This window comes from Nonomuraea pusilla (genome assembly GCF_900109355.1).
In the GTDB taxonomy this organism is placed as follows: Bacteria; Actinomycetota; Actinomycetes; order Streptosporangiales; family Streptosporangiaceae; genus Nonomuraea; species Nonomuraea pusilla.
The window spans coordinates 1-57,671 of record NZ_FOBF01000001.1 but is presented as its reverse complement, the minus strand read 5'-3'; the positions used below and the strand labels follow the sequence as shown (position 1 = coordinate 57,671).

The window sequence follows — 57,671 nt, the reverse complement described above, 5'->3', positions numbered from 1 at the left end:
GAGCGTCTCGCCGGGGTTGACCGTGTAGCTCACGCCGTTCACCGCCCGCACGACCCCCGCACGGGTGTGGAACTCCACGTGCAGGTCGTCCACGGCGAGCAGCGGTTCGTCGCCCAGCCCTCCCTCGGCGGGCAACACCTCTGGCGCTGTCCTCTTCACGTTTCCCCCCTTCTACCTGAGCTTCGGGTCGAGCGCGTCACGCACGGCGTCGCCCATCATGATGAACGCGAGCACGGTGATGCTCAGGAACACGGCCGGGAACACCAGCGGCAGCGGCGCGTCGAGGAACCTGTTGCGCGCGTCGGCGATCATCAGGCCCCACGAGATGTCCGGCGACTGCACGCCCACGCCGAGGAACGACAGCGCGGCCTCGGCCGCGATGAAGCCGCCCAGGTTGATCGTGGAGACCACGATCACCGGCGCCAGCGAGTTGGGCAGCAGGTGACGGAACATGATCCGGCCCGCGCCCGCGCCCAGCGCCTTGGCTGCCACCACGAAGTCCTGGCTCTTCGCGGTGATCACCGCCGCGCGCATGATGCGGAACGTCATCGGCCAGCCGAGCAGCGCGAGCGCGAGGATGACCAGCATGATGCTGTTGGCCCTGCCGCGGAAGGTGGCCGCGATGAGCAGCGCGCCGAGGATCGGGGGGATCGCGAAGAAGATCTCGGTCACGCGCGAGGAGATCACGTCGATGGCGCCGCTGAAGTAGCCGGAGATGATGCCGAGCAGGCCGCCGAGCAACGCGGTGATCAACGTGGTGAACACACCGATCACGATCGAGTTCCGCGCGCCGTAGATGGTCCTGGCGTAGACGTCGCAGCCCAGGTTGTCCTTGCCGAACATGTGTCCGGCGCTCGGGAGCTGCCGCGCCGTGGACAGGTCGCACGTCCTGGCGTTGAACGGGTCGATCGAGGTGAACAGCGACGGCCAGAACGACATGACGAGCAGGACCGCGATGATGATCAGCGAGAGGATGAACATCGGCCTGCGCCTCAGGTCGTACCAGGCGTCGGTCCACAGGCTGGCGGGCTTGCCGCCCTTCTGCTTGCCCTTGCGCTGGCCTTCCTGCGCCGGGGGGACGACCTGGTCGGTGACCATGGTCTGCGTCTCGGGGAGCCCGGGTCCGACCGGCTGGGTTGGGTTACTCATAGCGGATCCTCGGGTCGAGCACTGCGTACAACATGTCGACGACCAGGTTGGCCAGGATGTAGATCAGCACCAGCACGGTCACGATGCCCACGACGACGGGTTGCTCGCGCAGGTACACCGACTGGAAGAGCTGGTTGCCGATGCCCGGCAGGTTGAAGATCGTCTCGGTGATGACCGCTCCGCCCATCAGGTTGCCGAGGTCGGCGCCGAGATAGGTGACCATGGGGATCAGCGCGTTGCGCAGCCCGTGCCTGCCGATCACCCGGCGTCTGGAGAGCCCCTTGGCCGTGGCCGTGCGGATGAAGTCCGCCCGCAGGGTCTCCACCAGGCTGGTCCTGGTCAGCCGGGTCAGGTAGGCGACTCCCAGTCCCGCGAGCACGAAGCCGGGCAGCAGATAGCTGCGCCAGCCGGCGAAGACGCCCGCGACGGGGAAGATGTCGGCTCCCGTCCACTGCTTGAGCTTCACGCCCAGCACGAGCTGCAGCACGAAGCCGGTCACCAGCGTCGGGACGGAGATCAGCAGCAGCGTCGCGGCGAGGATCATGGTGTCGGACGCCTTGCCGCGGCGCAGCGCCGCGAACAGGCCGAGGCCGACGCCGATGACCGCCTCCATGACCAGCGCCGTGACCGCCAGGTTCAGCGTGACCTGGAACTTGCCGGCCATGAGCTGCGAGACGGGGACGTCGGCGAAGTTGACGCCGAAGTCGCCGCGGAAGAGCACGCCGCTGATGTAGTACCAGTACTGCAGCAGCAAGGGATCGTTCAGGTGGTACTGCTCGCGCAGGACCTCCGCCACGGCGGGGTCCGGACGCTTGTCGCCGAACAACGCCGCGATGGGATCCCCGGGCAGAGCGAAGACGATGACGAAGATGAGTAGGGTGGCGCCGAGCAGGACGGGTATCGCCTGGATCAAGCGCCTGATGACATAACGGCCCATTCAAGCCCTCCAGTACATGACTTGGAGGCAGCACCTGGAATCCACGGTTGTGCCGGGCCCAAGCGGCTGCCTCCAAGCTCGGTCGTCCGAGGGGTGGGCGGCGCCGCCGCCCACCTCCCGAATGACGTCAGGCCTTTTCGATGTCCGCCCACTCAACCTGGTTGAGCAGGTTCAGCTTGACGTTCTTGACCTTGGTGGAGTTACCGAAGTTGCTCCGGTAGAAGTAGACCGGGATGTACGGCAGCTCCTTGATCAGGATGTCGTCGGCCTGCTGGTAGAACTTCAGGCCCTCGGCCGGGTCCGTGGCCTGGTCGCCCTTGGCCACGAGCGCGTCGAACTCCTTGTTGGAGTAGCCGCCGTAGTTGGAGCCCGTCTCGATGGCGCCGGTGCCGAAGATCGGCGTGAGGTAGTTCTCGGGCGACGGGTAGTCGATCGACCAGCCCATGCGGAACAGGCCCTTGTACTCCTTGGCGTCCAGGGCGTCCAGGATGCCCTGGAACTTCTCGAACGGCTTGGGCGAGACCTCGATGCCGAGGTTCGCGCGCAGGTTGTTCGCGACGGCCTCGATCCACTCCTTGTGGCCGCCGTCCGCGTTGTAGCCGAGCTCCAGCGTCTTCGGGCCCTTGGCCGACTCGTACAGCTTCTTCGCCTCGGCCGGGTTGTACGTGCAGGCGTCGCAGGCGCCCTGACGGTAACCGGGGATGGCCGGGTTGATGAAGTCGTCCGCGGGGGCGCGGGTGCCCGAGAAGACCGTCTCGGTGATGGTCTTCCTGTCGATGGCCATCGAGATGGCCTTGCGGATGTCCGGGTTGTTGAACTCGGGGTTGTACTTCAGCGGCACGCCGATGTAGCCGACGGAGGCGTCGGGCTCGTCGTGGTAGCGGTCGCCCAGAGCCGCCTTGGCGCCGGCGATGGCCGAAGCGGGCAGCGAGTCGTGGATGTCGAGGTTCTCCGCCTGGAGGTCGTTGTAGGCGGTCTCGGAGCTGGTGTAGACCTTGAACTGGAGCTTGGTCCAGTTCTTCGGCTTGGCGCCGGTGAACTTGTCGTAGACCGACAGCTCGATGGTCTGGTCGGTGCCCTTCTTGTAGGGCTTGTCGAGCTTGAACAGACCCTGGCCGATCGGCTTCTCGCCGTACTCCTGCGTCACCTTGCCGTCGGGGCCGAAGGCCGACTTGGGCAGCGGGTAGAACGCGGTGTACCCGAGCATCGTCTTGAACTGGGAGAACGGGGCGGAGAGGGTGACCTCGAGGGTGTTGTCGTCGACGACCTTGAGACCCTTCATCTCCTTGGCCGTCGGGGTCTTGCCCTCACCCGGGTGCACGTCGTTGTAGCCGTCGACGCGACCGAAGAAGTAGGAGGAGCTCATCGCGTTGTCCTGGTACGCGGCGAAGTCCCAGGCGCGCTTGTAGTCCTCGGCGGTGACCGGGGTGCCGTCGTGCCAGGTGTAGCCCGGCTTGAGCTTGATCGTCCAGACCTTGCTGTCGGAGGTCGTGATCGACTCGGCGGCCTCCTCGACGGGCTGCTTGTTCTCGTCGTAACCGACGAGCGGCGAGAACACGGCGGCGAGGACCTCGGAGCCCTCGGTCTCGGTGGTGTTCTGCGGGACCAGCAGCTCCTGCGGCTCTCCGATTTCCATGCGGACCGGCGTTTCGGAGCCGCCCGCGGCAGTGCCACCGCCGTCGGAGGCACCGCCGCCACACGCGGCAACCGCGAGGGCGAGCAGCGCGGTACCGGCGACGATCTGTGCGCCCTTAGTAACACGCATGGTGAAAAAATTCCTCCCTCTACAGGTGGGCGTAAGCGCTGAGCTGCAAGATCGTGAGCAGCCTGACGGGGAGTTCCTGGTATCCCCCCGGGTTTGGCTGACATGGTCAAACCAGCCGACGCCCTGCCAGTCGATCGCGACTATCCCTCACTACGTGCCACCAGCGAGTCTCTGGCGCGTTGCAGTTCGGTCACACGTACGCCTATCCAGCGTCACAGGCATAGGGCCCGTTCAATAGAGAACCGTACAAGACGCCCCAAAGGGGATCTGCCTGGACATGAACAGTCGATGAAAAATACCTCTTACCGGACACTGCTCGTGCCCTTACCACCCGACGCCGCCTGCCTGGGCTACGGTTGAGCGAGTCTTGAAAGAACGCTGGAACCAGGAGCCCCAACAGTCCGTCCAACTGTCGGCCGCACACCCGTGCGGCAGGCACCTCACCGATCCGGATCCAATAGAGTCCTTGCCATGAGCCAGCCGGAATCCGCTGTCGCGGACGCCCAGGCGGGCGGCCGAAGCGGGCAGGAGCCGCTGGCCAAGCTCGCCGAGAGATACGGACTTCGCCGCTCCATCGCGCGGCCGAGGTTCCCTGTCTATCTGCGCCAGCTTTGGGAGCGGCGACACTTCATCCTGACGTACGCCACCTCGCGCAACGTCTCGAAGTACTCCAGCTCGGCCCTGGGCCAGCTGTGGCAGGTGCTGACACCGCTGCTGAACGCGGCCATCTACTTCCTGATGTTCGGCCTCATCCTGGGCGGCAGCAAGAACATCACGAACTACCCGGCCTTCCTGCTGACCGGGATGTTCGTCTTCACCTACACCCAGCGCACGGTCACGGCGGGGGCCAAGTCCATCTCGGGCAACCTCTCGCTGATCCGCGCCCTGCACTTCCCCCGGGCCTCGCTGCCCCTGGCGTACACGATCCAGGAGCTCCAGCAACTCGCCATCTCCATGGGCGTGCTGCTGGTGATCGTGGTGCTCACCGGCGAGCTGCCCAACTGGTTCTGGCTGATGATCCCGCTCGTGCTGCTGATGCAGACGATGTTCAACATCGGCGCCGGGCTGGTCATCGCGCGGATGGGAGCCTCCATGCGCGACCTGAACCAGCTCCTGCCCTTCATCACCCGTACCTGGCTGTACGCCTCGGGCGTCTTCTTCTCCATCCAGGACAAGGTGGTCGAAGCCGCGCACATGCCTCAGTGGGTGGCCGACATCATGTACCTCAACCCGGCCGCCTCGTACATCGAGTGGATGCGCGACATCCTGATCGCCAGCCACAACCCCGAGTGGGGGCACAACCCGCCGCCGATCATCTGGATCTCTTGCGTATTCTGGGCGGTGTTCGCTCTCTCATTCGGCTTCTGGTACTTCTGGCGAGCCGAGGAGAGGTACGGACGTGGCTGAGCTGACCAAGGAGTTGTCACAGGTGAAGGGCGAGGAGCCCGCCGTCCGCGGCAAGGACGTCAGGGTGCACCCCAACCCGGAGCCCACTACGGGCAAGCGTCCCCTCGACGCGCCCACGGGCACTCCGACCGTCATCGTCGACGACCTGCACATCGTCTACCGGGTGTACGGCGCGGCGACCGACGCCGAGAAGGGCAACGCCGTCAACGCCCTCACGCGTCTGCTGAAGCGCCAGGGCCGCCCCCAGATGAAAGAGGTCCACGCCGTCAAGGGCGTGTCCCTGGTGGCCTACCACGGCGACGCCATCGGCATCGTGGGGCGCAACGGCTCCGGCAAGTCCACGCTGCTGCGCGCCATCGCCGGCCTGCTGCCGCCCCACGCGGGCGCCGTCTACACCGACGGCCAGCCGTCGCTGCTCGGCGTCAACGCCGCCCTCATGCGCGAGCTCACCGGCGAGCGCAACATCGTCCTCGGCTGCTACGCCATGGGCATGACCCCGGCCGAGGTCAGGGAGAAGTACGACGAGATCGTCGAGTTCTCCGGCATCGACGAGTTCGTCCAGCTGCCCATGTCCACGTACTCGTCCGGCATGGGCGCCCGCCTGCGCTTCGCCATCTCCTCCGCCAAGACCCACGACGTCCTCCTCATCGACGAGGCGCTCGCCACCGGCGACCGCGAGTTCCGCAAGCGCAGCGAGCAGCGCATCCGCCAGATCCGCGAGTCCGCCGGCACCGTCTTCCTCGTCGCCCACGACCTCAAGGTCATCGAGGAGACCTGCAACCGCGTCATCTGGCTGCACAAGGGCAAGATGAGGATGGACGGCGACCCGAAGGAAGTCATCTCCGCCTACAACAAGGGCTGACCCCGCCCGCCTTGTGTGAGCACCAACACCCGTGACACGCGGGGTAAAAGGCTGACGTCGCGCGCCCTGTTCCGCTAGCATTCGAACGCGGATTCGAACTGAGGAACGGTGATGGAGTGGGGGCGCGCGATGGGAGAACTGTCAGCCGCGATCGACTGCCTGGCCACCGAGGACGTGACGGAGATTCCCCCGATGCAGCTCGCCGAGCAGCTCCTTGAGCTGCACTGGCAGATGGCCAGGCTCCAGGCGCAGATAGCCCGCCGCACGGGCGTACGGCTGCCGTAACCAACGACACGACCACCCAAGCGCCGCCTACCCCCGGGGCCTGGCGGCGCTGCCACACCCCGCGGCCACGGAGGCTGGAACCTCAGGCCGCAGCACCGACGGGGCGAAGGGGGAAGAGGGAGGGAAGAAGGGCGAGAGCCCTGAAGAACATGGGGAAACGCCGCCGACCCCGGTCGGAGCCGGCGGCGCCGGACCGCGCAGCACCCCCACCCCGCACACCCTCCCCACCTCGCAGCACGTCGCCGAGCACACCACCCCGCAGTCAGCTACGGCTTCCCCGCCACACGAGGCTCCGGCCAACGCCACGGGACACCAGCCCAGCGCAGCCGCCCCGAAACACGGCGCCGCAGCCCAGCAGTGCCGGCCAGCCACCCCCAGTACGGCGCCACCGACCAGCGGCATCACACCCCCGCCCTGGATCAGCGGCGCGGCGAACAGCAGGGGCGCGAGCCCATGCGCCCGCGCCCCAACCGAACCCGCACAGATCCACCCTGGGCCGCGGCCAGAGCACGGACGGATCCACGGAGGCCCGGCCAGGGCGTGGACAGATCCACCGAGGCAGGGCCAGGGCGTGGACGTTTCCACGGAGGCCCGGCCAGGGCGTGGACGTTTCCACGGAGGCCCGGCCAGGACGCGGACAGATCCGCCGAGGCACGGACGGATCCACCATGGCACGGCCGGGGGACGGGGCGCATCCGCCCGCCCCTCCCCGAGACGCACCACTCCCAGGCGACTCCGCGACTCCCACGCGCTCCTCACCTGGCATGCGTCTGGCCTACGTCTGGCCTGCGTCCGGCATGCGTATGGCATGCGTATGGCATGCGTCGAATGCCACCGGCACTCGGCACCTCATCGGCACGGCGGCATGCCCGCCACTCAGCGACGGATCCAGCACCCCAGGACCCGTAGTCACGCCATCACGCCATCACGCCGTCGCCGGGCACCTGCGGCAGCACGATGACGCCACGTCCGGCACGTCCGGTCCCCGGGGCCCCGGCACCAGAGACCCCGCGAACCACCACACCGAACCCCGCACCAACGCCCCGCCACTCAGCCCGACGCCGCCTCATGACAACGGAGCAGGCCGCCTTCAAACACCCCCGGCACACGCACGCGCGATCACGCCGGCCGGTGTGGAGCAGGCCCCGGAGCCTCGACACCTGAAGCCCCCGGAACCGCCACACCGAACCCTGCGGCAGCGCCCAGCCACTCGGCACGACGCCATCCCGCGCCGCACACACGGCCTTCGCCCCCGGCACACACACGCGCGATCACCCCAGGCCAGTGCAGAACAGTTCGGAGGCCTCGACACCTGAGACCCGCACAAACCGCCACACCAAACCCCGCAGGCGTCCACGCTTGGAGCACCCAGTCACACCGGGATCACCGGGTCCCACAAGCGACCTTCCGGGACGTCCTACTCACGGCTTCCGGGACGTGCCCGCGCCTTCACCGTGCCTTCACCGTGCCTCCGGCACCTGGTGGCACGGTTCCCGCGCGGAAACGATCCGGGCAGGCCGCCGGCGCGACTAGGCTCTCGCCTCCCGCCGCGCCTCCGAACCGGAGACCGCAGCCGACGCGACACCCGTACGCCATCCCGACACGGCACCCAAGACCCGCCCCGGCAGGGCATCCCGAGGGACGCCCGAGGCCCGCCCCGACACGGCATCCGTACGGACGCCCCTGCCCCGGTCCGACACAGCGCCCGTCGCCCCTCCCCGCACGGCGTCCCGGCGGGCGTCCAAGGTTCGCACGGACTCCGAAGCCAGAGCCGAAGCCGGGGCAGGAGCAGGAGCTGGGGCGGAGGGCGGCTTTGGCACCGAGCCGCGCCCGGTCGCCTTGCCATGCCGCCCCAGGACGGCGGACCGACTGCCCTGAGACGGACCCAGGGCAACACCGGACCGACCGCCCTCAGACGCCATCCCCTGCCCAACGCCAGGGCGACCACCCTGAACCACCGATCCCTGCCCGCCACCAGGACGGCCACCCTGGGACGGGCCAGAGACAGCACCAGGCCTGCCAGCGCGGGACGGACGCGCGACGCTCCCGGGCCTGCCGCCATGCGACGGACCGGATACAGCACCCGGCCTGCCACCCCGCCCCTGCTGCGATTCCGAGACCGGCCTCATGACGGGGCCCGCATCCTGCCCCTGTCCCAGGGACGTGATTGGGCCCGCGCCCTGGCCCGAGCCCGACACACCACCCGGTCTAGCTCCCTTGGACACCGTCCCCTGCCCACCGCCAGGACGGCCAGCCTGCGACGAGCCAGAGACCGCACCAGGCCTGCCACCGCGCGACGGGCCCGAGATCACACCCGGCCGACCGCCCTGAGACGAGCCTGAACCGGCGCTCTGGCCCTGCCCGGAGGCGTCAGCTGGGCGACCGCCCTGAGGCACCGATCCCTGGCCGCCACCAGGACGGCTGCCCTGGGACGAGCCGGAGACGGCACCGGGCCTGCCACCGCGCGACGGACGCGACACAGCACCAGGCCTGCCGCCCTGAGACGGGCCTGAACCAGCGTTCTGGCCCTGCCCAGAGACGCCAGCTGGACGACCACCCTGAGGCACCGATCCCTGGCCGCCACCAGGACGGCCGCCCTGGGACGAGCCGGAGACGGCACCGGGCCTGCCACCGGGCGACGGACGCGACGCAACACCAGGCCTGCCGCCCTGAGACGGGCCTGAACCAGCGTTCTGGCCCTGCCCGGAGGCGTCAGCTGGGCGACCGCCCTGAGGCACCGATCCCTGGCCGCCACCAGGACGGCCACCCTGAGACGGGCCTGAGGCGGTGGTCGGGGTGTCGTCCCGGCTTGGTTCCGGGGCTGGGGCTGGGGCGGGGTTCTGGTCAGTTGCCGGATTGGTGCCGGTGTGGGTGTCCTGAGACGTCGCCTCCTGGCCTGAGCCGGGTTGGGCGACTGGTTGTCCGGCCTGGTGGCCCTGGCTTGCCCCCACCTGGCTCGGTTGGCCCTGGCCCTGGCTGGGCTGGGCCTGGGTCCGACCCTGGGTTGGCTGGGCCTGGGTTGGCTGGGTGGCCGCTTCAGTGGTGGCCTGGGGCGGGTCAGGGTCCGGGTCGAAGGTGGGGTTGGCAGGTCGGAACCGGGCCGGAGCCATGAGGTGTCTCACGGCAGGGGCCGGTCGGCGAGCGACACCCGGTCGGGTCGCCGGAGCCGGCCGAGGTGCGGGGACGGCGCGCGAGCCTTCGCTCTGCCGGCCCTTGCCTCCTCCGCCGCCCAGCCCTCCGAGCAGTCCGCCCAGCAGCCCCAGTGGGCTGCCACCTCCGGCCCCGGCGAGCGCGCCCCCACCGACCGCCCCGAGCGGGCCGCCACCTCCTGTGACCGCCCCAAGCGGGCCGCTTCCTGCGACTGCGCCGAGCGGGCTGCCACCTCCTGTAACCGCCCCGAGCGGGCCGCCGCCTCCTGCGACCGTCCCGAGCGGGCCGCTTCCTGTGACTGGGCTCAGCGGGCTGTGGCCGCCGGTTGGGGCGGGCTTGCCGCTTCTTCCGGTGGCCGGCCCCTGGCCGACCGGGACGCCGGTAGGCGTCCCTCGCTTGGGCGGGGCGCTGGTCGCTCGTCCCGGATCGCCGAGACCGGCGGTGGCCTCTCCTCCGTTCCCGGGAGCGCCCCTGAGCCGCCCCGGAATGCCGAGGGCGCCGACGGCCCCTCCGGGCGATCCGAGGACGCCGGCAGCCCCTTCCGGAGATCCGAGGACGCCGACGGCCCCTCTCGACGTTCCAAGAGGGGCGATGGGCCCTTGTGGAGTGAGAAGGGCGGGGATGAGGGCCGTGGGTGGGGTGGACAGCACTTCCGTGCCCAGCGGGGCGGACGCGGCCGTGGTCGCGGCCGGCAGGGTGGCTGTGGCCCCGGGAGTGGCTGTTCCCGGGGGCGGTTGCAGTGGGACGGTTGTCCCGGCTGCGGCTCCCTGGGGGCCGTTCGCAGGGGGGCCGTCCGTCGGGGTGGTTCCCGCGGTGGGGGCGCCTTCGGCGTGGGCAGGCGGCGACAGGGCCGCCACCAGCCCGAAGGCCGTGACGGCCGCCGCCGCCTTGACTGTTCGACGCATGATTGCCTTCCCGGCTCGTGATCGATCGCTCTCCACTGCCGTGGACGGGCGGATCGACAACCCAGAAAGCCGGCGCGCACACGCTATGGGCACCACAGGGAGCGTGCCGTTCCGGCCGAGCTACCCGAGCATTTCTAGCACCGGCGAACAAGGCGTCGCAGGCGCATGAATGCCCATGTGGAAGGGGTTTGCAGGTCGGTTACCGAGCCAACGGGAAAGGGTCGCGCCACGCGGCGAACGTGTTATCGATGGAATTTGTCTGCGATATTCGCGGGGTTCGGGAAAGGAGCCCGCACGGCCCGTGTCAAGGGTCGCGAAAACCGCTGTCGGCGGCCGCGCGGGCGTGGTATCCGGGCGTCCGGTCAGGCTGCCGGAGGAGCGGGTTCGTACGGGAAGTGGTCGGCGAAGGCCGGGCGCAGGTCGGACAGCCACACGGCCGACGGGTCGTACTTGGCGAAGAACGGCCGCCCGACCAGGGCGGGGTCGCGGGCCTGGATGAAGTGGAGCGCGAAGACCTTCTCCCCCGCGATCTCGGTGACGCCGTCGACGCAGACCTTGCCCGGCGTCGCGGACATGGAGGGCCCGCGCACGGTGCGGCAGAGCCCGGAGACGGACGAGTAGGCGTCCCTGAAGATCTCGTACGCCCGCCCGAGCGGCACCGCGAAGTAGTCCTGAGGACCGGTGTCGCGTTCGACGAACATGTAGTACGGGATGAGCCCCATGCGGAGTTGCCGGCGCCACATGCCGGACCAGACGGAGGGGTCGTCGTTGATGGAGCGGATGAGGGGCGCCTGGGTCCTGATGGTGGCCCCGCTGGCGAGTATCCGTTGGACGGCGGTCTCGACGCGGGACGATTCCAGTTCGCGCGGGTGCGAGAAGTGGGCCATGAACGCGAGGTTCTTGCCCGACTGGACGACCTGTTCGAACAGGCCGAGCGTGGCGTCGGCGTCGGGGTCGGTGGTGAAGCGCTGCGGCCAGTAGGCGAGCGCCTTGGTGCCGATCCTGATGGATTCGAGCTGGTCGAGTTCGAGCAGCGGTTCGATGTAGCGGCGGATGACCGGCTCACCCATGATCATGGCGTCGCCGCCGGTGATCAGAACGCTGGTGACCTCGGGGTGCCGCCGGATGTAGGCGACCATCCTGTCGATGTCGTCGGAGGCGAACTTGAGGTCGGCGTCGCCGACGAACTGGGCCCACCGGAAGCAGTAGGTGCAGTACGCGTGACAGGTCTGCCCCTGTTTGGGGAAGAACAGCACGGTCTCCGGATACTTGTGCTGCATGCCGGGGACGGGCTCGTTCTCAAGCTTGGGAACGTTGAGCTCCATCTGTCCGGCGGGGTGTGGGTTGAGCCGGGCGCGGATGCGGTTGGCCTCCGCCTGGATCTCGGCGTTGGGCGCCTCGGCCTTCAGCAGGTCGGCCAGCAGCGCGACCTCCTCGGCGGGGAGCATGTCCTCCTGCGGAAAGACCAGCCGGTAGATCGGGTCGTCGGGCGCAGCCGACCAGTCGATGAGTTCGTCCACGACGTAGGCGTTCGTCCGGAAGGGCAGCACCGTGGCGACGGCGCGAACCCTGAGCCGTTCGTCGTCTGCGAGCCCCGCGCGACGCAGGAGCTCATCCAGGTGCTTGGACGTGTACGCACGGAAACGCCGGGTTCCCGCTTCGTTCAAGATCACTAGGCCTTTCCCATCTTTTTTGTTTGATCGGATGTAAACCTCACGACCCCGTCGCGCGTCTACGGTCTTAATATCCGGACGCTCCCACGGCGGTTTTCGGTTCCGCCGGACGCCAAATTTCTGCGGAAGCAGCACGAACACTCGCGACATATCGCGTTTCGGCGTACACTCCTCACGTGACCGACGTTCCTGATCTGCGCGCCTCGGACACCGACCGGGACCGCGTGGCCGCGATCCTCGGCGAGGCACTCGCCACCGGAAGACTCACCAGCGTCGAGCACGCCGACCGGCTGGAGGCCGCCTACGCGGCGAAGACGGTGGGCGAGCTCGTCCCCATCACCCGCGACCTGCCCGAAGTGCCCACCTCTGGCGTCCCCGCCGGCATCGAGCAGCAGGTCATCGACTCCACGTTCAGCAAGATCGTGCGCAAGGGGCGCTGGGTGGCGTCCAGGCACACGAGGCTGTCGGCCAGGTTCGGCGCCCTGATCATCGACCTGTCCGACGCCGTGCTGCCGGGCAGGGAGATCACCATCGAGACCGACGCCCGGTTCAGCAAGATGATCGTCCGCGTGCCCGACAACGCCAACGTCATCGACGAGGGCGCCTCCGTCTTCGGCAAGCGCAACGTCACCGGCGGCTCGCAGGCCGACGGCCCGATCATCCGCGTCACCGGCAGGTCGATGTTCTCCAAGGTGATCGTCTCGCGCGGCGTCAGCGACTGGAACCTGCACTAGCGACTGGACGGCCCCGTACGGGGAACTAAGTGGGTCTGCCCTGGGGTTAGCCTGACACCTGCCTTGCCTACGATGCGGACATACCGAGCCCGCGTTCCGGCCAAGCCGTGGCGGCGGGCTCGCATGCCGTACGAGGTGATCAGTGTCAGAGAGCAGGCCCGTCGCGCTCGACGCCATGGGCGGCGACCACGCCCCTCACGAGATCGTGGCCGGTGCCGTGCACGCCGTGCGGGAGCGGGGGCTCTCGGTGGTGCTCGTCGGCTCGCCCAGGGTGCTGTACGAGGCGCTCGCCGACCACGACGCGACCAACGACGTGCCGATCGTACGGGCCGAGGAGGCCCTCGCCATGGACGAGGGGGCGCTGGCCAGCCTGCGCCGCCCCCGGTCGAGCATCGCGGTCGCCTGCCACCTGGTGCGCAGGGGCGACGCCTGCGCGGTCGTGTCGGCGGGCTCCACGGCGGGCGTCGTCGCCACGGGACGCCTCAGGCTCAAGCCGCAGCAGGGCGTGCTGCGCCCGGCCATCGCGGTCGCGCTGCCGACCGTCCCGACGCCCACGGTGCTGCTGGACGCCGGCGCGAACGCCGAGGTCAAGCCCGAGGCGCTGGTGCAGTTCGCGCACCTCGGCACGGCCTACGCCGAGCTGGCGTTCGGCGTCGAGCACCCCCGGGTGGGCCTGCTGACGATCGGCAGCGAGGCCGAGAAGGGCAACAAGCTCGTCAAACGCGCGCACGAGCTGCTGGAGGGCTCGCCCGGCGTCCGCTTCATCGGCAACGTCGAGGGCTACGACCTGCTGGCGGGCAAGGCGGACGTCATCGTCACCGACGGCTTCACCGGCAACGTGGCGCTCAAGACCATGGAGGGGGCCGTCCGCTACGCGTTCGGCGAGCTGCGCACCTCCATCGGCTCCGGACGCCTGGCCAGGCTCGGCGCGCTGCTGCAGCGCTCGCGCCTGCGCGAGCTGCGCCGCCGCCTCGACGCCGAGGCGCACGGCGGCGCGGTGCTGCTCGGGCTGAACGGCACGGTCGTCATCGCGCACGGCTCGTCGCGGGCCCCGGCGATCAGCGCCGCCTGCCAGCTCGCCGCCGACCTCGCCAAGGGCGGCGTCGTCGCCCGCATCGGGGAGCGCGTCAACGCCGTTCCCCGCCACCACAGGCGCTGGTGAACCCGTAAGGTGGTGAGGCGATCCACGAGGACGGGGGGTTTGCGTGGACGGCATCACCTCGGCGCACGGGCTCACCTCTGAGCAGGGGCTCACCTCGGCGCAGGCGGCGGCGGCGAAGACCAACCGCGTGCCGCGCCGGTCGAGCAGGTCGCTGAGCGCGATCGTCAGGGCGAACGTCTTCACCCTGTTCAACCTGGTCATCGGCGTGCTCTGGGCGCTCATCCTGATCTTCGGCGAGTGGCAGGACGGCCTGTTCGGCCTGGTCATCGTCGCCAACGCGCTCATCGGCATCGTCCAGGAGGTGCGGGCCAAGCGCATGCTCGACAGGCTCGCCGTGGTCAACGAGGCGCCGGTGCGGGTGCGCCGCGACGGCGAGGAGCGGCTCGTCCACCCGCACGAGGTGGTGCTCGGCGACCTGATCCTGCTCGGCGCGGGCGACCGGCTGCTGGTCGACGGCGAGGTCGTCAGGTCCGAGGGGCTGGAGGTGGACGAGTCGCTGCTGACCGGCGAGGCCGACCCGGTGCACAAGCACGCGGGCGACCAGGTGCTGTCGGGCAGCTTCGCCGTGGCGGGCTCGGGCGCGTTCGTGGCGACGCGGGTGGGCACCGACGCGTACGCGGTGAAGCTGGCCGAGGAGGCGAGCAGGTTCCACCTCGCCCACTCCGAGCTGCGCGAGGGCGTCGCGAACTTCATCAAGTACATCACCTGGCTGGTCATCCCGATCGGCGCGCTGCTCATCTACAGCCAGCTCAAGCACTCGGCCGACTTCGGCACCGCCATCACGGGCGCGGTCGCGGGCATCGTCACCATGATCCCGGAGGGTCTGGTGCTGATGACGTCGATCGCCTTCGCCGTCGGCGTGGTCAGGCTCGGCAGGCGCAGGTGCCTGGTGCAGGAGCTGCCCGCGATCGAGGGCCTGGCCAGGGTGGACGTCCTGTGCCTCGACAAGACCGGCACCCTCACCGCGGGCGGCATGGAGCTGGAGCAGGTGCTGCCGCTGCGCGACGGCGAGCCCGTGGAGGAGGCGCTCGCGGCCGTCGCCGGGCTCGACGACCACCCCAACCCCACCGCGCAGGCCATCCGCGCCCACTACCGCGACCGGTCCGACGGCTGGACGGCCCGCGAGACCGTCCCCTTCTCCTCGGCGCGCAAGTGGAGCGGGGCCGACTTCGGCGAGCGGGGCGCGTGGGTGCTCGGCGCGCCCGACGTGCTCCTCCAGGAGGGCGAGGGCTACCGCAGGTCGGCCGAGCTGGCCGCCACGGGCACGCGCGTGCTCGCGCTGTGCCGCGCCGACAGCCTGGCGACGCCGGGCGAGGGCGGCCCGGTCGAGGCGGTGGCGCTGGTCACGCTCAAGCAGCGCATCAGGCCCGACGCCCACGAGACGCTGCGTTACTTCGCCAAGCAGGGCGTCACGGTCAAGGTGATCTCCGGCGACAACCCCGAGGCGGTCTCCGCGATCGCCGTCGGGCTCGGCATCCCGGGGGGCGACCGCGCCGTCGACGCCCGCGCATTACCGGACGACGACGAGGCGAAGCTGGGCGAGCTGCTCGACGCGAACACGGTGTTCGGCCGGGTGACGCCGCAGCAGAAGCGCAGGTTCGTCAGCGCGCTGCAGGCGAGGGGCCACACGGTGGCGATGACCGGCGACGGCGTCAACGACGTGCTGGCGCTCAAGGACGCCGACCTCGGGATCGCCATGGGGGCGGGCAGCCCGGCCACCAAGGCGGTGGCGCAGGTGGTGCTGCTCGACAACAAGTTCGCCACGCTGCCGTACGTCGTGGGCGAGGGGCGCAGGGTGCTCGCCAACATCGAGCGGGTCTCCAACCTGTTCCTCACGAAGACCTTCTACGCGATCGTGCTCTCGCTGCTGGTCGGCGTCGCCGGGGTCATGTTCCCCTTCGCGCCCCGGCACTCCACCCTGGTCAACGCCCTGACGATCGGCGTCCCCGCGTTCTTCCTGGCGCTCGCGCCCACGTTCGAGCGCTCGAAGCCGGGGTTCGTGCCGCGGGTGCTGCGCTTCGCGGTGCCGGCGGGGGTGCTGTGCGCGGGCGCGGTGCTGCTGTCGTTCTGGGCGGTGCACACCGGTACGTCCACGCTGGTCGAGGACCAGACGTCGGCGGTGATCACGCTGTTCCTCACGACCTGGTGGGTGCTGGTGCTCATCGCCAGGCCGCTCACCTGGTGGCGGGCCGGGCTGGTCGGGGCCATGGCGGTGCTGTTCGTGATCGCGCTGTCGATCCCGTTCGTCCAGGACTTCTTCGCGCTCCAGCCCGACGACGCGGTCAACGATCTGATCGCCGTCGGCATCTCGCTGGTGGCCGCCGCCGCGATCAGCGTCGCGGTGAAGGTCGCCGGTACCCTTAGACCATGACCGACCCGCAGAAAGTGCTCACCGAGCGCGTCCAGCAGGCGCTGGCCGCGGCGTTCGGCGCCGAGCACGCCGACGCAGACCCGCTGATCCGGCCCTCCCAGTTCGCCGACTTCCAGGCGAACGTCGCGATGAGCCTGGCCAAGCGGCTGCGACGATCCCCGCGGGAGGTCGCCGAGGCGATCAGGGCGGAGCTTTCCGGCTTCCCCGGCACGGTCGAGGTGAGCGGGCCCGGCTTCCTCAACATCACGCTGTCCGATGAGTGGATCGAGTCCGAGGCGGGCCGGATGCTGGCCGACCCGCGCCTCGGCGTGGGCACGATCACGCCGGCCCAGACCGTCGTGATCGACTACTCCGCGCCGAACGCGGCCAAGGAGATGCACGTCGGCCACCTGCGCACCACGATCGTGGGCGACTCGCTGGCCCGGCTGAACGAGCACCTCGGCAACAAGGTCGTCAGGCAGAACCACCTGGGCGACTGGGGCACGCCGTTCGGCATGCTCATCGAGCACCTGCTCGACATCGGCGAGGAGGCCGCGGTCGCGCAGCTCGAAGCCGGTCAGGGCACCGAGTTCTACCAGGCGGCGCGGGCCAAGTTCGACGGCGACGAGTCGTTCAAGCTGCGCTCGCGGGTCCGGGTGACCACGCTGCAGTCGGGCGACCCCGACACGATGCGGCTCTGGCACGTCTTCATGGACGCCACCGTCCGCTACTTCAACAAGGTCTACGACATGCTCGGCGTCACGCTGACCGACGCCGACATCGCGGGCGAGAGCATGTACAACCCCATGCTGGAGAAGACCTGCGACGACCTGCAGGAGTCCGGCGCGGCGGTGATCAGCGAGGGCGCGCTGTGCGTGTTCCCGCCCGGCTTCACCGGCTCCGACGACCGGCCGCTGCCGCTCATCGTCAGGAAGAGCGACGGCGGCTACGGTTACGCCAGCACCGACATGGCGGCGGTCCGCTACCGGGTCCACGATCTGAAGTCCGACCGCATCCTGTACGTCGTCGGCGCCGACCAGGCGCTGCACTTCCGCATGGTGTTCGCCGCCGCGCGGATGGCCGGGTGGCTGCCCGACACGGTGTCGGCCGAGCACGTCCAGATCGGCATGATGCTGGGCAAGGACGGCCGCAGGTTCAAGACCCGCTCCGGCGAGTCCATCAAGCTGATGGACCTCCTGCAGGAGGCCGTCGACCGCGCCACGGCGGCCATCGCCGAGCGCGGCTACGACGAGGCCACCCGCGACGAGATCGCGCTGGCGGTCGGCATGGGCGCGGTGAAGTACGCCGACCTGTCGGTGAGCCACGACAGCGAGTACGTCTTCGACTTCGACCGCATGCTCGGCTTCACCGGCAACACCGGGCCGTACATGCAGTACGCCACCGCCCGCATCCGCTCGATCTTCCGCAAGGCCGGCCTCGACCCGGCCGACGCGCAGGGTCCGATCAGGCTGCCGGAGGCGGCCGAGCGGGCGCTGGGCCTGCACCTGCTGGGCTTCGGCGAGCTGATCTCCCAGGTCACCGAGGCCTGTGAGCCGCACCGGCTCTGCGCGTTCCTCTTCGAGACGGCCAGCCTGTTCAGCACGTTCTACGAGCAGTGCCCGGTGGTCAAGGAAGGGGTCGACGAGGAGACGCGGGCGCGCAGGCTCGCGCTGTGCCTGCTCACGCTCCGCGTGCTGGAGACGGGGCTCGACCTTCTGGGCGTCCCCGTCCCCGAGCGCATGTAACACCCGGTTGGCTCGAAGTCTCCCGTTCCGCCGTGGGCGCGCCTCCACCGAGGAGGCGCGCCCCAACGGCTAGGCTTTACGCGGTCATGAACTGAGGCCGAAATGGGGGAGTTCTCTGCCTTGAGCACGGACCTGACTGCGAACCCCCAGGCAGCTACGGAAGTCCACCGTTACGCTGAGGCACTGCTCACGCACCTGGCGGCGAACGGCACCGCTCCGCCCGCCGCACCCGGCTTCCGCGACGTCCCCGGTCACTGGCTGCCACCCGCGGTCGAGGCGCTGGTCGCGATCCTCGCCGGCGACGACCCGCTGGAGCCGCTGAGCAGGGCCGCGGGTCGCGACCAGCAGCGCACCGCGCTCTTCCTGTGCCTGGCGCTGGCGGTGTCCGGGCACGGCACCCGCATCCACGCCTCCTGGCTCGGCACCGCGTTCGGCGAGCTGTCGCTCGACCGTCCGGTCACCCACGGCCAGCGGGCGCTGTGGCTGGCCGCCGCGCGCGGCGCGTACGGGCCGGCCGGCAAGATCTTCGTGCTGCGCAAGCTGGACGCCCTCGCGGTGGGCGAGCACGCCGACCCCGAGCAGTGGGTGCAGGCGCTCATCCCCGGCGAGCCGGCGGTGGTGGTGCCTGCGTCGCTGGTCGACTTCCCCGAGATGGCGGAGATCCCCGAGCTGGCCAGGCCCGCGCAGGCGGCGGCCCGCCTGGGGCGGCTGCGCAAGCGGTGCGCCGAGATCACGTCGGCCCGGCAGGCCGACCACGGGAGCGGCGCGGGCGGCTCCGCCGCGGCGTCGGCCGAGGACGAGCCGGTCGTGGTGCTGCGCTCGCTGATCGGCCCCACGCGGCCGGCCGGTCCGATGGCCTCGCTCAACGCGTACCTGCTGGAGGACCTGCGGCCGGGGGCCGACCCGCATCTCGCGGCGATCGCCCTGCATGTGGCCGCGCCGATCCTGCGCGGCGTGGCGGAGGAGCTGGAGGCCGACAGCCGGCTGGCCCCGCCCGACACGATCACGGTGCCGCTGCTCGGCCACCGGATCCTGCTGCGTCCCGAGGGGCCCGACGCGGGCTCGCTGGAGGCCGCCGAGCAGGCGATCGTCGCCGAGGGCCACGCCCCCAGGGGGCGGCCGTGGACGGTGATCGCGCCGGCCGTGGCGGCGGTGGCCTGCCTGGCGGGCGCGGTGGCCGCCGGTGTGCTGCTGCTCGCGGTGGCGGGGGCCGCCCTGCTGGGTGTGGCGGGCTGGCTGGCCTGGCAGCGCCGCCAGGCCGCGGAGTCGGATGCCCGGTACGTGGCCGCGCGGGTCGGCGAGCTGAAGGAGCTCGCCGAGGGCGCGGTCTGGGCGCTGCACGCGTACGCCCGCGAAGCGGACACGCGCGCGAAGCAGGCCGCGGAGGACTCCGCCGAGCTCACCCGGCTCGTCCGTCGCGGCCCGCGCGCCGCCTAGCGCGTGCGGGCGGCTCGCCGCCGCCCGCCGCCTGCGGTCATGTCGTCTCGATCTCCACGTGCGACGGCGCGAGGAGGAACACGCGGTCGGCGATGCGCTCGATCCGCCCCTCGCAGCCGAAGGCCAGGCCGGCGGCGAAGTCGACCATTCTGGTCGCCTCGGGCATCGGCATGCCGGTGACGTCCATGATCACCGTTTGGCCTTCGCGGAAATGCTGACCGATCATCGGTGCGTCGTTGTACTTGAGCGGCTGGACCATCACGATGCGTGACGGGTCGACGTTCGCGCGCCACCGCCTGGCGGCCCGCTCGGACGCCGGCACGTACTCGTCCTCGTAGTGCCCGTCGTCCTCGTAACCGTCGTCGTAATGGTCGATTCCGCCCAGGCCAAGGTAGGTCACCACCTTGCGCACTGCCCCCATCGGCTTGTCCTTTCCTCAGGAACTCACCGTAATCGGCACGTCCCTACACATTGGACGGTAACCGACGATTCCGCATTCGCCACGCGACACGCCCAGGCCTAATTCCATTTTGTGCAGCTTGCAGCCCGCTTGCATCTGGATATCCGCCCCCCGTATAGAGTCGGCGACATGCGGCTCTTCACTGTAGACGCCTTCACCGACAAGGCTTTCCAGGGTAATCCGGCGGCGGTCTGCCTGCTGGACTCTCCGGCGAGTGAGTCGTGGATGCAGGGCGTGGCGACCGAGATGAACCTCTCGGAGACGGCGTTCCTCCACGGCGATACGCTGCGCTGGTTCACCCCCAAGGTGGAGGTCACCCTCTGCGGCCACGCGACGCTCGCCACGGCCCACGTCCTGTATTCGACGGGCGCCGCGAGCGGCCCGGTCGAATTCTCGACCGCGAGCGGAACGCTCACGGTGAATCGTCGATCCGACGACTTGATCACAATGGATTTCCCGGCCAAGGAAGTGACGCAGGACACTGTTCCGGCGGGCCTGGAAAAGGCGCTCGGCGCGACCCCCTCGTACGTGGGGAGGAGCGCGCTCGACCTGCTGGTGGAGCTCGACTCGGAGGAGACCGTGCGCGGGCTCGCCCCTGACGTCCGGGCGCTCGCGGCGGTGGACGCGCGGGGCATCATCGTGACGGCGCGCGGCACGTCCACGGATTTCGTCTCCCGGTTCTTCGCCCCGAACGTGGGGGTGCCGGAGGACCCGGTGACGGGTTCGGCGCACTGCGCGCTGGCGCCGTACTGGGGCCGGCGGCTGGGGCGGGCCGAGATGGTGGGCGCCCAACTGTCGGCCAGGGGCGGGCTGGTGCACGTCCGGGTGGACGGCGACCGTGTCCATCTGGCGGGCAGGGCCGTGACCGTGCTGTCGGGCACGCTGCACGTCTGACCGTCACCACAAAAAGAGCAGCTTGCCCGTTTTGCACGCATAAATCAGGCTACTCCCAATAAAGCTGGATTTAGTGGAAGAGCGCCCCTACCCGCGCGGCGCACCATCATGCGCCGAAGCCGCTACCACTTGCATCACCCCAGGTCAGGGCCGTGATCGTCAATGGTTGGAGAACCATCGGCGATCATTCGGTAAGAATGGTACGGCGCGGGGAGTAACCAACGACATAGCGCATATAACCGTTGCGTAGAACATGGCGTCGTCTGTTCACGGCGCCGCGTTCCGTCGTCCCGGGGTAAGGAAACGGGGAGTACGCTATGCCAGCAAAAATCACTAGACCTTTGATCCTCGCACTCGCCCTCGGGAGTGGGGTCGCGTGCGCCACCGTCGGACCGGCGACCGCCGCCGTCGGTGAGGCCACCGCGGTGGTCGCGGCCCCTGCGCCGTACCCGCCGCGCCCGCCGGAGCCGCCGTTCTTCGAGGACGAGTTCTTCGACCCGTTCGCGTTCTTCGACCCGGGCCTGTGGGCCGGCGGCCCCTGGGGGCCGGGCGGGCCGTGGGGTCCGGGCGGGCCCGGCGGCCCCTGGGGTCCCGGCGGACCCGGCGGTCCGGGTGGACCCGGCGGGCCGGGCGGACCGGGCGGACCGGGGGCGCACGCCCAGGCGGGCAGGGGCGAGCTGCCGTTCACCGGCGCGCCGATCCAGCCCCTGGCCATCACTGGCGGTGGCCTGCTGCTCGCGGGCGCCGCCGCCACGTTCCTCGCCGTCAGGCGCCGCCGCTCGTCCGGTGCCCAGTAGGAGCATGCGCGGGAAGAGCGTGCCCAGGAGCAGGAGGAAGCGTCTGCTGGTCGCCGGCCTGCTGTGCCCCCTCGCGGGCACGGCACTGGCCGGCGGCTGGGCGGCGCATCTCGGCCTCAGCGTCCACGACCACCTGCGGGCGGCCGCGGACGCGCTGGCCCAGGTACGCGCCGCCGGCCCCGAGGGCGCCGGCCCGGCGCTCGCCACGGCGCGCGAGCACGCCGAGCAGGCGCACCGCATCACCAGCGGCCTGACCTGGACGCTCGCCGCCCACACCCCCTTCGTCGGCACGGCGGCGACCACCGTCCGCGGGCTCGCCGACTTCGCCTCGCAGGTCACCGGCGTCCTGACCGACGTGCACCGCGCCGGAGCGCCCCTGCTCGCCGTGCGGCGCCCCTCGGCCGGCGACCTGGGCGGCCTCCTGACACACCTGGAGTCCGCCGCCCCCGCCCTGCACGACGCGGCCGGCCGCATGGACGCCGCCAGGGCCGGACTGGCCGCCACCCCCTCGGGCACCGGCCTCGCCCCCCTCGACCAGGCCCGCGACACGGCGCTGCGCGAGGCCGACCGGCTCAGCGGCTGGCTGGGCGCCGCGGACGACGCCGCCGCCCTGCTCCCGGACATGCTCGGCGGGCACGGCCCCCGCCGCTACTTCCTGGCCTTCCAGACCAACGCGGAGTCACGCGGCACCGGCGGCCTGGTCGGCGCGTTCGGCCTGCTCAAGGCCGCGGGCGGCCGCGTCGACGTCGAGCGGCTGTCGCCGAACAACGGCCTGGCGTCGGGCACGGCGCAGGTCATCGACCACGGCTCCGCCTTCCGCGCCCGCTACGGCGCGAGCGCGCTCTCCCTCCTCGCCAACTCGAACCTCTCCCCTCACTTCCCCTACGCCGCCGCCACCTGGGCCGCCCTCTGGGAGCGCCAGACCCACGAGCAGCTGGACGGCGCCGTCGCGACCGACCCGGTCGGGCTGTCGTACCTGCTGCGGCTGATCGGCCCCGTCACCCTCCCCGGGGGCGAGACCGTGAGCGCGGCCAACGTCGTCGACCTCACCGAGCGGGCCGCCTACGCCCGCTACCAGAACCCGGTCGAGCGCAAGCGGTACCTCATCGGGATCGCCTCCGCCGTGAGCGAGGCGCTCACCCGGGCCCGCCCGGAGCCCGGCGCGCTGCTGTCCGTCCTGACGCAGCTCGTGGAGGAGCGCAGGATCCAGGTCTGGAGCCGCAGGGAGGACGAGCAGCGGCGCCTGGCCGCGACCCCGCTCGGCGGCGTCCTCCCGGACACGCCCGGCCCGTACGCGGGGCTGATCGTCAACAACTCCGCCGGGACCAAGCTCGACTACTACCTCGACCGCTCGCTGGAGTACCACCTCGGCCCCTGCAGGACCGGCGGCCAACGCCTCGCGTACGTACGGGTCCGGCTGACCAACGGCGTGCCGCCCGTGCGGCTGCCCACGTACGTCACCGACCGGCTCGACGACCCCGGCGGCTCGCACCCGACCGGCTCCAACCTGCTCTGGGTGTCGTACTACGCCACGCCGGGAGCGCAGCTCGCGGGCGCCCGGCTCGACGGCGAACCAGAGCCGGTCATCAAGGAGGTGGAGCGGTCGCACCCGGTCTACTCCAAGGTGATCGAGCTCGCGCCCCGCCAGACGAGGACGCTGGAGTTCATGCTGCTGGAGCCCGCCTCGGCGGCGCAGCCGCGGACCCCGGTGCAGCCGCTCGTCCGCGGCCAGCAGACCCGGATCACGCGGGACGACACGGGCTGCCCCTTCGCCCTGCCGCAGGCCGACCGGTGAGCGGGCCGGTCGACAGAAGGTAAACAGCGGCGCGTACAGCCTGGCCGCCCGTGGCCCGCCTCCTATCGTCGCAGCATGGTGTCGACGTCCTGGGAGAGGTTCCACATCCTGTTCGTGTGCACGGGGAACATCTGCCGCTCCCCCATCGCGGAGCGGCTGGCCCGCGCGGCGCTCGGCCCGCCGTTCGTCGTCACGAGCGCGGGCACGCACGCGCGGCCCGGACTGGAGATGGCGCGGGGCGCGCAGGACGTGCTCCGCCGCCTGGGCCTCGACGCGGACGGCTTCGTCTCCAAGCCGCTGACGCCGGAGCTGCTGGCGGAGGCCGACCTGGTGCTGACGGCGGCCAGGGAGCACCGGGCCGAGGCGGTGTCGCGGCTCCCTCGGGTCGCGCCCCGGGTGTTCACCATCACCGAGTTCGACGCGCTGACGGGCATGGTCCAGCGGGACCTGCTGGCCGGGCACCGCGACGCGGTGCCGAGGGCGCGGGCGCTGGTCGAGCAGGCGGTCGGCCTGCGCGGGCTGGTCCGCGTGGACCAGCCCGACATCGCCGACCCGATCGGCCGCTCAGGGCGGGCCTACCGGGCGGCGGGGCGGGCGATCCACGGGGCGCTCACGGTCCCGCTCGCGCTGCTCAGGTCCTCGCCGCTGTCGTGACCCGCTCGCCGGCCTTGGGCGTCTCCGGCTCGTACCCGTAGCCGTATCCGTAGCCGTGGTAGCGGTCGGCCTTGGCCGGCACGAAGTTCAGGACGGTGCCGACGATCCTGGCGTTGATGGAGTCGAGCTGCTGCGCGGCGCGCTGGACGTGCTCCTGCCTGGTCTTGCCGTACCGGGCGACCAGCAGGGTGCCGTCGCAGACGGCGGCGAGCGTCGCGGCGTCGGTGACGGGCAGCAGCGGCGGCGCGTCGATGATCACCATGTCGTACTCGGCGGTCAGCCGGTCGAGCACCTGGCGCATGGTCTGCGAGCCGAGCAGCTCGCTCGGGTTCGGCGGCACCTGGCCGGAGGGCAGGACGTGCAGGCGCGGGTTGCCCCAGGACTGGACGACGTCGTCGAGCTTCTCCCTGCCGATGAGCACGTCCGTGAGGCCCACCGCGCCCTCGATGCCGAGGTAATCGGGCACGGACGGCCGCCGCAGGTCGCCGTCGACGAGCAGCACCCGCCACCCCGACTGGGCCAGGGTGATGGCGAGGTTGCACGAGGTCGACGACTTCCCCTCGCCGGCCAGGCAGCTCGTGACGACGAGCGACCTCGGCTGCCGGTCCACACCGATGAACTGCAGGTTGGTCCGGAGCGCGCGGAACGCCTCGGCCCTGCTGGAGCGCCCGCCCGCGCGCAGGATGAGGGGCTGGCGCCTGGCCGCCCGCTCGTACCCGATGACGCCCAGCGTGGAGCTCCCCGCGGTGGCCTGCAGCACCTCGGTGTTCTTGACCGTGGTGTCGAGATGGTCGCGGATCAGCAGCGCGCCCGTCGTGAGGATGAACGCGAGGAGGACGCCCACCAGCAGGTTGAGCTCCGGCCTCGGGCTGACGGGCAGGCGCGGGACCTCCGCCTGGTCCACCACCGACACCTTCACGGTGGGCCTGCTCTGCGGCGTGGGCCGTTCGAGCTGGTCGATGAGCTGCGAGAACTTCGTCCCGAGCGCGTTGGCCAGGGCCGCGGCCTGTGCCGGGTCGTAGTCGGTCACGCTCGCCCGCAGCAGCACCGTGCCCGGCACGACCTCGGCGGAGATGCGCGACTGCACGAGCCCTACGTACTCGGGGCGGGTGATCTGGCTGACGACGCGGCGGCTGGACAGCAGGGTGGCGTACGACTGCACCCGCTGCTGCGACAGCATGCCCGCCTGGTAGGCGGCGGAGATGCTGCCCTCCTTGTCCTGGCCGGAGACGAGCATGGAGATCGTCGCGACGTACTTGGGCGGCGTGTTCGCGGTGACCAGCGCCGCGGCGCCCGCTCCGATGACCAGCGAGATCAGAAGGACCGACCAGTTCCTGCGGATGAACTGGGCGTAATAGAGCAGATCCACTGGATCAACGCCGCCTTTCTCGGATTCTCGGAGAAGTCTTGCGGGGTGTGGCGGGCGGGTAGACCTTCACGCTCTGGAACAGCGTGACGAGCACGAAGGCCGTGCCGGCCGCGATGATCGTCACCGCGAGCGGCGGCATCCAGCCCAGCGTCATCGTCAGGCACAGCCCGCAGGCGGCGGCCGCCATCAGGCCGAGCGCCGACGCCACCAGGCGGACGCTCAGCCCGATCTTGCGCATGCGGTGCGAGACGTGGTCGGTGCCGCCGAGCAGCGGCGAGCGTCCCGCCCGCAGGCGGGACAGGAACACGACGCCGGTGTCCACGGTGGCGACGAACGTCGGAAGGAGCAGCCCGGCGGCGACGGTGTCCCACGTGTGCCCGCTGATCAGGAACACCGCCGAGCAGGTCAGCACGAACCCGATGAACAGCGACCCCGAGTCGCCCATGAACGTCTTCGCCGGAGCCCAGTTGTGCGGCAGGAAGCCGATGCCGGCGCAGGTGAGCACCACCAGGAGCAGCGCCAGCGCCGGCTCGCCGGCCGCGAACGCCATGATCGCGAGGAAGGCGGCGGTGACCGTGGCCACCGCGCCGAGGACGCCGTCCATGTTGTCGAGCAGGTTGAACGAGTTGGCCATGACGACGATCCACACCACCGTGAGCGGCAGGTCCAGCCAGTCGCCTGCCAGGTGGACGTGGACGCCGGAGAGCACGACCCCCGTCGCGGCCACCGTCTCGACGACGAGCCTGGTGACCGGCGGCAGCGGCCTGATGTCGTCGATCAGGCCGAGCAGGGCCACGATCGCGGCCGCCATGAGGATCGCGGTGATCCTGATGTCGGCGAAGCCGAGCACGGCGACGGCGGGCACGAGCGTGCCGAGCGCGATCGCGATGCCCCCCACGTACGGCGTGGGACGGGCGTGCGCCTTCTTCGCGCCCGGCCGGTCGGTCATCCCCCACCGCAGCGCCAGCCGCCTCAGCGGCACGATCGTCAAGCCGCAGATGAGCGAGGCCCCCGCTCCCGCGGCGACGGCGGTCGCCGCGCTCACCGGAGGGTCGCCGCGAGCTCTTCGCGGGCTTCCTTGACGACCTCGGTGAGGATCTCGTCGAGGGTCCGGCGCGGCGTCCAGCCGGTGAGCTCGCGGATCCTGGTCGTGTCGGGGACCCTGCGCCGCATGTCCTCGAACCCCCGCCGGTACGCCTCCGCGTAGGGGACGAGCTCGATCTCCGACGACGACCCCGTGTGCTCGACGACGAGCCTGGCCAGGTCGAGGATGCTCACCTCCTGCGCCGAGCCGATGTTGAACGTCCGCCCCACCGCGGCGTCGCTGTCAAGGAGCAGGAGCAGCGCCTCGACGACGTCCGCGACGTGCGCGAAGCAGCGGGTCTGGCTGCCGTCGCCGAAGACCGTGAGCGGCTCGCCGTTGATGGCCTGCCGTACGAGGCGCGGGATGACCATGCCGTACGCGGCGCTCTGCCGCGGGCCGACCGTGTTGAACAGCCGCACCACGACCGTCGGCAGGCCGCGCTCCCGGTGGTAGGCGTTGGCGAGGATCTCGTCCACCGCCTTGGCCGTGCTGTAGGACCATCTGGCGATGGCCGGGCTGCCGAGGACGCGGTCGGCGTCCTCCCTCAGCGGCCCCGAGCAGTTCTTGCCGTAGATCTCGCTGGTGCTCGCGATCAGCGTCTTCTTCCTGTAGCGGTGCGCCGCCTCGATGACGATCTCGGAGCCGCGGATGTTCGTCGTGAGGCAGCGCAGCGGCTGCTCGACGATCAGCCTGACGCCGACGGCCGCCGCCAGGTGGACGACCACGTCGCACTGGTTGACGAGCTCGTCCACCACCAGCTCGTCCAGGACGGAGCCGTGCACGAAGCGCAGGCGCGGGTGCGACGGGAGGTTCTCGAACCGGCCCGTGGAGAGGTTGTCCAGGACCAGCACGGAGTCACCGCGGGCGAGCAGCGCGTCGGTCAGGTGCGAACCGACGAACCCGCTGCCTCCCGTAATCAGATAGGTCCTTGCTGCTGCTTCGCTCACAGGTTTCCCCTTGTCACGTGTGCGGAGAGGTACATGCCGGGGCGGGGCCGCGCGTCAGGCACGCGGGCCCGGATCCGACGCCGCCGCCCCGGCGAACCAGGCCGCCGTCATGCGGAGTCCTTCTTCCAGCTCCATCGGGCGGACGTCGGGGAACAGCTCGCGCACCAGGTCGGGCGCCGCCTGCGACTCCTTGATGTCGCCGATCCTGGGGGGCAGGAACACGGCCTCGATCGGGCGGCCCAGCACCTCGCTGAGCACGTCCTTGAGCCGGAGCAGTGTCACGCGCGTGCCGAAGGCGAGGTTCACCGGCCGCGGGCTGGTGGTCCTGTGCACCACCGCCTCGGTCAGCACCTCGGCCACGGATCCCACGTAGGTGAAGTCCCTCGCCTGGCGTCCGTCTCCGTAGATCGTGACGGGGCGGCCGGCCAGGGCGGCGGAGACGAAGGCCGGCACGACCGCCGCGTAGGCGTGGCCGGCGGGCTGGAGCGGGCCGTACACGTTGAAGAAGCGGAAGGCGAGGACGGGCAGCTCGAAGCAGGCGCCGTACGCCAGCGCGTACGCCTCACCCGCCAGCTTGCTCGCGCCGTACGGGCTGAGCGGCCGCGTCGGCAGGTCCTCGTGCTTGTGCTCCTCGGGCCGGTCGCCGTAGACGGAGGACGACGAGGCGAGGACGACGTGCGTGCGGGCCTCCCTGCACGCCTCCAGCACGTTGAGCGTTCCTGTGGCGTTGACGGCGTGGGTGGCGGCCGGGTCGGCGAGCGAGCGCGGCACCGACGGGCGGGCGGCCAGGTGCACGACGGTGGAGACGCCGCGCACGAGCTCCCTGAGGACGTCGGGGTCGAGGATGCTGCCCTTGACGACGTCCGCCTCGACGCCTTCGAGGTTGGCGAGGTCTCCGCTGCTGAGGTCGTCGAGGACGGTGACCCTGCCGATCTCGGGCCGGGTGGCGAGGGCGCGGCACAGGTTCGCGCCGATGAACCCCGCCCCGCCGGTTACCAGTACGTTCATGTGCTCATCCCTTCGCGGCGGATGCCGGGTCGGAGGCCGGGTCGTCAGCCGGGCCGTCAGGCTTGGCGAGCCGGGACCGGCCGAGGGTTCTGTAGAGGGCCTGCGTGTCGGCGGCCAGGCGCTCGACGGAGAACGCGCTGGTCGTCCAGCTCCGGGCGTCGTCCCCCATGCGCGCCGCGAGCGGCGGGTCGCCCAGGAGCCGTACGACGTGCTCGGCCAGTTCGAGCGCGTCGGTCCCGGCGAGCAGGCCGGTCTCGCCGTCCTTGACGATCTCGGCGACGCTGCCGACCCGGGTGGAGACGGCGGGGCGGCCCGCCATCCCGGCCTCGATGAGCGTGAGCGGGGTGCCCTCGTTGTCGGAGGTCAGCAGGACGACGTCGGCGGCGGCGTACACGGTCTCGACGTCCTTCCTCCAGCCGAGGAGGTGGAAGGCGTGCCGCATCGGCTCGACGTCGCGTTCGAACCGCTCGCGCAGTTCGCCGCCGCCGCAGACGGCGAAGCGGCAGTCGGGGACGCGCTGGAGCACGGCCCTCGCGACGGCCGCGAGCCGGTCGGGCCGTTTCACCCCGGTGAGCCGGCCGACGAAGGCCACGACGGGGGCCTCCTGGTGGAGGCCGAGGAGGCTCCGGGCGCTGGCCCGGTCGGGGACGGGGCCGATGCCGACGCCGGGCGCGATGACGACGTACTGGTCGGGGCGGCCGATACCGGCGGCGAGGAGGTCGTCGCGCACGCGGGCGCCGACGGTCACGAGCCGGTCGGTGCCGCCGGCGAGCAGGCGCTCGAAGCGGATGTAGGCCCAGCGTTTGGGCCCGGAGAAGTAGCCGTGGAGCAGGTGCCCGTGGAAGACGTGCATCGTGGCGGCCCTGACGCCGGACAGGCGGACGGCCACGCGGCCGAGCGCTCCCGCCTTGGCGGTCCTGGTGTGGACGACGTGCGGCCTGAAGGCGCGCAGCTCGGCGACGATCCGCATGAGGGCGCGCTGGTCGTCGAACGGCTTGACCGACCGGCCGAGCCCGGGGACGACGTGGACGGGGACGCCTGCCTCCTTCAACGCCAGGTGGTCGCCCTCGCCGGCGTCGACGTGGCCGGTGTAGAGGCGGTGGTCGAACTCCTCGCGGTCGAGCGCCCTGGAGAGCCCTGTCACCTGGGTGGCGGGGCCGCCCACGTTCATCCGCGCGATGATCTCCATCACGCGGATCCGGTTGTCCGGCTTCATTCGGGCTCCTCCGTCAAGGTCTAACTCACGTCGGAGAAGCTAGCCACGCCACTGTGCCGCCCCGGGGGACGGCGTCACCGAAGTGGTGAAATGTTTTCCCACTCCCTACCTGAATCTGATCGAGCGCCGACAGGGCATGCCAGATTCGTCGCACTTCATCGGGATGTTCGGTGGCGGGATGTGCAAAAGAGCGCGGAAAAAAGATGCGCAAGCGGAGGTAATCGCCACGCCATACCCGCCCTGCACGAGGGATGCCCGGCCTTTCCGCCGCTACCGTCGCTTCCGACCAGCGCATCACCGGTGATCGGCGAAGCCGCCCCAGCCGTATGACCTGGAAACGACCCGAGGTGGCTCCCACATGCAATATTTCATCGTTTTCGTGGCGGCGGTGGTGCTCGTCCTGCTCGCCAGGGGCGCCCTGGGGCCGGCCGCGGCGCGGCGGGCGGTTCCCGTGCTGCTCCTGGCCTTCGCCCTGCGACTGGTCGTGCACGTCCTGGTCATCAGGAGCGGCGCGCTGGATTACGGCGGCGACAATTTCGAGCACGAGTCGCGGGCGATGGAGATCGTCTCCCTGTGGGAGCGCGAAGGCATCCGATATGTCACTTCAGATGACATCAAATCGCTTTATTCCGTGACGGTGCCGTACCACATCTTCGCCGCCGTCATCTATCTCTGCGGCGGCCCCGCCCCCCTCGCCTGCACCGCCGTCGTGGCGCTGCTCGCCTGCGCGCTGTGCGTCATCGTCTACCGGCTCGCCCGGCTCATCGGAGCCGACGAGCGCGCGGCGTTCGTGCTGCTCGTCATCACCGCGTTCATGCCGGCGTTCCTGTACCACACCTCCGACATGTTCAAGGACGGCTTCAACGCCTTCCTCGTCATCGCCTGCCTCGGCCTCGGCGCCTCCAACGCGCGCCGGCTCGACGTGCGCAAACTGCTGCTGCTCGTCCCGCTGCTGTGGGCCCTGTGGTACGTGCGCTCCTACATGGTCTTCATGTGCGCCGCACCGCTGCTGCTCAGCGTGACCCGCCTCAAGCACGCGCTGTCCATGCGCAGCCTCGTCCTGATCGTCGCGCTGCTCCTCGCCTCACCCACACTGATCATGGACAGCGCCCCCGTCAGGGCCATGCAGGAACAGCTCGACTACGGCCAGTCGGCCAACGTCGTCAGATCGAACGCCGAAGGCGGCTCGGGCGTCGTCTTCCAGGACGGCGGCAACCCCTGGGCCGCGCTCGGCCCCAAGCTCGGCTACACGCTCCTGTCGCCGTTCCCCTGGGCCGACGGCAGCCTCGCCTTCCAGCTCGGCAAGATCGAGGTGCTCGTCTGGTACGTCATCCTCCTCTGCGCCGTCAGCGGAGCCGCGCGGCTGTGGCGGACCGACCGGCGGCTGTTCTGGTTCCTCCTGCTGTTCATCGTGCCGAGCACCATCGCCTACGCCACCGCCGTCGCCAACATCGGGCTCATCTTCCGCCAGCGGATCCCCATCACCATGGTGACGAGCCTGCTCGCCGCGCTCGCCTGGACGCGGCGCCCACCGGAAGAACACACCCCCACCGCCCCCGCCCGCCGCCCGCGCGCCGCCCAGCCGGCGCTGTCAGGCCGGGTACGGCGGACGTGAGCACCACCCTCTCGCTCGTCGCGCGGACGGTGGCGAGCAAGGTCCTGCGGCTGCTCCTGGCCGCTGTCACCGGCGTGCTGATCGCCCGCTCGCTCCAGCCGGAGGGCCGCGGAGCGTACGCCCTCATCGCCAACATCGCGTTCACCGCCACCATCGTCGGCCACCTGTCGCTGGACCAGACGCAGATCTCCCTGTGGGCCAGCCGCGTCTGGCGGCAGCGGCTCACCGTCAACGCGCTGGTCCTCGGCCTGGCGCTCGGCGGGCTGACCGGCGTGACCGTGGCCGCGCTGACGATGCTCGGCGCGATGCCCACGACGTCGCCGCTGCTGTGCCTGGCGATGCTGGCCGTGCCGTTCGCCGTCGCGGGCTCCAACCTCAGGGCCGTCGCCACCCTCCGCTCCGACATGGGGGTGGTCAACCGGGCCGTCATCGTGGGCGCGCTGATCCAGTGCGCGCCCCTCATCGCCCTGTGCCTCACCGGGCGGCTCACCGTGGCGGGCGTCATCGTCTGCTGGACGATCTCGACCGCCGCGCCGTTCTTCGTGTTCCTCCGCGCGCTGCGCCCGCGCCCCCGCTGGGCCGACGCGCGCCTGGCCAACCGCCAGCTCGCGCTCGGCAGCCGCTACCACGTCGGTGTGGTGGCCTTCCACCTGCTGCTCAGCGTGGACGTCCTGCTCGTCCACGGGCTCGACTCCACCGCCGCCGTCGGCCTCTACACCGTCGCCGTCACCGTGCTCGACCTCACCCGCATCCCCGCCGAGGCGGTCACCCAGGTGGTGCTCCCCCGGCAGGCCGTCGGCGGGCTCGACGCCGCCTCGCGGCTCACCGTGCGCGCGGTGCGGCTCAACCTGCTCGTGTCGGCGGGGTTCATCGGGCTGCTCGCGGCGGCGTCGCCGGTGCTGGTGCCGCTCGTGTACGGGCAGTCGTTCGCCGGCAGCGTCGCCGCGCTGCTGGCCCTCGCCCCCGGGACGGTCGCGCTCACCCTGCTGCGGGCGATCGAGCAGTACCTCGTGCGGCTGGGCCGGCCGGCCGTGCTGACCTCCATCCTCGTGGCGGCCCTGGTCGTGAACGTCGTGCTGAACGTCGTGCTGATCCCGGCGCTCGGCGTCGTCGGCGCGGGGCTCGCCTCGACCGTGGCGTACACGCTGACCGCGCTGCTGGAGATGGCCTGGTTCGCCCGCGCGACCGGGATCCCCGTCCACGAGCTGCTGCCGCGCCCGAGCACGGTCCGCTCTCTGGTCGCGGCGCTGCTGCGGCGCGGGGCGGACGCGAAGGCGGAGGCGGAGGCCAAGACGGACGGCGCGCCCGCCGAGCCGGCCCGCCGCTGAGACGGGCCCGTGGGATTCGGGGACGCCGGCGGGACGGCCCCGGCTAGCGGCAGAGGCCCGCGTACAGGTCCTCGAACCAGCGGGCCGTCCCGCGGATGTCGAAGCGGCCGGCGGCGGCCCGCGCCCCCTCGCGCAGCCGCGCGTGGACGTCCGGACGCATCGCCTCCAGGATCCCGGCGGCGAGCGCCTCCACGTCGTCCGGACGGGTCAGCAGGCCGTTGACCCCCGGCTCCACCACGTCGGGCACCCCGCCCACCCGGGTGGAGACCACCGGCACGCCCGCGGCGAGCGCCTCCATGGCGACCACCGGCAGCCCCTCGTACGTCGAGCTGATGACGAGCAGGTCCGCCGCCGCGATCAGGCGGCCGGCTCCCGGCACGGGACCGAGCAGGCGCACGCCGCCGGTGCCCAGCTCGGCGACGCGCCGGGCCGTCTCCTCGTACAGGGGGCCCGAGCCCGCCAGGAGGAACGTAGCGCGCGGCTCCCGCGCGACCACCTTGGCCGCCGCCTCGACGAGCAGCCGGTGGTTCTTCACGGGACGGAAGTTGCCGACGTGCACCACCAGGAAGGCGCCCTCGGGCACCTGCCACTCCTGCCGGACGCGGTCCGCCTCGGCGGCGGCGCGCCGCTGCCCCTCCACGTCCACGCCGTGGACGCGTACGCTGAGCCGGCGCGCCCCCTTCGTCGTCACGCCACGCGCCACCTGCGGCGACACCGCCACGGTGTGCGCGTCCATCCAGCCGGTGGCGCGGTCGGCCAGGATCGTCGGCAGCCGGAACCTGACGCTGTGCACGGTCGAGACCAGGCGCGGGCGTGGCGTCCACAGCAGCGACGCGGGCCTGAGCACCGCGGCGGGCACGGGCGAGTGGACGTTCACCACGTCGGGCCGCAGCCGCCGCACCACCCCAGGCAGCCTGGGCAGCCGCAGCCGGGCCGGGCAGGCGGTGAGGTCCACGACCTCGATGCCCGCCCCCCTCAGCCGGTCGGCCAGGTCCTGGCCGGACGCCCGCAGGCACACGACGGTGTAGCAGGTGCCGGCGCGGGGCGCGGCCAGCAGCCGCTCCACCAGCAGGACCTCCGCTCCCCCCGTGTCGAGCGTCTTGATCACCTCGCACGCGTGGATCACGGAGCCCATCGCCGCCTCACGCCTCCCCGCGGCGTGTCGAGGTGAACCTGGCGCGGTACTCCGCGAGCGTCAGCCCGGTGAACGCGCCGGCCAGCGACTCGAAGAGCTCCTCCATGTCGTCGTACAGGGCCTCGACGCTGCGGCGGGTGACGAAGTACGGGCTGCCTCCCGGCATCAGCTCCGAGGAGTGCAGCATGAACTCGACGTGGTCGCGCCGCTCGGCCGCCGCCCGGCGGGCCAGCTCGCGCATCTGCCGCCCGTTCCTGCCGTTCGGCCGCATCCACAGCACCTGCGGGAACAGCCGCCCCATCACCCGCCCGGCCGGCCCCATCCGCGACGCGACGGCGCGGGCGCCCTCGACGAGCGCGCCGTGCGGGCGCGTCACGATGGTCATCGGCACTTCGAGCAGCGACGACTCACCGGCCCTGTGGATCGCCAGCGGGTCGACGAAGTACGGCTCGGCCGGGAAGCGGCTGTAGTCCTGCGGCCCGCGCCCGCCGGGCGCGCCCCGCGTCGTGCTCCACGAGACGTGCGGGGTGACGGAGCAGTCGACCAGGTAGCCGTGGTCCATGAGGACCCTCGCGTACGCCTCGTCCAGCATCCAGCGCCCGGCGCGGTGGCTGACCGGGGAGATCCCGAAGACGTCCTCCAGGGTGCCGGTGGCCACCGCCACCTTCTCCTTGATGAGGTGCTCGGGGTACTCGATGAGGAACGGCTTGTGCCTGTGGTCGGCGTCGGTGAGCGGGTCGAGGGGCGGCGTCGTCCAGGCGTGCAGGTGCATGCCGATCTCGGCGGCGCCGCGCTCGACCACGGACCGGCCGAACTCCTGGAAGGCGGGGCTGCGGGCCATCGTCCAGTCCACCAGGTAGGTGGGACGGAGGCCGTGCCGCTCGCACAGCTCCTGGAAGCGCGGCAGATGCCGCGCGTTCTCCGTGGTGACAGTCGTGCTGTCGCTCCAGGCGTCGTCCGCCTCGACGTCGATGGTGACGATGAAGGCGGGGCGCCGGCCGTGGCCGTCCACGCCGCTCACCCCTCGCAGCGGTACAGGAACAGCAGCTTGTCGTCCTGCCAGTCGTGGCGCTGCTCGACACGGGTGCCGATGGCGTCGAAGAGCTTCTGGATGCGGCCCCGCTGGTACGACATCTCGTCCACCATGACGTAGCGGACGGGCTTGGCCTTGAGCAGGTCGCGCATCTGCTCGTCGATCCACTCGTCGGTCATGTAGTGGAACCAGCCGAGGGTGATCAGCAGGTCCACGGCGGGGACGTCGGCGCGGGCGAGCGTGTCGAGGCTGCCCGCGCGGAAGTCGACGTCGGAGCGGTTGAAGCGCTGCAGGAACTTCGCCCACGCGATGACCCGCGGATCGACGTCCAGGCCGAGCTTGCGCCCGGCGCGTACGCGGTTGACGACCTCGCCGAGGCCGCAGCCGACGTCGGCGACGACGTCGAGCGGGCCGGGGACGTCGCGGCTGAAGGCCACCGCCATCTTCTTGTAGTTCGTGGTGTGGTACTTGCGCAGGTGCCAGCGCTCGGCCCCGTAGACGAGGTACAGCGGATACTGGATGACCTTGTTGGCCAGGGCCAGGGCCACGTTCTCCACCCCGTGCCGTCTGGCGACGGCGACCTTGCGGTTGAGTTTCTTCACGGCTGCTGGCATGCCGGCCTCCCGGCCCGAGAGAAGAACAGGACGATGGCCAGGAGATCATCGGCCGGAGACCCGCCGCCATTCCGACACGCTTCGGACTTCGCACATTTTCCGTCAACCGGCGAGGCGGAACTTTTGCCGCCCCGTTTTCCCCGATCGCCCCCGACCGCACCACTGCTGACGAGACATACCAGCAGCTTGTTCTAGGGCGTCCACCTGCGCCTCCATACCATGCCAGTCATCTTGACGACCTTAGCCATTGGGGACGCAATATGGCACGCAAGAAAAGACGGGATCGACCACCACGAAAGCGGTGGATAATAGCAGGACTCTTCGGAGCCGGAGCTGCCTCGATTGTCGGACTCGCCACGGCCGCCTGGATCTCGGCACCCCTTTCCGACATTCTCCAGCCGGTCGCGGAGACGAAAAGCTCCGCGGTCTACCTGAGTGACGGGAGAACGCTGCTCGGCGAGCAGGGAATCGCGCGGGAGAACGTCGGCCTGGACGAGATCCCCGCCCACGTACGGGCCGCGGCCGTGGCCGCCCGGCGGCTCGACGCCGGTCCGGGCGCGGCCGGCCCCGTGACGGCCGCCGCCCGGCTCATCCGCTCCGTCGTGACGAGACAGCCCGTCGAGGACAGCTCGATCAGCTCCCAGGTGGTGCACGACTACTTCGCCGCCTCCGGCCGCGGCGACGGCCTCCAGGAGGCGGCCGCCGCCTTCGTGGCGGGGCTCGCCACCCCGGAGAGCGCGGCGCTGGAGCACCATCTCAACACGGCCGACTTCGGACGGCAGGCCACCGGGGTGTCGGCCGCCGCCGAGGCGTACTTCGGCAAGGACGTACGGGAGCTGACGCTCGCCGAGGGCGCCTTCCTCGCGTCCAGGATCGGCCAGGAGTGCGACCTGACCGGCGCGTCGGACGAGGAGCTGGAGCGGGCGCGGGCCCGCTGGAGGTCGGTGCTCGACGGGATGGCGCGGGCGGGGGCGATCACCTCCGCCGAGGCCGCCGCCCAGAGCTTCCCCCGACTCAGGACGCGTACCGTGCCCGCCCAGCGGGCCTACCTGCTGCAGGAGGTCACCGCGGAGCTGCGCCGGCTCGGCTACACCGACGAGACCGTCGGCCGGGGCGGGCTGAAGGTGGTCACGACCCTGGAGGGCAGGCCGGGAGCCGGTGCGGCGCGGGTCTCCGCACGGAGCAGGATCGCGGCCGTCTCGGTCGTCCCGGCCTCGCCCCGCGAGTCGCGGCTCGTGCGCTCGGTGACGGACGCGGCCGGCTCGACCAGGACCTTCGCCGAGCCGGAGACCCCCGTGCCCCGGGTGGTGCCGGCGAGCCGGCCGCGCAAGTCGAAGCGCGCCGCCTGCCCGCCCACCTCGGTCATCTGCAACGAGAACGCCCTGCCCGGCAACCCGCCCAGCGAGTGGGACGTGTCGGGCGGCGGGGACCCGAGCATCCAGGGGTACGCCACCGACATCAGCGTCAACGTCGGCGACACGGTTCACTTCAAGGTGAGCACGCCGGCCACCGACTACCGGCTCGACATCTACCGCATCGGCTACTACCAGGGCAACGGCGCCCGCTTCATCACGACGGTCCAGCCGTCGGCGACGCTGCCGCAGACGCAGCCCGCCTGCCTGACCGACCCGTCCACCGGGCTCGTGGACTGCGGCAACTGGGCGGAGTCGGCCTCCTGGGCCGTCCCGGCGGGCACGGTCTCCGGCGTCTTCATCGCCAAGCTCGTCCGCGAGGACGGCACGGCCGGCGCCAGCCAGATCATCTTCGTCGTCCGCGACGACAGCCGCGGCTCCGACGTCCTCGTGCAGACGTCGGACGCCACCTGGGTGGCCTACAACCGGTGGAACACCACCAGCAGCCTGTACGCGGGCAGCCCGGCGGGCCGGGCGTACAAGGTCAGCTACAACCGGCCCGTCACGACGCGCTGCTGCAACTGCTGCAACGGTTCGACGCAGGGGTTCTTCTTCGACTCCGAGTACCCGATGGTGCGGTGGCTGGAGAACAACGGCTACGACGTCAGCTACACGACCAACGTCGACACCGCCAGACGCGGGCAGGAGCTGCTGGAACACAAGATCTTCATGTCCAGCGGCCACGACGAGTACTGGTCCAACGAGATGCGCGACAACGTCACGGCGGCCAGGGACAACGGCGTGAACCTCACGTTCTTCAGCGGGAACGAGATGTTCTGGAAGACCCGCTGGGAGAACAGCATCGACGGGTCGGCCACGCCGTTCCGCACGCTGGTCTGTTACAAGGAGACCCTGGCCAACGCCAAGATCGACCCCAGTCCGCAGTGGACGGGGAGCTGGCGAGATCCCCGCTTCTCGCCGCCGTCCGACGGCGGCAGACCGGAGAACGAGGTGACCGGCACCTGGTTCCAGGTCAACGGCGCCGTCTACAACGCCCTGACGGTGCCCTACGACTACGCGAAGTTCCGGCTGTGGCGCAACACCTCCGTCGCCAACCTGCAACCGGGACAGATCGCCAGGTTCGGTGGAGGGACGCTCGGCTACGAGTGGGACTCCTCGCCCAACAACGGCACCGCGCCGGCGGGCCTGGTGAAGGAGTCGCTCACGACGGCGCAGTTCTCCACGGCCCAGATCCTGACCAACTACGGCTCGGCCTACGCGCCGGGCACGGCGGTCCACAACCTGACGCTCTACAAGGCGCCGAGCGGCGCGCTGGTGTTCGGCGCGGGCACGACGCAGTGGTCGTGGGGCCTCGACCAGACCCACGACGTCACCGGGCCGCCGCCGGACATCAGGATGCGGCAGGCGACCGTCAACCTCCTGGCCGACCTGCACGCGCAGCCGGCGTCGCCGCAGCCCGACCTGGTGCCCGCCACGGCGTCCACCGACACCACGCCGCCCACGTCGGCCATCGCCTCGCTGCAGGCGGGCGACATCCTGACGTTCGGCCAGCCGATCACCGTGAGCGGCACCGCGACCGACACGGGCGGCGGCGTCGTGGGCGGCGTCGAGGTCTCCACCGACGGGGGGAACACCTGGTTCCAGGCCACGGGGTGGTCGAACTGGCAGTACAGCTGGACGCCGGGCAGGACCGGGCCGGTCACGGTGCGGGTGCGGGCCGTGGACGACAGCGGCAACCTCCAGGCGCCGGCCACGACCGTCTCCGTGACGGTGACGGCCAAGAGCCTCTGGCCGGCGAGCACCACGCCCGCGGTGGCCTCGAACGGCGACAACAAGGGCGTCGAGGTCGGGGTGAAGTTCCAGGTGAGCCAGCCGGGCGTCGTGGCGGCGGTCCGCTTCTACAAGGGCCTGCAGAACAAGGGGACGCACATCGGCAACCTGTGGGACTCGAACGGCAACCTGCTGGCCACCGCCACGTTCGTCAACGAGACGGCGTCGGGGTGGCAGGAGGTGGACTTCGACAACCCCGTAAAGATCAGCGCCAACAAGACGTATATCGCCTCCTATTACGCGCCGAACGGCTATTACTCGATCACCCGGCCGTATTTCACGACCGATTACGTCAACGATCCCCTCACGGCGCCGGCGAGCGGCAATGTGGGCGGCAACGGCGTCTACCGCTACGGCGCGTCGAGCGGCTTCCCGACCAGCTCCTACCAGGCGACCAACTACTGGGTGGACGTGCTGTTCTCCCCGGCGTCGGTGACGCCCCGCAGCCTGTGGAGCAACAGCGACGCGCCCGCCGTCCCCGTGGTGGGCGACAAGAACGCGGTCACGCTCGGCGTGAAGTTCCAGTCCACCGTGGCCGGCACGATCACGGGCCTGAAGTTCTACAAGGGCCTGCAGAACACCGGCACGCACGTCGGCAGCCTGTGGACGAGCACCGGCCAGTTGCTCACCCAGGTGACGTTCACCAACGAGACTCAGGCCGGCTGGCAGCAGGTGGACCTGGCAACACCGGTGACTATCAGTCCAAATACCACATATATAGCCTCGTACCATACTGATGCCGGCTATTACTCGGTGACCCGGCCCTATTTCACCGCGCGTTACGTCAACGACCCGCTGCTCGCGCTCGCGGACTCGGAAGGCGGCGACGGCGTCTACGTGTACGGCTCGGCGAACACCTTCCCGACGAGCAGCTTCCAGGCCAGCAACTACTGGGTGGACGTGGTGTTCCAGCCGAGCTGACCCGGGCACGCGAAAAGGAGGCGGGGAGACTCCCCGCCTCCTGGCGTTCCCGAGGCCTCAGGCCTTTCGGGCCTTCCCGGCGTTCCGGCCTCAGGCCTTGCGGGCCTCGACCACGAACCCGCTGGCCACGACCGCCGCGTCCGGGTGCCGGGCCAGCAGCACGTCCAGCAGCTTGAGCGGCGACAGCAGCCACATCAGCGGGGTCAGCAGCCGGTACAGCCTGCTGCTGCCGCACGACAGCAGCAACGCCAGCCACTCCTGGACCACCCAGAGCATCGCCGATGTGGGCCCCGCGCCCGTGCGGACGTCCACGGCCGCGAAGTCCGCGAACAGCCGCTCCATGCCGGGCCTGGTGTAGCGCTGGTAGTCGTACGGCGAGGCGTGGAAGGGCTGCATGAACGGCACGTAGCAGACCAGCCGCCCGCCCGGCTTGAGCACCCGCCACATCTCCCTGACGTGGGCCTGCGGATCGGGCACGTGCTCCAGCACGGCCACGCTCACCAGGCCGTCGAGCGTCGCGTCGCCCAGCGGGAGCGCCCGCAGGTCGCTGACGAGGTCCACGTTCGCGTACGCGCTGCCGTCCACGCACAGCAGGCGCGGGTCGTAGCGGTTGGTGCCGCAGCCGAGGTCGGCCACCAGTTCGCGGTCGAGGTCGAACCCGGCGAGGAACGGGCGGACGAACCGCCGCAGCAGCACCGGCGACACCACCTGGATGGCCAGCGGGTACACCCGGCCGAAGCGGCGCTTGACCGTCTCCTTCATCCGGTTCAGCGGATCGTCGCGCGTCTCCGCCTCGTGGAACCCGCCGAACCTGAGCTGGCCGCCCCGCCGGTCCCCCCGCACGCCGCAGGGCAGGCACGCGTACCCCCCGTCGAGCGGCCCGTGGCAGGACGGGCAGGCGAGCACGGCCGCGAGCCGGTCGAGCGGGGACGCCGCCACCGCCGTGGCCGTCATCGCGCCTCCCCCTTGAGCGGGCGCCACCAGTCCGGGTTGTCCCGGTACCAGCGCACGACGTCGGCCAGCCCCTGCTCGAAGTCCACCCGCGGCTCGTAGCCGATGGCGCGGATCTTGCCGCTGTCGACCGAGTAACGCAGGTCGTGGCCGGGCCTGTCGGGCACCCGCTCCACCGTGTCCCACCCGGCGCCGAACGCGTCGAGCAGGCGGCCGGTCAGCTCCAGGTTGGTCAGCTCGACGCCGCCGCCGACGTTGTAGACCTCGCCCGGCGCGCCCTTCTCCAGCACGAGCTGGACGGCGCGACAGTGGTCGTCGACGTGCAGCCACTCCCTGACGTTGCGTCCGTCGCCGTACAGCGGGACCGGGCGCCCGTCGACGAGGTTCGTGACGAACAGCGGGATGATCTTCTCGGGGTACTGGTACGGCCCGTAGTTGTTCGAGCAGCGGGTGATCCGCACGTCGAGGCCGTACGTGCGATGGTAGGAGCGGCACAGCAGGTCGGCGCCCGCCTTCGCGGCGGAGTAGGGCGAGTTCGGCAGCAGCGGCTCGTCCTCCGTCCAGGAGCCCTCGGCGATCGAGCCGTACACCTCGTCGGTGGAGATCTGCACGAAGGTGCGCACGTCGGCGTCCAGGGCGGCCTGGAGCAGCCGCTGCGTGCCGAGCACGTTGGTCGTGACGAAGTCGGCCGCGCCGGTGATCGACCGGTCGACGTGCGTCTCGGCCGCGAAGTTCACGACGGCGTCGTGGCCGGGCACGACCTCGGCCAGCAGCGCCGCGTCGGCGATGTCCCCGCGGACGAACCGGTACTCGGGCCGGCCCGCCACGGCCGCCAGGTTGGCCGGGTTGCCGGCGTAGGTGAGCTTGTCCAGCACGGTGACGCGGACGTCCTCGCACGCGTCGTACGACCCCCGCAGGAGCGAGCGCACGTAGTGCGACCCGATGAAGCCGGCCCCGCCGGTGACGAGGATCCTCATGCGCGCACCTGGATCCTGCTGTGGTCGCCCACCATGAGCTCGTGGGTGTTGGCGACGCCGTCCGCGCGGCTCACCTCGACGTTCCTGCCGATCAGTGAGTGCGCGATGCGCGACACGCCGTGGATGGAGGAGCCGTCGAGCACGATGGAGTACTCGATCTCGGCGTTGTTCAGCACGCAGCCGGGCCCGATCGAGGTGAACGGCCCGACGTACGAGGAGACGATCTTGGCGTCGGCGCCGACCACGATGGGGCCGCGCAGCACGGAGTTCTCCACCACGGCGCCCGGCTCCACCACGACGCGGCCCGAGATCTCGCTCATCCTGTCGACCGTGCCCCGTACGTCGGGTTCGACCCGTTCCAGCACGATGCGGTTGCACTCCAGCATGTCCTGCAGCCGCCCGGTGTCCCTCCAGTAGCCGGTGACCAGGTGGGACTGCACGGCGTGGCCGCGCTCGATGAGCCAGTGGACGGCGTCGGTGATCTCCAGCTCGCCGCGCGCCGACGGGCGGATCGCCCGCACCGCCTCGTGCACGGCGGGCGAGAACGAGTAGACGCCGACGATCGCCAGGTCGCTGCGCGGGTGCGCGGGCTTCTCCTCCAGGCTGACGATCTCGCCGGACGGCCCCAGCTCGGCGACGCCGTAGAACTGCGGCTCGGCGACCCTGGTCAGCAGGATCTGCGCGTCGTACCCGCCGGTGCGGAACGACTCGACCAGCTCGGCGATGCCGCCGACGAGGAAGTTGTCGCCGAGGTACATGACGAACGGCTCGTCGCCGAGGAAGTCGCGGGCGATGAGGACGCAGTGCGCCAGCCCGAGCGGCTCCTCCTGCTGGATGTAGGTGACGTCGAGGCCGAACCGCGACCCGTCGCCGACGGCCTCGCGGACCTCCCTGCCCGTGTCGCCGACGACGATGCCGACGCTGGTGATGCCCGCGTCGCGGATCGCCTCCAGGCCGTAGTACAGCACGGGCTTGTTCGCGATGGGGACGAGCTGTTTGGCCGACGTGTGGGTCAGTGGCCGCAACCTGGTCCCTTTACCTCCAGCCAGTACGAGTGCCTTCACGCTCTCTTCAGCCCTTTCCGGACGAACGCATGGCCGCAGCGACCACCCAGCACCTGGAGGATATGCGCGGGCGCCGTGGCGGGTCCGGAGGGTGACCCCCCTTTAAGGAGCGGGGTGCGAGATATTGCCGGGGCCAGAGGCGTCGGCAGGGGAGCGGAATGTCCAGCCCCGGTTTATGCCATAACTGGCCAGCGCGCTGAACGGTATGATCACCGCCTGCGCCACCATGACCGGCATTTCGGCAAAATGCACCAACAACGGCAATCCCACCAGTGAGACGCCCAGGAAAACCAGCCCTATCGCATAGAAACGCAGACATCCCCGCACCCACGACTGCCCGACCACGCGGAACACCACCAGCCGATACCACGGGTAGACCGTCACCACGGTCATGAAATGACTGACCACGACCAGCAAAAGGTACGGGACACGACCGCCGGACGCCAGCAATCCTAGGCCCAGGAGACCGTAATAGACCACAACGGTCATGGCGCCGCCGGCCAGATATGTGATGCGCTGTCGGCGGAGAACCGAGTCCAGAGCCGATTTCCACGCCCGGACGGAAGCGGAATGACCGCCGCGGCCGGTTCTGCTCTCGGCATTGACCAGGTCATTGACCATGTCGCGGTCACTCCCATTGGTGATGAGGCGGCACGTCACGACGATGCTACGCGTTTCGGAAGAAATATCGGGGGACTCATGTCGGTGTCGGTCGTCATTCCGTGTTACCGCTCCGCGCAGACCCTGCCGGCGCTGGTCTCCAGGCTCCTCGCGACGCTGGACGCCGCGGCCGTCCGCCACGAGGTCGTCCTCGTCGTCGACGGCAGCCCCGACGACACCTGGGCCACCGCCGCCGGCCTGGCCAGGCGCTTCCCCGAGGTCCGCGCCATCCACCTGTCGCGCAACTACGGGCAGCACAACGCGCTGATCGCCGGCATCAGGGAGGCCGCCTTCGACGTCGTCGTCACCATGGACGACGACCTGCAGCACCCGCCCGAGCAGATCCCGCTCCTGCTGGCCGCGCTCGAAGGCGACCGGCTCGACCTCGTCTACGGCATCCCGCACGAGGAGGAGCACGGCGTCCTGCGCAGCCTCGCCTCCCGTTCGGTCAAGGCGTGCATGTCCGGCGCGCTCGGCATCCGCACCGCGCGGACGATCAGCGCCTTCCGCGCCTTCCGCACCCGGCTGCGTGACGGCTTCACCGCGCTGTCCGGCCCGCACGCCTCCATCGACGTCGCGCTGTCGTGGGTGGCCGCCCGCATCGGCTCGGTCCACGTCCACATGGACGAGCGCCGCCACGGGCGCTCCAACTACACCGCCAGGCTGCTGTTCCGCCACGCCTTCAACATGCTCCTCGGCTACAGCTCGGCGCCCCTGCGCGCCGCGAGCTACCTCGGCTTCCTCGCCGGCCTCGTCGGGCTGCTGCTCGCGGCGGTCGTCCTCTGGCGCTTCGCCACCGGCGACACCACTGTGGCCGGCTTCACCTCGATCGCCTCGATGGTCGCGCTCTTCTCGTCGGCGCAGCTCATCTCCATCGGGGTCCTCGGCGAGTACGTCGGCCGGGTCCACGCCCACGGCATGGGCCGGCCGACGTACGTGGTGCGCGAGCGCGTCGGATCCCCGGCCGACCCGATCGCCGACGCCGCTAACCGGTACGCCCCTGCAGCAGCGGCGTCCGGACCAGGTGAACCGTGACGAACGTCCGCACCGGCTCGAAGCCGTACCTGGCCCAGGCGCGCTGCACGCCGGTGTTGTGCCCCTGGGTGGAGATCACGACCTCCTTCACGCCCCTGGCCAGCGCCCGCTCCTCGATCCCGCTCAGCAGGTGGGCGTAGAGCCCGCGCCCCTGGCGGCCCGGCATGACGCCGGCGAGGAGGATCTCCGTCCGCAACGGGTCGTCCTCCAGGGTGGCCAGCGCCAGCGCATCCCCGGCCTCCGCCTCGTACAGGGCCAGGCATCCGCCGGTCCCGGCCGACCTGGCGGCCCACTCCCGGTAGCCGGCGAGGGCCTGGCCGGGGTCGAACAGCGGGTTGGCCGCGTAGTGGTTGCCGTACTCGGCGAACACCGCGGCGACCAGCTCCCCCACGGCGGCGGCGTCCGCCAGGTCGCGGCAGCGCAGGCCGTCCCGCGGCTCAGGGGCCCGGCCCTCGCCCGCCCGCAGCCGCCAGTACACCAGCGAGTCCGCGAACACGGCGGTACGGCCGAGCACGGCCAGCTCCGCGAACCAGGACACCCGCTCGGCCGGGTAGCGCAGCACGATCACGTCCGCGCGGGAACCCAGGACGGCCTCGCGCACCCCGGCCCGCGAGATCCCGGGGGCCCCGGCGGGAACCGTGAGACGCTCCACCGCGCGGCCGAACCTCGCCGACTCATGCGGCGACTCCTCCAGCCGCACGCCGCCCGGCCCGGAACCGTCCTCCATCAGGTCGCGCCAGGCCATCACGCCACCCTGAACGACCTGACCGCGTCGAGCACGGCCCCAGCGTCCTGCTCCCCCAGCCCCGCGAACAGCGGCAGCCGCACCAGGCGGTCGGCCACCTGCTCCGTGACCGGGCAGCCCCCGGGAGCCGTCCTGCCGTAGCGCACGCCGGCGGGCGCGCAGTGCAGCGGCTGGTAGTGGAAGGCCGCCTGCACGCCCCGCTCCGCGAGGTGCGCGATGAACGCCTGACGGCGCTCCAGATCCGGCATGAGCAGGTAGTACAGGTGCGCCGTGTGCCGGCACCCCTCGGGCACGGCAGGCCGCGCCACGCCGTTCTCCTCCGCCCAGTCCGCGAGCCCCTCGTGGTAGGCGTACCAGACCGCGTGCCGGCTCGCCTGGATCTCCTCGAACGCCTCCAGCTGCGCGGTGAGCTGCGCGGCGAGCACGTCCGACGGCAGGTAGCTCGACCCGATGTCCATCCACCGGTACTTGTCCACCTGCCCGCGGAAGAACCGGCCCCGGTCGGTGCCCTTCTCCCTGATGATCTCGGCCCGGTCGACCAGCGCGGCGTCGTTGAGCAGCAGCGCGCCGCCCTCGCCGCACTGCACGTTCTTCGTCTGGTGGAAGCTCTGCGTGGCCATCACGCCGAACGAGCCGAGCGGACGGCCGTGGTGGAAGCCGCCCAGGCCGTGCGCGTTGTCCTCGATCACCGCCAGGCCGTGCCGCTCGGCGAGGTCACCGATGGCGTCCATCTCGCACGCGACGCCCGCGTAGTGCATCACCATGATCGCCCGCGTGCGCGGGGTGATCGCCGCCTCGACCAGCCGCTCGTCCAGGTTCAGCGTGTCCGGACGGCAGTCGGCGAAGACCGGGACCGCCCCGCGCAGCGCGCACGCGTTCGCCGCGGACATGAAGGTGAACGACGGCATCACCACCTCGTCACCCGGCCGCAGGTCGAGCAGGATCGCCGCCATCTCCAGGGCGTGGGTGCACGAGGTGGTCAACAGGACGTGCCCGGCCCCCGTGATGTCCGCGAGGAGCCGCGCGGCCCGACGCGTGAACGGGCCGTCGCCACACGTCGAGCCCTGACGTACCGCCTCGGCGAGGTAGCCGATCTCGTTCTCGGCGACGTACGTTCGGCTGAACGGGATCGTCGCCAGACTGGTTGCGCTCACGACGGCAGTGAACACCGAACCGCTCCCGCCGCCCGCGCCGGTCGCGCGTCGTTGGGACAGCCATTGCGCGATCCTTACGGTCGGCCCACGCGCCCGGGGCTACCCGGCGAAGACGACGTCCACCCAGTAGTTCGTGGCCTGGAAGCTGCTCGTGGGGAACGCCGGCGACGCGCCGTAGACGTACACGCCGTTGCCGCCCGCCTGCGCGTCCGACGGCGCCGTCAACGGCGGGTTCACCCTGCTGTTCGCGAAGTACTGCCGCGTCATCGCGTACCGCCCCGACGTCGTGTGGTACGACGCCACGTACGTCGTGCCCGCCGTGACGGGCACCGGCGAGGGCAGCTCCACCTCCTGCCACCCCGACACGGTCTCGCCCGTGGACGTCGCCGTGGCGAGCACCTGCCCCGTGTTCGACCACAGGACGACCGTGTGCGTGCCGTTGTTCGCCGGCCCCTTGTAGAACCGCAGGGCCGTCACGTTCCCGTTCGACGACGAGGTGAACCTCACCCCCACCGTCACCGGCTGCGTGTCGTTCTGCGCGGCGACGTCCGGCGTGTCGGCGCCGGTCCACAGGCTCCCCCCGGAGACGAACATGGGATTGACCCAGTAGTTCGTGGCCTGGAAGCTGCTCGTGGGGAACGTCGGCGACGCGCCGTAGGCGTACACGCCGTTGCCGCCCGCCTGCGCGTCCGACGGCGCCGTCAACGGCGGGTTCACCCTGCTGTTCGCGAAGTACTGCCGCGTGATCGAGTACCGCCCCGACGTGGTGTGGTAGGCCGCGACGTACGTCGTGCCCGCCGAGATCGTCACCGGCGCCGCGAACTGCACGTCCTGCCACCCCGACGCGGTCTCACCGGTGGACGTCGCGCTGGCCAGCAACTGCCCGGCGGTCGTCCAGAGCAGCACCGTGTGCGTGCCGGTGTTCGCCGCCCCCTTGTAGAACCTGATCCCCGTCACCAGCCCGTCCGACGACGAGGTGAACTTCGTCCCCACCGTCACCGCCTGGGGGTCGTTCTGGGAGGCGACGTTGGGGGTGTCGGAGGAGTTCCACAGGCCGCTCGTCACGAACTGGGTGATGGGCGCGGACGTGCTGGGCGCGAAGTGGATGACCTGTTCGTTGTTGAACGTGTCCCCGCCCAGATAGACGGCGGTGATGATGTGCTGGCCCGGGCTGAGGGTGGTGGTCAGCGTCGCCGGTCCCAGGCTGGAGTGGTAGCCCGTGCCGATGGCCGTGCCGCCGTCCTTGAAGACAACCTGCCCCTCGGGGGTGATGTTGGGGCTGACGGGCTGGACGACGGCGGTGAAGGTGATCTGCTCGTCGCTGTTCGCCGGGTTCGGGGCGGAGCTGAGCGTGGTGGTCGTCGCCGGCCAGTCGGGACGGGTGATGACGGTCTGGATGCCCGAGGTGGAGCCGGCGATGCCGATGGTGTTGTTCACGGCGAACACCCGGCCGATGACGCCGGCCTCGGTGTTCACCGCGATCGCGTTCTGGGCGATGGCGGTGCCGTAGAAGGTGGACTGGACGCCGAGGGTGCCGCTGCTGGACAGCTGCCAGTAGACGTTGTCCGGCTGAGCGCCGCCGACCAGGGAGATGCTGCTCACGGTGGCGGTGGTGAGATTGGCGCACTTGAAGATGAACAGGGCGTCCGGGTTGGCCTGCGCGTCCAGGACGAGCTGGCCGTTGATCTGGAAGTCCCCGCTGGTGGAGGCGTACACGCCGGGGGTCAGGGTGAGCCCTCCGAGCTGGGGCGCGATGGTGGCCGTGGGGGTGCGGCCGGCCAGGTTGTTGTAGGCGGCGACGATGTCGGCCTTGGCGGTGGCGGCCGTCGAGTCGCCCGCGTGGATGGTGCCGTGGACCGTGCCGGGCGGGAACCCGGTCACGATCGTCCCCGGGCTCACCCCGAGGTCTCCGGTGACGGTGGTCTGGTTGCTGTTGGTGACGGCGCTTCCGCCGAAGACGGCGAACGGCGCGGCGTTTCCGATGAGCGTGGGCATGGGCTGCGCTCCCGTGGTGTCGGGCGTCGCGACGACGACGCCCATCGCGAGGAGAGCCGCCAGGGCCGCCGCCGGCCAGCGCCGGCGGGCGCGCCGAGGAGCCCGTGCCGCGCCCTGCCCCAGCCCGCCCCCGGGAGGGCACCCTGGCCCCGCCGCGTTCGCGGTCGCGCCCCTGTGAGGGCCGTCTGGCTCCACCACCGGTGGTGCCCCGTTCGGTTTCGCGACCGAGCCGCTCGGCCCCGCCGTGGGCGGTGCCGGGGTCGCGGTCGTGGCCGGGCCGGCTGGTTGTTCGGGCGCGTCGCGATGGAACATCGACATGCGACACAACTCCTTTGATTACGCGCAGAGCCCGTACAGTCGAGACCAGGCGGGCGGGATACCGATCAGTCCATGTCGCCAGATTCTTCACGAAATAGCGCGAAAAATCGTGAGATGACGCCGTTCGCCGCGGAGAGGCATCGAGGCATGCACCGCTACGTACGCCCCGAACGGTAACAAGCACGAACCCTTTGGCGATCATTAAAGACCTCGGCCGATTGCGCGTTTGACCGGGACTTTACGCGCACCCCTCCCCAACACCTACTATCCGAACAGCCTTAACCTTGAAATCGGATCACTCCGAATAAGCGGAACTAACGCCTTTTATCCGCTTAGCGATCGGCACCATGTTTTACCTAAAGAGTGGGCGACCCCTGTTCCCCGCACCCCGTCCGCCGTGCAGGCCGACCCTAAACTCAGCGTCTCGATCGGCATGCTCGACAGCGCCATCGACCACCCACGACGGACACAAAAGGGTTATCGCATGATAAACACCCATTTCCGGCGCCAGATCTTCTCCAGTACGTCCTTCCGGCTGACCGCGCTGGCGACCGTTGTCCTCGCCACCACCGCGACCGTCTGGCCCGAGGGGAAGGCCGCCAAGGCGCCGCCGGTGAGCATCGGCGCCGCCGAGCCGTTCGCCGTCTTCGGCGGCACCGCCGTCACCAACACCGACCCCACCCTCGTGATGGGCGACCTCGGGGTGAGCCCCGGCGACGTGGTGGAAGGCTTCCCGCCGGGCAGGGTCACGGGGACCATCCACGCCGGCGACGCCACCGCCGCCACCGCCAAGGCCGACATCGTCGCCGCGTACGACGACCTCGCCGGCCGCGCCCCCACCGCGACCATCGCGCCCCAGCTCGGAGGCGTCACCCTGACCCCCGGCGTGTACGCCTCCACCACCGGCGACTTCCGCCTGAACGGCCGCCTCGTCCTCGACGCCCAGACCGACCCTGACGCCCTGTTCATCTTCCAGGCCGGCGACCTCACCACCGACAGGGTGAGCAGCATCGACCTCGTCGGCGGAGCGCAGACCAAGAACGTCTACTGGCAGATCTCCGGCAGCGGCGCCCTCGGCCCGCAGTCCACCTTCTACGGCACCGCCATCGCCCGCAACGCCATCGCGGTCGCCGCCCAGGCCGTCGCGCAGGGGCACCTGTTCGCCCTCAACAACACCGTCGGCACCGTCGGCTCGCTCCCCACCCCGAGCATGACCATCGTCCGGCTGCCCAACGAGCCGCCGACGACCACGACCCTCACCTCAAGCCCCAACCCGGCCACCAGCGCCCAGCCCATCACGTTCACGGCCAGGGTCGCGGCGGTCAGCGGCAGCGTCAAGCCGACCGGCACCGTGGTGTTCAAGGAGGGCTCGACCGTCCTCGGCACCGCCTACCACGACATCGACACCCCGGCCAGGCTGACCATCAAGCTCCCGCCGGGCGAGCACCGCGTCGTCGCCGTCTTCATCGGCGGCCTCACCTTCAACCACGAGGAGCCCATCGACTTCGCACCGAGCACCTCCGCCCCACTCACCCAAACAGTCACCGCCTAACAAAAACGAAGGGGCCGTCCCCCCGCCCCGGCCCCTCCGAACCTGCCCGACCTGAAAAGGGGGGGCGACCTTGCAGGTCCGAGCCCCGTGGACCGGGGCAAGCCGGGTTCCGAGATGCATGTCCTGTCCGACCGGTCCGGGCTGCCCGTCGTGGTCGGTGTCTCATCTGGCAACACCCACGACAGCCAGGGCCTCAAGCCCATGGTGACCGAGCTCCAAACGAGACGGGATCCTCGCCACGGTAGGTGCGGCAAGCCCGGGAAGCTCCACGCGGACAAGGCGTATGACCGCGATGACTTGCGCCGATGGCTGCGGGCAGGCGCATCGCCGTCCGGATCGCGCGCAAGGGAGTCGGGTCCAGCCAGCGTTTAGGCCGGCATCGCTGGTGATCGAGCGGACCATGTCCTGGCTGACCGGCTATCGCCGGCTCACCATCCGCTACGAACGCTACTCCGGCAACTACCTGGCCTTTCTCGGCCTCGCTGCCGCGCTGTGCTGCTACGAGTTCATCGGGTGTGTCCAGTCAACGGTGTATCTCGATCTTGATTAGTTATCGGCTGGCCGGGGCCAAGCGGCCTTCGAAGGTGATGGCGAACGCGTTCAAAGCCGCTTTCCAGCGGGTGATCCAGCGTTTGCGGCCCTTGCCCGGTCGGGTCCAGGCTCATGATCGCCATGTAGACGCACTTGAGCGCGGCCTGCTCGTTCGGGAAGCGGCCGCGGGCCTTGACCGCCCGCCGGATCCGGGCGTTGACCGACTCGATGGCGTTGGCCGAGCAGATCACCCGGCGGATCTCGACATCGAAGTGGAGGAAGGGCACGAATTCGGCCCAGGCGTCCTCCCACGACTTCACGATGGCCGGATACCTGCCGCCCCACGTCTCAGCGAACTCCATGAACCGCTCCAGCGCCGCGGCCTCGGTCGGCGCGGTGCAGACGGGCCTGAGCCCCTCGGCGACGGCGTCCCAGTGCCGGCGGGCGGCGTACCGGAAGGAGGAGCGCAGCAGGTGAACGACGCACGTCTGCACGACGCGGCCTTCGGCCAGACCTGCTCGATGGCCTGCGGCAGCCCCTTGAGGCCGTCGCAGACCACCATCAGCGCATCACCGGCGCCGCGGTTCTTGATCTCGGTCAGCACGTGCAGCCAGAACTTGGCCCCTTCGCCGCCGTCGCCTGCCCACAACCCCAGGATGTCCCGTTCGCCGTCGACCGTGACGGCCGGCGCGACGTAGACGGGCCGGTTGGCCACCTGGCCGTCGCGCAGCTTCACGTGGATCGCGTCGATGAAGATGACCGGGTAGACGGCATCGAGCGGCCGGTTCTGCCACTCGGCCATGCCGTCCAGGACCTTGTCGGTGATGGTGGAGATGGTCTGCCTGGACACCTCCGCACCGTAGACCTCGGCCAGATGCGCCGAGATCTCGCCGATGGTCAGCCCCTTGCCGGCCAGAGAGATGACCATCTCATCCACCCCGGACAGCCGCCGCTGCCGCTTGCGCACGATCTTCGGCTCGAAGCTGCCGTCCCGATCACGCGGCACGCTGATCTCGACCGGCCCGACGTCGGTGAGCACGGTCTTGGACCGGCTGCCGTTACGGCTGTTACCCGTCTCACCCCCGCCCCGCTGGTGCTTGTCGTAGCCGAGATGGTCGGTGATCTCACCTTCGAGAGCGGACTCCAGCACCAGTGTGGTCAGCCGGCCCAGCAGCCCGTTCTCGCCGACCAGTTCCACGCCGTCGGCGCGGGCCTGCTCGACCAGCCGGGCGACCAGCTCCCTGTCGGAGTCCTTGGGCTCTGTACGCGCCACGGCGGCGTCCTCCAGGTCGATCTCTGTCGATGCCTGGATCACAGTACTCATCAGTGCGTTCTCCTTGATCAGGAGTTACACCGTTGTTCTTACACTCCCGCGTCCAGGTAGGCGCGTGATCGATGTCAGGATAAGGACAACTGGCCACCACGAGCTGATCGGAGGCGACGATTGACACCGCACAACCCTCCCGACGACCAGCGAACGATCACGGCCCGGCAGCGCCTCGTGCTGGTCACCGTGGCCAGCGTTGGTGCCCTCGCCATGCTTTTGATCATCTTCGTCGGCCTCATCGAGATCGGCTGGGCCGGGATGTGCGGTGGCGACACCTGTGTCGGAGGGTGGCACGTCAACCTCCTGAAGGCGGCACTCGTCCTGCCTCCCATCACCGCCCTACTCTTCGCTTATCTCTGCTCGTTCTCCAGAACGGGAATCGTCGGCAGGCTGCTCAAAACCCAAGTTCTGGCCTTCTCGGCGGCGGTGATCGTATGGGTCTTCTCTGCGGGGGCCCTCCGCTACATCGAGGACCTCGCTCTCTTCAGATGACCCTCGCGCCCAAAGGCCGCCCCTCCAGCCCTTGAGATCCCTTGCCGCGTCGGCGACAGGGCCTTGATCTGCTCTTGCTCGCTACTGTTCGTCGAGCTGCAGGACGGCCGACGTCAACGGCCGGTGCTGTCAGCCGCTGCTGATATGAGCCCATCATCCCCCACCTAAGGGGCAGGCCCTCCCAGACCCGCCCAAGCGCCTCGCCCCCCGACCTCCTGGACCTGCCCCACCTCGATCCCGGCCGCTCCCAGCAGGCTTGCGCGAGCTTCGGCCCGCCTCTCATGCCCCCTTCTGAGCTCGCCGCGTCCGCGCATCGCTCCCACCGCCGTGCGGCCGGGCTCGGGGTGGTCAGCCCCGGGCCGGGGGGTTCGGGGGCGTCGCGGTGGTCAGCGGGGTCGCAGCTCGTAGACCGCGTAGTCCCCCTCGCGGAACCGCGCCGTCGCGAGCACGCCCAGCCTCGCCGCCGCCTCCGGGATCGGCCTCTCGGCGACCAGCCAGCGCACCCCGTACCCGTCCCGCAGCAGCCGCAGCGCCTCCGCCGTCGGCTTGGTGAAGACCTGCCCGTTCAGCCGGAACAGCTCCGCGTCCCAGAACGGCACGTGCTCGGGCAGCAGCCCCGGCCCCGCCTGGTCGTGGTTCCTCGCCGTGTACGCCCAGCCCTCGACGAGCATCCGCCGCTCCGACAGCGCCGACAGCCAGAAGTGGCGGCTGTCGCAGACGTCCGGGTACTCCCACCGGCAGTGCGCGTTGGTGGCGACCAGGTCGTCCGGCAGCGAGTGGTCGCGCAGCCACCGCCCCGCGGCGAGCGTCCCCTGGGGCACCTGCTCGGGCGACGGGTGGCTCACCTCCTGCGCCTCGCCCCCCGGCACTCTCGACAGGAGGAGCTGGGCCCGCGCCTGCCACGCCGACGGCATGCCCGCGCTCGCGACCAGCACGATCACGCACGCCCACGCCTGGACGACCCGGCGCGCCAGCACGGCCGCCGCCGCGGCCACGCCGGCGACGCCCAGCAGCGCGGCGTACGGCAGGTACAGCGCCGCCTCGGGCCGGCCGGGCGCGAGCGGCAGCTCCACCCCGCACAGGACACGGATGAGGTACGCCACCAGCAGCCCCCCGGCGACGGCGCAGCCGAGCGCCCAGCGCGGCGTCCGCTCCCGCCGCGTCACCACGACCAGCCCGTACGCCGCCAGCACCGCCAGGTACGGGTAGACCGCCTGCAGGAAGTAGCCCTGGCCCAGGTGCGGATGCCCCAGCAGGAGAATGCCGCCGAAACCCGCCGCCGACATGCCGAGCAGGAGCGCCACGGCGGGCTGGAGCAGCACCCGCGGCCGGCTCAGCAGGCCGAACACGCCCGCCCAGGTGACCAGCCAGCACGCCAGGAAGACCAGCGTGATCCCGGCGAGCGCGCCCCTGGTCGCCGGCCCGTCCCCCGGCGTGAGGTCGGCCCACGTCCGGCTCATGAGCGCGAGCGGCTCCACGGCCATCCCCTGCTTGGCGCCGCCGAACAGCACCACCTGCGCATAGCAGAAGCACGCCGCCGCCATGCCGAGCACGGCCGGCACCGGCCAGGAGATCCTCCGCCGTGCGACCACCGTCACCGCGGCGACGGCGAGCAGCCCGGCGATGAGCAGCGGCAGGTACGTCGCCTTCGCCCCCATCACGCCGACCAGGAAGACGGCCAGCAGCAGCCACCGCCCCCGGCTGAGACGCCCCTGCTCGAACAGGTCCACGAGCAGCAGGACGACCGGCGCGAACAGCACCGCGCCGAACGTCTGCGTGGGGCCGGTGAACGGCGTGTGCTGGACCCCGGTCCACACCAGCAGCCCGTTGGCGTTGGGGTGCAGGCTGGGGATGGCCACGAACACCGAGCCCGCGATGGACAGCAGCGCCCCCACGTGCGAGCCGGTGACCCGCCGGCCGATCACGCCCACCAGCACGGCGAACGCGACGAGCATCGGCAGCGGGCCGAGCCTGAACAGCAGCACCACCGGCTCCAGCCCGGTGATCCAGCTGGACGCCGCGAAGTGTGCGTACACGAACCAGTGGTAGAGCAGCGGCTCGCCTGCGACGAGCGGCACCGTGGGCGGCATGTGGTGCTTCAGCTCGCCCACCAGCGCGAGGTGGTACGGCATCTCGAAGTGCGCCGTGCCCATGTCGGGCCAGGTCAGCGGGTTGGACCTGAAGAACGTGACCGCGCTCCACGCCGCCAGGTACACGACCGTCACGGCGAGCGCCCACGACCACCAGGCGGGGACGTCCCGGCGGGGCGGCGTGCGCCAGTGCCGCCGCAGCCGGGGCACCGCCAGGAACAGCGCGTACGTGGCGATCGGCCAGGCCACCACCAGCAGCGGCACGCCGGCGGCCCGCGCCGCGATGTAGGCGAGCACCTCCAGGACGTAGCCGAGCACCAGGCCGAGCGCGAGCTCCTCCACCAGCGTGAGAGCGCCCCGGTAGCACGCCCGCACCAGCAGCACGCCGGGCAGCGCCACCGCCAGCGCCAGGTACCCGGCGAACACCGCCATGTCGGGCAGCGCGACGCCGTACCTCCCGAGGACGGCCGCCACGCCGGCCACGGCGACGAACGCGGGCAGCCGGCGCGAGAGGTGCCGCCACATCGGCCCCCGGCGCGCGGGCCCGGGATCTCCCTCCGGCGGGGCGAGGGTGGCGACCGCGGAGGCCCCCATCGAAGCAGGCGTCATATCCATGCGGAAAAGCCTGGTGAATACGGGCTCAATGGCGGATTCACCCGCCCCGGCGACGGCGATATCCTTGCCTTTTCTTTATGTTGCGCCACCGCCCGCACGGCGGTTCACAGAATGGCCGGGCCTTTTCCCGCACGCTGAACGCCCGCACGGAGAGCGACACTTCCGACCGTACGCACCATATCCCATGCCCCTACTCACAGGTGCGTTACTGTGGACCGGCGGGACGGGCGCCGTTGACGCGCCCCCAAAGCTAGGAGCCCCACATGCTGAATTTCCTGATCGGTAGCGGACGCTGTGGATCCACCCTGCTCTACGAAGTCCTGGCCCGCCATTCGCAGGTTGGTTTCATCTCAAATTTGGACGAACGCCTGCCATTTGCACCGAACTTCATCAGGCGGCTCGGCAGCAGGCTCTACCGCTGCACGCCAGGCGACTTCCCCGCCAAACGCGTGCGCCCCTGCGAGGGCCAGCGGGTGCTCAGCAAGGAGGTCTCGCCCCTGGTCGTCGACTCCTTCCGCGACCTCATGGCCGCCGACGTCACCCCGTGGCTGGCCCAGGGCATGCGCAGGTTCTTCGAGGAACGCGCCGTGGCCGAGGGCGTGGAGCACTACCTCCACAAGTTCACCGGCTGGCCGCGCGCGCTCTTCCTCCACGAGATCTTCCCCGAGGCGCGCTTCGTCCACATCGTCCGCGACGGCCGCGCCGTGGCCAACTCCTGGCTGCAGATGACCTGGTGGCGGGGCCACCTCGGGCACTCGGGCTGGCACTTCGGCCCCCTGCCCGAGGTCTACCGGCAGGAGTGGGAGGACGCCGGGCGCTCGATGGTCCACCTCGCCGGCATCGGGTGGAAGACCCTGATGGACGCGTTCACGTTCGCCCGCCGGAGCATCCCGTCCCACCTGTGGATGGAGGTGCGTTACGAGGACCTCATCGCCGACCCGCGCAAGCAGATCGACGTCATCCTCGAATTCCTCGGCCTTCCGTGGACGGCCGACTTCGAGCGGCGCTTCGCCCGCTACACGTTCTCCGTTTCCAGAACCGACGCCTTCCGCCGCAATCTCACCCCCGACCAGCTCGCGCTGCTGAACCGTTCCCTCGCCGACCACCTCCACGCTTTCGGCTACAGCGCATAGCGGTCATCCTTTTTCTTTTCCGGCACACCCTGAACCGTCCGGTTTCCCCCTTCTGTGAGCCGTTCCCGCTGCCCGGCGACACGCGGGATCGGGGGCGGGTCTACGGCGAACGACCATCCGACTTCTACAGTCAGCCGTATCTCCTCTCAAGCGGATGGGGGTCCTGATATGAGAGAGAAATTGGTGGTCGTCGGACAGGGGTATGTGGGCCTGCCCCTGGCGATGGCAGCCGTTGACGCCGGCTTCGACGTCGTGGGGATCGACGTGGACGACTGGCGCGTCAAACGGTTGAACGCCGGAGAGTCGTACGTCGAAGACATCCCCGACGAGCAGGTGGCGGCCGCCGGCAGGAGCGGGCGTTACCTCGCCAGCACCGACTACGCCGACGCCGAAGGCTTCGACCTCTGCGTGATCACCGTTCCGACGCCGCTGTGCGAAGGCGCCCCTGACCTCCGCCACATCGCCGCCGCGGGACGGTCCATCGCCCCGCTGATCCGGCCGGGCGCCACCGTCATCCTGGAATCCACCACCTACCCCGGCACCACGGAGGAGTACCTGCTCCCCCTGCTGGAGGAGGGGTCCGAGCTCAGCGCGCCCGACGACTTCCACCTCGGCTACAGCCCCGAACGCATCGACCCGGGCAACGAGCGCTGGAACCTCGGGAACACGCCGAAAGTCGTGTCCGGCATCGACGAGCGGTCGCTCAAGCGCGTCCAGGGCTTCTACGAGCGGATCGTCCAGGAGGTCGTCCCGGTCTCGTCGCCCAAGAGCGCCGAGCTGTGCAAGCTCCTGGAGAACACCTTCAGGCACGTCAACATCGCCCTTGTCAACGAGCTGGGCATCTTCGCGCACCAGCTCGGCATCGACGTCTGGGAGGCCATCGACGCGGCCGCGACGAAGCCGTTCGGCTACATGCGCTTCGTCCCCGGGCCCGGCGTCGGCGGGCACTGCCTGCCCATCGACCCGTCGTACCTGTCGTGGAGCATCAAGCGGGGGCTGGGACACAACTTCCGGTTCGTGGAGCTGGCCAACGACATCAACCGAAGCATGCCCGACCAGGTGGTGCACCGCGTCGGCCTGGCGCTGAACGAGCACGGCAAGGCCATCAAGGGCAGCAGGCTGCTTCTCCTCGGGCTGTCGTACAAGAAGAACGTGGGCGACTGCCGCGAGTCTCCCGCGCTGGAGGTGGCCGCTGCGTTCGCCAAGCTCGGCGCGCGCGTACGCGCCGCCGACCCGTACGTCAGGGACCTCCGGCTCCCCCACGGCGTCGACCTGGTCGAAGCCACCTCGCACGAGCTGGCCGCCGCGGACGCCGTGGTGGTCCTCACCGACCACGACTGCTTCGACTACCACCTGGCCGAACAGGTATGCACCTTCATCTTCGACACCCGCAACCGC

44 protein-coding genes and 1 pseudogene (1 of these 45 running past the window's edge) are annotated in these 57,671 nt (G+C 70.6%); 22 read left to right on the top strand and 23 right to left on the bottom strand.

The annotated features are described in order from the left end of the window. The 4 genes from BMX74_RS00220 to BMX74_RS00205 all read right to left on the bottom strand — a co-directional run. A protein-coding gene (locus BMX74_RS00220) for an ABC transporter ATP-binding protein (protein WP_055507642.1) crosses the window boundary here: on the bottom strand, positions 1-159 show its beginning. Its footprint begins 879 nt before the window's first position; only the first 159 of its 1,038 coding nucleotides appear in the window; its start codon is at positions 157-159; its stop codon lies off the left edge, out of view. 12 nt (positions 160-171) lie between these two features. After that, entirely contained in the window at positions 172-1,149 is a 978-nt protein-coding gene (locus BMX74_RS00215) for an ABC transporter permease (protein WP_082535502.1), read from the bottom strand. Continuing rightward, positions 1,142-2,086, bottom strand: a complete 945-nt coding sequence (locus BMX74_RS00210; RefSeq protein ID WP_055507638.1) for an ABC transporter permease — start codon at positions 2,084-2,086, stop codon at positions 1,142-1,144. Before BMX74_RS00210 ends, BMX74_RS00215 begins: the two co-directional genes overlap by 8 nt. A 127-nt stretch (positions 2,087-2,213) precedes the next feature. Next, complete coding sequence (locus BMX74_RS00205) at positions 2,214-3,722, bottom strand: peptide ABC transporter substrate-binding protein (RefSeq protein ID WP_236715056.1); 1,509 nt, start codon at positions 3,720-3,722, stop codon at positions 2,214-2,216. A gap of 600 nt (positions 3,723-4,322) precedes the next feature. Between BMX74_RS00205 and BMX74_RS00200 the strand changes: the two genes are divergently transcribed. From BMX74_RS00200 to BMX74_RS43680, 3 genes are all read left to right on the top strand, one after another. Next, positions 4,323-5,258, top strand: coding sequence for an ABC transporter permease (locus BMX74_RS00200; protein ID WP_055507632.1), 936 nt, complete (start codon positions 4,323-4,325; stop codon positions 5,256-5,258). Continuing rightward, complete coding sequence (locus BMX74_RS00195; protein WP_176573540.1) at positions 5,251-6,120, top strand: ABC transporter ATP-binding protein; 870 nt, start codon at positions 5,251-5,253, stop codon at positions 6,118-6,120. The genes BMX74_RS00200 and BMX74_RS00195 overlap by 8 nt, the downstream gene beginning before the upstream one ends. A 129-nt stretch (positions 6,121-6,249) precedes the next feature. Further along, positions 6,250-6,405 carry a hypothetical protein gene (locus tag BMX74_RS43680; protein ID WP_176573538.1) on the top strand — a complete coding sequence of 52 codons (156 nt, stop codon included), beginning with the start codon at positions 6,250-6,252 and terminating at the stop codon, positions 6,403-6,405. A gap of 4,417 nt (positions 6,406-10,822) precedes the next feature. Here the strand turns inward: BMX74_RS43680 and BMX74_RS00185 are convergent. Continuing rightward, entirely contained in the window at positions 10,823-12,133 is a 1,311-nt protein-coding gene (locus BMX74_RS00185; RefSeq protein WP_055507628.1) for a KamA family radical SAM protein, read from the bottom strand. 176 nt (positions 12,134-12,309) lie between these two features. On the opposite strand from BMX74_RS00185, the gene BMX74_RS00180 reads away from it, so the two are divergent. The 5 genes from BMX74_RS00180 to BMX74_RS00160 all read left to right on the top strand — a co-directional run bounded on the left by BMX74_RS00180 (position 12,310) and on the right by BMX74_RS00160 (position 19,561). Further along, positions 12,310-12,867, top strand: coding sequence for a DUF1707 domain-containing protein (locus tag BMX74_RS00180; RefSeq protein WP_055507626.1), 558 nt, complete (start codon positions 12,310-12,312; stop codon positions 12,865-12,867). A 142-nt stretch (positions 12,868-13,009) separates the two neighbouring features. After that, positions 13,010-14,029 carry a phosphate acyltransferase PlsX gene (gene plsX, locus BMX74_RS00175; RefSeq protein WP_143078502.1) on the top strand — a complete coding sequence of 340 codons (1,020 nt, stop codon included), beginning with the start codon at positions 13,010-13,012 and terminating at the stop codon, positions 14,027-14,029. Between the two features lie 43 nt (positions 14,030-14,072). Beyond that, positions 14,073-16,400, top strand: coding sequence for an HAD-IC family P-type ATPase (locus BMX74_RS00170; RefSeq protein WP_091097401.1), 2,328 nt, complete (start codon positions 14,073-14,075; stop codon positions 16,398-16,400). Further along, positions 16,397-18,124 (top strand): arginine--tRNA ligase, encoded by a 1,728-nt coding sequence (argS, locus tag BMX74_RS00165; protein WP_055507622.1) that lies wholly within the window; start codon positions 16,397-16,399, stop codon positions 18,122-18,124. The genes BMX74_RS00170 and argS overlap by 4 nt, the downstream gene beginning before the upstream one ends. 120 nt (positions 18,125-18,244) lie before the next feature. Beyond that, positions 18,245-19,561, top strand: a complete 1,317-nt coding sequence (locus tag BMX74_RS00160; RefSeq protein ID WP_256256706.1) for a hypothetical protein — start codon at positions 18,245-18,247, stop codon at positions 19,559-19,561. Positions 19,562-19,598: 37 nt separating this feature from the next. On the opposite strand, the gene BMX74_RS00155 is transcribed toward BMX74_RS00160, so the two are convergent. Beyond that, positions 19,599-19,982, bottom strand: a complete 384-nt coding sequence (locus BMX74_RS00155) for a cell division protein SepF (RefSeq protein ID WP_055507618.1) — start codon at positions 19,980-19,982, stop codon at positions 19,599-19,601. A gap of 168 nt (positions 19,983-20,150) precedes the next feature. On the opposite strand from BMX74_RS00155, the gene BMX74_RS00150 reads away from it, so the two are divergent. The 4 genes from BMX74_RS00150 (at position 20,151) to BMX74_RS00135 (ending at position 24,161) form a co-directional block, all read left to right on the top strand. Beyond that, on the top strand, positions 20,151-20,915 hold the full coding sequence (locus BMX74_RS00150) for a PhzF family phenazine biosynthesis protein (protein WP_055507616.1): 765 nt from the start codon (positions 20,151-20,153) through the stop codon (positions 20,913-20,915). A 341-nt stretch (positions 20,916-21,256) separates the two neighbouring features. Continuing rightward, entirely contained in the window at positions 21,257-21,712 is a 456-nt protein-coding gene (locus BMX74_RS43675) for a hypothetical protein (RefSeq protein WP_177227123.1), read from the top strand. A gap of 4 nt (positions 21,713-21,716) precedes the next feature. Continuing rightward, positions 21,717-23,507, top strand: a complete 1,791-nt coding sequence (locus BMX74_RS00140) for a DUF4012 domain-containing protein (protein WP_091097396.1) — start codon at positions 21,717-21,719, stop codon at positions 23,505-23,507. 75 nt (positions 23,508-23,582) lie between these two features. Next, positions 23,583-24,161, top strand: coding sequence for an arsenate reductase/protein-tyrosine-phosphatase family protein (locus BMX74_RS00135; RefSeq protein WP_091097394.1), 579 nt, complete (start codon positions 23,583-23,585; stop codon positions 24,159-24,161). Here BMX74_RS00135 and BMX74_RS00130 read toward each other — a convergent pair. Genes BMX74_RS00130 through BMX74_RS00110 form a run of 5 tightly spaced genes read right to left on the bottom strand, consistent with a single transcriptional unit; the run spans position 24,139 to position 29,785 of the window. After that, positions 24,139-25,530 (bottom strand): tyrosine-protein kinase domain-containing protein, encoded by a 1,392-nt coding sequence (locus BMX74_RS00130; protein WP_055507610.1) that lies wholly within the window; start codon positions 25,528-25,530, stop codon positions 24,139-24,141. The two genes, BMX74_RS00135 and BMX74_RS00130, sit on opposite strands and share 23 nt — an antisense overlap. Positions 25,531-25,534: 4 nt before the next feature. Then, complete coding sequence (locus tag BMX74_RS00125) at positions 25,535-26,575, bottom strand: glycosyltransferase family 4 protein (RefSeq protein ID WP_091097392.1); 1,041 nt, start codon at positions 26,573-26,575, stop codon at positions 25,535-25,537. Next, positions 26,572-27,561 (bottom strand): NAD-dependent epimerase/dehydratase family protein, encoded by a 990-nt coding sequence (locus tag BMX74_RS00120; protein WP_082535500.1) that lies wholly within the window; start codon positions 27,559-27,561, stop codon positions 26,572-26,574. Before BMX74_RS00120 ends, BMX74_RS00125 begins: the two co-directional genes overlap by 4 nt. Positions 27,562-27,615: 54 nt before the next feature. Then, positions 27,616-28,569 (bottom strand): NAD-dependent epimerase/dehydratase family protein, encoded by a 954-nt coding sequence (locus BMX74_RS00115; protein WP_055507606.1) that lies wholly within the window; start codon positions 28,567-28,569, stop codon positions 27,616-27,618. Between the two features lie 4 nt (positions 28,570-28,573). Further along, entirely contained in the window at positions 28,574-29,785 is a 1,212-nt protein-coding gene (locus BMX74_RS00110) for a glycosyltransferase (protein WP_082535499.1), read from the bottom strand. Between the two features lie 358 nt (positions 29,786-30,143). On the opposite strand from BMX74_RS00110, the gene BMX74_RS43670 reads away from it, so the two are divergent. Further along, the gene (locus BMX74_RS43670) at positions 30,144-31,400 is read left to right on the top strand and encodes a hypothetical protein (protein WP_091097390.1); all 1,257 of its coding nucleotides are present in this window, start codon (positions 30,144-30,146) and stop codon (positions 31,398-31,400) included. Then, positions 31,397-32,728, top strand: a complete 1,332-nt coding sequence (locus tag BMX74_RS00100) for a lipopolysaccharide biosynthesis protein (protein ID WP_055507601.1) — start codon at positions 31,397-31,399, stop codon at positions 32,726-32,728. The genes BMX74_RS43670 and BMX74_RS00100 overlap by 4 nt, the downstream gene beginning before the upstream one ends. A 43-nt stretch (positions 32,729-32,771) precedes the next feature. Here the strand turns inward: BMX74_RS00100 and BMX74_RS00095 are convergent, their stop codons facing one another. Genes BMX74_RS00095 through BMX74_RS00085 form a run of 3 tightly spaced genes read right to left on the bottom strand, consistent with a single transcriptional unit; the run spans position 32,772 to position 35,510 of the window. Beyond that, positions 32,772-33,863 carry a glycosyltransferase gene (locus tag BMX74_RS00095; protein ID WP_091097388.1) on the bottom strand — a complete coding sequence of 364 codons (1,092 nt, stop codon included), beginning with the start codon at positions 33,861-33,863 and terminating at the stop codon, positions 32,772-32,774. 7 nt (positions 33,864-33,870) lie between these two features. Further along, positions 33,871-34,875 (bottom strand): polysaccharide deacetylase family protein, encoded by a 1,005-nt coding sequence (locus tag BMX74_RS00090; protein ID WP_055508564.1) that lies wholly within the window; start codon positions 34,873-34,875, stop codon positions 33,871-33,873. 5 nt (positions 34,876-34,880) lie between these two features. Beyond that, complete coding sequence (locus tag BMX74_RS00085; protein WP_143078498.1) at positions 34,881-35,510, bottom strand: class I SAM-dependent methyltransferase; 630 nt, start codon at positions 35,508-35,510, stop codon at positions 34,881-34,883. Positions 35,511-35,770: 260 nt separating this feature from the next. Between BMX74_RS00085 and BMX74_RS00080 the strand changes: the two genes are divergently transcribed. After that, the gene (locus BMX74_RS00080) at positions 35,771-39,634 is read left to right on the top strand and encodes a DUF4082 domain-containing protein (protein WP_177227127.1); all 3,864 of its coding nucleotides are present in this window, start codon (positions 35,771-35,773) and stop codon (positions 39,632-39,634) included. Between the two features lie 90 nt (positions 39,635-39,724). On the opposite strand, the gene BMX74_RS00075 is transcribed toward BMX74_RS00080, so the two are convergent. From BMX74_RS00075 to BMX74_RS00060, 4 genes are all read right to left on the bottom strand, one after another. Then, positions 39,725-40,588, bottom strand: coding sequence for a methyltransferase domain-containing protein (locus BMX74_RS00075; RefSeq protein ID WP_091097384.1), 864 nt, complete (start codon positions 40,586-40,588; stop codon positions 39,725-39,727). Next, the gene (rfbB, locus tag BMX74_RS00070; protein WP_091097382.1) at positions 40,585-41,562 is read right to left on the bottom strand and encodes a dTDP-glucose 4,6-dehydratase; all 978 of its coding nucleotides are present in this window, start codon (positions 41,560-41,562) and stop codon (positions 40,585-40,587) included. The genes BMX74_RS00075 and rfbB overlap by 4 nt, the downstream gene beginning before the upstream one ends. Then, positions 41,559-42,626 (bottom strand): glucose-1-phosphate thymidylyltransferase, encoded by a 1,068-nt coding sequence (locus tag BMX74_RS00065; protein ID WP_055507588.1) that lies wholly within the window; start codon positions 42,624-42,626, stop codon positions 41,559-41,561. The genes rfbB and BMX74_RS00065 overlap by 4 nt, the downstream gene beginning before the upstream one ends. A 102-nt stretch (positions 42,627-42,728) precedes the next feature. Beyond that, entirely contained in the window at positions 42,729-43,247 is a 519-nt protein-coding gene (locus BMX74_RS00060; RefSeq protein ID WP_055507587.1) for a GtrA family protein, read from the bottom strand. 78 nt (positions 43,248-43,325) lie between these two features. Between BMX74_RS00060 and BMX74_RS00055 the strand changes: the two genes are divergently transcribed. Beyond that, on the top strand, positions 43,326-44,321 hold the full coding sequence (locus BMX74_RS00055) for a glycosyltransferase family 2 protein (protein WP_055507585.1): 996 nt from the start codon (positions 43,326-43,328) through the stop codon (positions 44,319-44,321). Here the strand turns inward: BMX74_RS00055 and BMX74_RS00050 are convergent. From BMX74_RS00050 to BMX74_RS00040, 3 genes are all read right to left on the bottom strand, one after another. Then, on the bottom strand, positions 44,272-45,066 hold the full coding sequence (locus tag BMX74_RS00050; protein WP_218153830.1) for a GNAT family N-acetyltransferase: 795 nt from the start codon (positions 45,064-45,066) through the stop codon (positions 44,272-44,274). The genes BMX74_RS00055 and BMX74_RS00050 overlap by 50 nt on opposite strands. Continuing rightward, entirely contained in the window at positions 45,066-46,220 is a 1,155-nt protein-coding gene (gene rffA, locus BMX74_RS00045; RefSeq protein WP_256256705.1) for a dTDP-4-amino-4,6-dideoxygalactose transaminase, read from the bottom strand. Before rffA ends, BMX74_RS00050 begins: the two co-directional genes overlap by 1 nt. Before the next feature lie 99 nt (positions 46,221-46,319). After that, positions 46,320-48,260, bottom strand: coding sequence for a DUF4082 domain-containing protein (locus tag BMX74_RS00040; protein ID WP_055507580.1), 1,941 nt, complete (start codon positions 48,258-48,260; stop codon positions 46,320-46,322). A 757-nt stretch (positions 48,261-49,017) separates the two neighbouring features. Here BMX74_RS00040 and BMX74_RS00035 point away from each other — a divergent pair. The 3 genes from BMX74_RS00035 (at position 49,018) to BMX74_RS44810 (ending at position 50,635) form a co-directional block, all read left to right on the top strand. Next, a complete protein-coding gene (locus BMX74_RS00035) occupies positions 49,018-50,085 on the top strand; it encodes an ice-binding family protein (RefSeq protein WP_177227125.1) in 1,068 nt (355 codons plus the stop codon). A gap of 114 nt (positions 50,086-50,199) precedes the next feature. Then, complete coding sequence (locus BMX74_RS46545; RefSeq protein ID WP_420538112.1) at positions 50,200-50,457, top strand: transposase; 258 nt, start codon at positions 50,200-50,202, stop codon at positions 50,455-50,457. Next, a complete protein-coding gene (locus BMX74_RS44810) occupies positions 50,369-50,635 on the top strand; it encodes a hypothetical protein (RefSeq protein ID WP_218153853.1) in 267 nt (88 codons plus the stop codon). The genes BMX74_RS46545 and BMX74_RS44810 overlap by 89 nt, the downstream gene beginning before the upstream one ends. Here BMX74_RS44810 and BMX74_RS00025 read toward each other — a convergent pair. Further along, positions 50,636-51,940 (bottom strand): annotated as a pseudogene (locus BMX74_RS00025) (IS256 family transposase). Positions 51,941-52,060: 120 nt separating this feature from the next. On the opposite strand from BMX74_RS00025, the gene BMX74_RS00020 reads away from it, so the two are divergent. Then, positions 52,061-52,435, top strand: coding sequence for a hypothetical protein (locus BMX74_RS00020; protein WP_091097376.1), 375 nt, complete (start codon positions 52,061-52,063; stop codon positions 52,433-52,435). Positions 52,436-52,821: 386 nt separating this feature from the next. Here the strand turns inward: BMX74_RS00020 and BMX74_RS00015 are convergent, their stop codons facing one another. Beyond that, a complete protein-coding gene (locus BMX74_RS00015) occupies positions 52,822-55,140 on the bottom strand; it encodes a hypothetical protein (protein ID WP_143078496.1) in 2,319 nt (772 codons plus the stop codon). Positions 55,141-55,403: 263 nt separating this feature from the next. Between BMX74_RS00015 and BMX74_RS00010 the strand changes: the two genes are divergently transcribed. Together BMX74_RS00010 and BMX74_RS00005 are read left to right on the top strand one after the other, a co-directional pair. After that, on the top strand, positions 55,404-56,273 hold the full coding sequence (locus tag BMX74_RS00010; RefSeq protein WP_082535494.1) for a sulfotransferase family protein: 870 nt from the start codon (positions 55,404-55,406) through the stop codon (positions 56,271-56,273). A 168-nt stretch (positions 56,274-56,441) separates the two neighbouring features. Then, positions 56,442-57,671, top strand: a 1,230-nt coding sequence (locus BMX74_RS00005; protein WP_091097999.1) for a nucleotide sugar dehydrogenase, incomplete at its 3' end; no start/stop codon positions are given.

Excerpts from the sequence above, each read along its gene's own strand:
- BMX74_RS00215 (WP_082535502.1), bottom strand. The coding sequence starts at position 1,149 with ATGAGTAACCCAACCCAGCCGGTCGGACCCGGGCTCCCCGAGACGCAG.
- BMX74_RS00210 (WP_055507638.1), bottom strand. The coding sequence starts at position 2,086 with ATGGGCCGTTATGTCATCAGGCGCTTGATCCAGGCGATACCCGTCCTG.
- BMX74_RS00205 (WP_236715056.1), bottom strand. The coding sequence starts at position 3,722 with ATGGAAATCGGAGAGCCGCAGGAGCTGCTGGTCCCGCAGAACACCACC.
- BMX74_RS00200 (WP_055507632.1), top strand. The coding sequence starts at position 4,323 with ATGAGCCAGCCGGAATCCGCTGTCGCGGACGCCCAGGCGGGCGGCCGA.
- BMX74_RS43680 (WP_176573538.1), top strand. The coding sequence starts at position 6,250 with ATGGGAGAACTGTCAGCCGCGATCGACTGCCTGGCCACCGAGGACGTG.
- argS (WP_055507622.1), top strand. The coding sequence starts at position 16,397 with ATGACCGACCCGCAGAAAGTGCTCACCGAGCGCGTCCAGCAGGCGCTG.
- BMX74_RS00155 (WP_055507618.1), bottom strand. The coding sequence starts at position 19,982 with ATGGGGGCAGTGCGCAAGGTGGTGACCTACCTTGGCCTGGGCGGAATC.
- BMX74_RS00150 (WP_055507616.1), top strand. The coding sequence starts at position 20,151 with ATGCGGCTCTTCACTGTAGACGCCTTCACCGACAAGGCTTTCCAGGGT.
- BMX74_RS00140 (WP_091097396.1), top strand. The coding sequence starts at position 21,717 with ATGCGCGGGAAGAGCGTGCCCAGGAGCAGGAGGAAGCGTCTGCTGGTC.
- BMX74_RS00135 (WP_091097394.1), top strand. The coding sequence starts at position 23,583 with ATGGTGTCGACGTCCTGGGAGAGGTTCCACATCCTGTTCGTGTGCACG.
- BMX74_RS00115 (WP_055507606.1), bottom strand. The coding sequence starts at position 28,569 with ATGAACGTACTGGTAACCGGCGGGGCGGGGTTCATCGGCGCGAACCTG.
- BMX74_RS00110 (WP_082535499.1), bottom strand. The coding sequence starts at position 29,785 with ATGAAGCCGGACAACCGGATCCGCGTGATGGAGATCATCGCGCGGATG.
- BMX74_RS43670 (WP_091097390.1), top strand. The coding sequence starts at position 30,144 with ATGCAATATTTCATCGTTTTCGTGGCGGCGGTGGTGCTCGTCCTGCTC.
- BMX74_RS00095 (WP_091097388.1), bottom strand. The coding sequence starts at position 33,863 with ATGGGCTCCGTGATCCACGCGTGCGAGGTGATCAAGACGCTCGACACG.
- BMX74_RS00085 (WP_143078498.1), bottom strand. The coding sequence starts at position 35,510 with ATGCCAGCAGCCGTGAAGAAACTCAACCGCAAGGTCGCCGTCGCCAGA.
- BMX74_RS00080 (WP_177227127.1), top strand. The coding sequence starts at position 35,771 with ATGGCACGCAAGAAAAGACGGGATCGACCACCACGAAAGCGGTGGATA.
- BMX74_RS00075 (WP_091097384.1), bottom strand. The coding sequence starts at position 40,588 with ATGACGGCCACGGCGGTGGCGGCGTCCCCGCTCGACCGGCTCGCGGCC.
- rfbB (WP_091097382.1), bottom strand. The coding sequence starts at position 41,562 with ATGAGGATCCTCGTCACCGGCGGGGCCGGCTTCATCGGGTCGCACTAC.
- BMX74_RS00060 (WP_055507587.1), bottom strand. The coding sequence starts at position 43,247 with ATGGTCAATGACCTGGTCAATGCCGAGAGCAGAACCGGCCGCGGCGGT.
- BMX74_RS00055 (WP_055507585.1), top strand. The coding sequence starts at position 43,326 with ATGTCGGTGTCGGTCGTCATTCCGTGTTACCGCTCCGCGCAGACCCTG.
- BMX74_RS00050 (WP_218153830.1), bottom strand. The coding sequence starts at position 45,066 with ATGGCCTGGCGCGACCTGATGGAGGACGGTTCCGGGCCGGGCGGCGTG.
- BMX74_RS00040 (WP_055507580.1), bottom strand. The coding sequence starts at position 48,260 with ATGGGCGTCGTCGTCGCGACGCCCGACACCACGGGAGCGCAGCCCATG.
- BMX74_RS00035 (WP_177227125.1), top strand. The coding sequence starts at position 49,018 with ATGATAAACACCCATTTCCGGCGCCAGATCTTCTCCAGTACGTCCTTC.
- BMX74_RS46545 (WP_420538112.1), top strand. The coding sequence starts at position 50,200 with ATGCATGTCCTGTCCGACCGGTCCGGGCTGCCCGTCGTGGTCGGTGTC.
- BMX74_RS44810 (WP_218153853.1), top strand. The coding sequence starts at position 50,369 with ATGACCGCGATGACTTGCGCCGATGGCTGCGGGCAGGCGCATCGCCGT.
- BMX74_RS00015 (WP_143078496.1), bottom strand. The coding sequence starts at position 55,140 with ATGGATATGACGCCTGCTTCGATGGGGGCCTCCGCGGTCGCCACCCTC.
- BMX74_RS00010 (WP_082535494.1), top strand. The coding sequence starts at position 55,404 with ATGCTGAATTTCCTGATCGGTAGCGGACGCTGTGGATCCACCCTGCTC.